Source organism: Paenibacillus thailandensis (assembly GCF_042685365.1).
GTDB lineage: Bacteria > Bacillota > Bacilli > Paenibacillales > Paenibacillaceae > Paenibacillus_AP > Paenibacillus_AP thailandensis.
Window position 1 is genome coordinate 115,344 of record NZ_JBHUMY010000012.1, and the last position, 57,671, is coordinate 173,014.

Below are 57,671 nucleotides of genomic sequence, written 5' to 3' on the forward strand. Positions count from 1 at the left end.
TCGTGCGGCGCGTCCGGCAGCTCGCGTTTAATGACGCGGAACATTTTGTTCAGCTCTTCCATCAGATTCGTCTTGTTTTGCAGACGGCCCGCCGTATCGCACAGAAGCACGTCGACCTTCCGCTGCTTGGCCGCCTGCACCGCGTCGAACATGACCGCGGCAGGGTCGGAGCCCGCCTGGTGCTTGATCACATCGACGCCTACGCGCTGCCCCCACACCTCGAGCTGCTCGATCGCTCCGGCCCGGAACGTGTCGCCCGCAGCGAGCAGGACGCTTTTGCCTTCGCTTTTAAACTTGTGGGCCAGCTTGCCGATCGTCGTCGTTTTGCCGACGCCGTTGACGCCGACGAACAGAAAGACGGTAATGCCATCCGGCGACATGTTCAGCCCCGGATCGCCGTCGCCCTTGAGCAGCCCGACCAGCTTCTCGGACAGTACGGGCTGCAGTTCGGCGGCGTCTTCGATTTTGCGCTTTTTCACTTCGGCGCGAAGCTCGTCGATCAGCTCCATGACGGTCGTGACGCCGACGTCGGCGCCGATCAATATTTCCTCCAATTCCTCGTAGAACTCTTCGTCGATTTTTTTGCGACGGGTAATCAGCTCTTCGACCTTCTCCACGATGGCGTCTCTCGTTTTGCTCAAGCCGTCTTTGAATACGGTCGTTACCGCTTCCGCTTTCGAAGCGATCGTTTCCTTCAATCTTTTAAAAAAGCTCATCTGCTTTCGTCCTCCATCATCCGATTGGCTGCTGCCGCAGCTATATAGGCGTATTAGCCAAGCTTTTAAGCTATTAAAGCCTTTATGCCGTCTCCTCGCTCTCGCCCGGCTCTTCTTCCAGCCGGACCGATACAAGCTTCGATACGCCGCCTTCTTCCATCGTCACGCCGTACAGCACATCGGCCTCTTCCATCGTGCCTTTGCGGTGGGTGACGACGATAAATTGCGTCAGCTCCGAAAATTCCCGCAAATACTGCGCAAACCGGGATACGTTCGCTTCGTCGAGCGCCGCTTCCACCTCGTCGAGCACGCAGAACGGAACCGGCTTCACCTGCAAAATCGCAAACAGCAGGGCGATCGCCGTCAGCGCCCGTTCGCCGCCGGACAGAAGCTGCAGGTTTTGCAGCTTTTTGCCCGGAGGCTGGGCGACGATGTCGATGCCGGTGTCGAGCAGGTTGTCCGGCTCGACCAATATCAGGTCGGCACGGCCGCCGCCGAACAGCTTCGCAAACACGACGACAAAGTGCGAGCGAATCGCGTCGAACGTCTGTTTGAACCGCTTCGACATTTCTTCGTCCATCTCCCGGATGACCTGGTACAACGTCGTTTTCGCTTCGACCAGATCGTCCTTCTGGGCGCTCAAATAATCAAACCGCTCTTTCACCCGTTCGTACTCGTCGATCGCCCCAAGGTTGACTTCGCCCAGCGCCGCGATTTGGCGCTTCAATTCCTTGACGGCGTTCTGGGCGGCGGCAACGTCCTCCGGCACCGGGTATTCCGCTTTGGCCAGCTCGTAGCTCAGCCCGTATTCTTCGCTTAGCTTGCGGAGCAAATTTTCCAGCTCGACATCGAGCCGGTTCACGGCGATTTCCGTTTGTCTCATCTGCTCTTCGACGTGGCGAAGCTCGGCGCGCTGCTCCTTCGTTTCGCCTTCCCCTTCTTCGATGCCGCGCGTAAGCTGCGCTCTTTCCGAACGCTTCAGGTCGGTCTGCTCCGAGCATTGCTGCTTCTGCAAGCGCAAAGCGTTGAGCTGCTCGATCTGGCGGACCAGCTCCGCGCCGTGCCGCTCGATCTCCGCTTCGTTCTGCTTAAGCATCGCGTGAAAACCGGCCATCTCCTGCTTCGCCCGCTGAATTTCGGTCCGAATGCGGGAGGCCTGGTCTTCAAAAGACTGCTTCTCCTGATCGGTTTTGGCTACGGCGATTTTCAGATCGGTCAACTGCCCCTGCAGTTCCTCCTTCGCCGTCTCGTTCGCCTTGCGGCGTTCCTCGGCCAGCGCGATCGCCTCCTGCAGCCTCGCTTCGTCCTGCGTCAGCTGCGCAAGCCGCTCGGCCGCCTCCTTCGCCGCGGCTGCGAGACTTGCCCGCTCCGCCGCAAACGCCGTCCGGTCCGCATGGTGGAGCTGGCTTTGCTCCTGCAGCAGCTTCGTCTCCGAAGCGAGCTGCTGCAGCTCGGAGCGGACATGCTGCTCGTCGATGCGGAGCTGCTCCGCGCGCGCCCTGAGCTCCTCGATTTTCTGCGAGCCGATCGACTGCTCCTTGCGAAGATCGCTCAGCTTATCCTTCAGCTGTGCGAGCGTAACTTGCGCTTCCTTGATCTCCTGATCGAGCGCTTCGATCTGGCGCTGCCGTCCGAGCAGGCTGGCGCCTTTCTTCTGGAGGCTGCCCCCGGTCATCGAACCGCCCGCGTTCACGACGTCGCCTTCAAGCGTGACGACGCGATACCGGTATTGGCAGCGGGAAGCGATCCGGTTCGCCTGCTCCAGCGTTTCGGACAGAAGCACGTTGCCGAGCAAATTGCCGACGATCGCGGCGTATTTCGGATCGCAATCGACCAGATCGGCCGCAACTCCGACAAAACCTTCGACCGCTTCCAGCATGCGCTTGTCCTGCTCGGACAGCTGCCGGCCGCGGATGACGTCAAGCGGCAGGAACGTCGCCCGGCCGAGCTGCCGCTGCTTCAAATAACCGATGGCGGCGCGGGCCGTTTGCTCGTTCTCCATGACGATATGCTGCAAAGCGCCGCCGAGCACCGTCTCAACGGCGGTTTCGATGCGCTGCGGCACGCGGATCAGCTCCGCCACCGCCCCGTGCACGCCGCCCAGCTGGCCGCGCCGCGAAGCTTTGAGCACCTCGCGGACGCCTTGCATAAAGCCATCGAGCGCGTCCTGCATCTCTTTCATCGTGTCGCGGCGGGATACGGTCGAGTCCAGCTTCTGCTCCCATTTGCGAACGGAAGCGGACGTCTCCTCCAGGTAAGCTCCCGTCTGCTTCGTCTTTTCCGCTTCCTTGACGTAGAGGTTACGGACCTTGTCCAGCTCCTCCGCTATGGCGGCCAGCTTCCCGTCAAGCTCCGCTTTGCGTGCCGTCAACGCCTCCTGCTGCGCCGCCCATTTCGCTTCCTCTTCCGAAAGGCGCTCCAACCGGCGCTGCGACGCTTCGCCTTGCTGCTCGGCATAACGGATTTCGTTTCGAAGCCTCGACATTTCGCTCATCGTTTCGAGCAGCTCGTTCTTCAGCGACTCCACGGCGTCCATGCCGGCGCTTCCGGCAACGCCAAGCAGGTTCGCCTCCTCCTCCGAAAGCTTCGCCTTCAGCTCCGCGAGGCGTAGCTCCATCATAGCGGCGCGGCTGCGGATTTCCGTCTCTTCCTTCGCAAGCTCCTCGATGCGGAGGTCGGTCGCGGCAATCGATTCCGCCAGCTGGCGCTTGTTCTGCTCCAGATTGCGGCCGCGTTCCTTCAACACTTCGCCGTATCCTTCGCATTTCTCGTAATCCTCGCTTAGCTGCAGCATATCCGCATGCAGACGGTCGAGCTCGTTCTCGAGCTCCCGCAGCGCCAGCCGGTCCTTCTCGAGCAAGGCATCGTGCTTGCTAACGACGCTCGACAGCTTCAGCTGCTCCTCGTTCAACCGGCTCAGCCGCAGGTTCGCCTCCTCCCACGAGCGATGAACGGTTTCGATATTATGTACGTACATCGATATTTCTTGCGACTTTAGCTTCTCCCGCAGCGCTTTGTAATGAAGCGCCTTCTCCGACTGCTCCTTAAGCGGGCCGACCTGATCTTCGAGCTCGGTGACCAGATCGTGAATACGAAGCAGGTTCTGCTCGGTATCGTCAAGCTTCTTCTGCGCTTCGCGCTTGCGGCTTTTGTACTTGACGATCCCCGAAGCCTCTTCAAAAATGCCGCGTCTGTCTTCCGAGCGCGTACTTAATATTTCTTCAATTCGGCCTTGTCCGATAATGGAGTAAGCCTCTTTGCCGATGCCGGTATCCATGAACAGCTCCGTAATGTCCTTCAACCGGCAAGGCTGCTTGTTGATCATATATTCGCTTTCGCCGCTTCGGTGAACGCGGCGCGTTACCGTCACTTCATTATATTCCAGCGGCAGCGACTCGTCCGAATTGTCCAACGTCAGCGACACTTCGCCGTAATTGACCGCTTTGCGGGCATCGCTTCCGGCGAATATGACGTCCTCCATTTTGCCGCCGCGCAGGCTCTTGGCGCTTTGCTCCCCGAGCACCCAGCGGATGCCGTCCGAAATATTGCTTTTGCCGCTGCCGTTCGGCCCGACGACGGCCGTTATTCCGTTTACGAATTCCATCTCCGTCCGGTCGGCAAACGATTTGAAACCCGATAATTCTATCCGTTTTAGGAACATGATTTTTAACGTTCACCTCACCGCATATTGTAACACAAGTTAAGGGATCCCCGAGCAAAAAAACCTCCAAATCCGCCCGCATCCGGATTTGGAGGTTTTTCCTAAGCGTCGCTTGCATAAGGCGGCTTATATTTTCTCAAAACATGAGCTGCCCGCTGAATCGGGAACGGTTCCGTATCAATTTCCGCCGGCCGCCGTTATTCCTGCGATATCGCGCGCCAAGCCTCGGAAGCGGCGCGCTGCTCCGCTTCTTTTTTGGTCCGGCCGATACCCGTCCCGCAGCATTTCTCGCCGACGTAAACTTCCACAACAAACTCGCGGTCGTGAGCCGGCCCCCGCTCCTCCGCGATCCGGTACTCGATCGGACCGAGATTGCCATGCTGGGCCTTCTCCTGCAGCTTCGACTTAAAGTCCTTCAACAGAAGGCCGGTGTCGTTCGAATCGATATGCGGAAACATATGCTCCTGCAGAAAGGCCCGCGTCCGTTCAATGCCCGCATCCAAATACAAGGCGCCTACAAACGATTCAAACAAATCGGCGAGCAAGGAAGGCCGCTGGCGGCCGCCCAGCTGCTCCTCGCCCCGTCCGAGCAGGACGTAAGCGCCAAGGTTCAACCGCTCGGCGAATTTGGCCAGCGACGGTTCGCATACGATGGAAGCCCGCATGCGCGTAAGCTCCCCCTCGGGGCGGGAGGGGTAAGCCGTGAACAGAAACTCGGAAACGAGCAGCTGCAGCACGGCGTCCCCCAGAAATTCCAGCCGTTCGTTATGCTCGATGCCGCCGCGCTTATGTTCGTTGACATAAGACGTGTGCGTAAACGCCTGCTTCAGCAGCTTCGGCTTGCCAAACCATATATCAAGCCTTTTCTGCAGCTGGACGAAATCGTCACGCTTCATAAACTTTCATGGCGATCGTCGCATTGTGTCCGCCGAAGCCAAACGAGTTCGAAAGGGCGACTTTCACATCGGCCTTGCGCGCTTGGTTCGGCACATAATCGAGATCGCACTCCGGATCTTGGTCTTCCAGGTTAATGGTAGGCGCAATGACTCCGTTCTTCAGCGTAAGACCCAGGATGACCGCCTCGACGCCTCCCGCCGCTCCAAGCAGGTGGCCCGTCATCGACTTGGTCGAGCTGACCGCAAGCTTGTAGGCATGGTCGCCGAGCGCCATCTTGATCGCTTTCGTTTCGGAGCGGTCGCCGACCGGCGTCGAAGTGCCGTGAGCGTTAATGTAATCCACTTCTTCCGGCTCGATCCCCGCGTCGCGGATCGCCAGCTTCATGCAGCGGGCCGCTCCGTCCGGATCGGGCTCGGTAATGTGGTAAGCGTCGCTGCTCATGCCGTAGCCTATCACTTCGGCATAAATATTCGCGCCGCGTGCCAGCGCATGCTCAAGCGACTCCAGAATAAGCACGCCCGCGCCTTCGCCCATAACGAATCCGTCGCGGCCGGTATCGAACGGACGGCTTGCCTTCTCCGGCTCGTCGTTGCGTACGGACATAGCGCGCATCGAAGAGAAGCCGGCAAGGCCCGTAGGACGGATCGTCGCTTCGGCGCCGCCGCAAATCATGGCGTCGGCTTGTCCGCTTTGGATCAGCTTGTACGACTCGCCGATCGAATGCGTTCCGGTCGCGCAAGCCGATACGACAGCCGTATTCGGGCCTTTCGCGCCGGTAATCATCGATACTTGGCCGGAAGCCATGTTCGCGATCATCATCGGGATAAAAAACGGGCTGACCCGCTTCGGACCTTTTTCGATCAGAAGGTTGTGCTGGTCTTCCCATGTGCCGAGACCGCCGATGCCGGAACCTACGATAACGCCTACGCGCTCCGGATCGACATTGACGCCGACCTCCAGCTTCGAATCGGCAATCGCGGATTTGCTGGCCGCAACCGCAAATTGCACGAAACGGTCCATTTTGCGTGCTTCTTTTCTGTCGACATAATCTTCCGGATTAAAATTTTTGATTTCGGCGGCGATTTTCGTCGGGTATTCCGATACGTCAAACGATTCGATACGGGAAACGCCCGATTTGCCTTCCAGCAAATTCGCCCAAAACTGCTCTATTTCAGAACCGAGGGACGTCATGACGCCCAACCCGGTAACCACTACTCTGCGCTTCATTGTTTTCACCTCGACGTACAGCAATAGAGCGACCGAACGGCCGCTTTCCAAAAAAACGTTATTGCTCGTATATAAATGCTTGTTCAGCCGATTTTTTATTTCAAGATGGAGAGAAGTCCCGTCTGTTACAACGGGACTTTTTTTTCGGACACTTAGTTAAGAGATTGTATGTAATTCACAACTTCTCCCACTGTGGTGATCTTCTCCGCATCTTCATCAGAGATTTCCATATCAAATTCGTCTTCCAGCTCCATGACCAGCTCTACGACATCAAGAGAGTCAGCGCCGAGGTCATCTTTAAAGGAAGCTTCCAGCGTGACTTCCGCCTCGTCTACGCCAAGTCGGTCGACGACGATACGTTTTACACGTTCTACTACATCGGACATCCGGTTCACCTCCTCCATCGTATTATACGAGAATTAAAGACAAAATGCCATACGTAACCGTTTCAATCGTAAAACGGCATCCTTTCCAAGGCGGCTACATGTACATGCCGCCGTCGACGTGAACGGTTTGTCCGGTCATGTACGACGCGGCGTCCGACGCCAAAAAGCGGACCGCATTCGCGACGTCCTTCGCGTCGCCGAACCTCGCCAAAGGAATTTGCGCCGACATGGAGGCTTTAATATCATCGGGCAGCTTGTCCGTCATTTCGGTTTGGATAAACCCCGGTGCGACGCAGTTGACGGTAATGCCGCGCGACGCCAGTTCCCTCGCGCTCGATTTCGTCAAGCCGATCACGCCGGCTTTGGCCGCGACGTAGTTGGCTTGCCCCGCGTTTCCGATGGCTCCCACGACGGACGAAATGTTGATGATGCGGCCGGAACGCTGCTTCATCATCGGGCGCGTTACCGCTTTGATCCCGTTGAATACGCCTTTTAAATTCGTTTCGATGACCTCGTCGAACTCTTCCTCTTTCATGCGCATAATTAAATTATCTCTTGTAATCCCCGCGTTATTCACAAGGATGTCGATCGCGCCGAATTGTTCGATCACTTCTTTGACCATCGATTCGAATTCGTCCGCCTTGCCTACGTTCGCTTTGATGACCAAAGCGCGCCGGCCCAGCGCTTCAACCGCTTTCGCGGTTTCGACCGCCGCCGCTTCGCTGCCCGAATAATTGATGGCAACGTCCGCGCCCGCTTCCGCCAGCCCGATCGCAATGGAGCGGCCGATGCCGCGGGAGGCTCCGGTTACAAGCGCTTTTTTGCCTTCCAGATTGGCAAACATCGTGCTTTCTCCCCCTGTCATGACATATTTTCCTGCCCGGATCCAAGAGGTCCTATTACAGCTGGTTCAACGATTCCAGGCTGTTGACGGATACAATCTTGACGGATTTGTCGACTTTTTTGATCAACCCGGCCAATACGGTCCCGGAGCCGATCTCGACAAACGTATCCACGCCTTGTTCAATCAAGTAACGGACGGTGTCTTCCCATAGAACCGGGGAATACACCTGCTCTACAAGCAAGCCGCGGATTTCGGACGCATCCGTTACCGGACGGGCCGTGACGTTCGCGACGACAGGCACCGCAGCGTCATGGACCGTTACGCCTTTCAGCACCTCGGCCAGCTTTTCCGCCGCAGGCTTCATAAGCGAAGAATGGAAAGGCCCGCTGACTTCAAGCGGCACGACCCGCTTCGCCCCGGCTTCCTTGCCGCGCTCGACGATTGCCTGCACGCCGGCCGCGGCGCCGGATACGACGATTTGCCCGGGGCAGTTGACGTTCGCCAATTCAACGGTATGCGAAGCGCCCTCGGAAGAAACGGCGGCGCACAGACTTGCGAGCGCCTCGCGTTCGGCGCCAAGCACGGCGGCCATGGCGCCTTGTCCGCCCGGCACGGCTTGCTCCATAAATTCGCCGCGGGCCCGGACGGTCTTGACCGCATCCTCGAACGATAAAGAGCCTGCAGCCACAAGCGCGCTGTATTCGCCCAAGCTATGGCCCGCGACATAGTCCGGGCGCAAGCCTTTGCCTTCCAGCGCCTTCAGCAGCGCCGCGCTGACGGTAAGCAGCGCCGGCTGCGTGTTGACCGTCTGCTTCAACGTTTCGTCGGGACCGCCGAAAATAATATCGCTAAGCTTGAATCCAAGGACCTCGTCCGCGCGTTCGAAAACGGAGCGCGACGCTTCGACCGCGTCGTACACGTCCTTGCCCATGCCTACGGCTTGCGCGCCTTGTCCCGGAAATACAAATGCTGTTTTGCTCAAGAATGAATCCCTCCGTTTACCAAATAAGTACGGTCGAGCCCCATGTCAGACCGCCGCCGAAACCGACGAGCACCAGGCAATCGCCTTCCTTGATCCGGTTCTGCTCTACGGCTTCCGCGAGCGCGACCGGCACCGATGCGGCCGACATATTGCCGTATTTATCGACATTGATCATGCATTTGTCTTCATTCAGCTCCAAGCGGTTCAGCGCGGATTGAATAATCCGGATATTGGCCTGGTGCGGAACGAGCAGATCGATGTCTTCCTTGGACTTGCCCGCCTTGCGAAGCGCATCTTCCGCGGCGCTGCCCATGATTCGGACCGCGAATTTGAACACTTCGTTGCCGGCCATGTAAATGTAATGCGCTTTGGAGTCGACGGTATCGGCCGTGGACGGCATGCGCGATCCCCCGCCGGCAATGTTAAGGAGCGGTCCGCCGCTGCCGTCCGCGCCCAGCTCGAACGACTTGAAGCCGCGATGCTCCGGAACCGGCCCGAGAACGGCCGCGCCCGCGCCGTCGCCGAACAGAATGCATGTATTGCGGTCGGTGTAATCCGTAATGCGGGACAACGTATCCGCGCCAACGACCAGCGCATGCTTGTACATCCCCGTGGCAATCATGCTGGATGCCGTCGCCAGGCTGTAAATAAACCCGGAGCAGGCGGCCGAAAGGTCGAACGCGGCGGCGCGCTTCGCCCCAAGCCTTTCCTGCAATACGCAGGCCGTGGAAGGAAAGAACATATCCGGCGTAATGGTAGCAACTATAATAAGGTCGATATCCTGCGCCGTCAAGCCCGCCGCCTCCAGCGCCCGGACGGACGCTTCATAGGCCAGGTCCGACGTTGCCTGCTCCGGCGCGGCGATTCTCCTCTCCCGAATGCCGGTTCTCGTTACGATCCATTCGTCGTTCGTTTCAACCATTTGCTCCAAGTCGTGATTGGATAATATACGTTCCGGGACATATTTGCCCATGCCTATAATGCCTACCGAATTTACGCTCACGCTAAACACACTCACTTCCCGTTTATTTCCGCCGCGATCGATTGGACCAGCTTGACTTGAACGGCGATCCTGGCTTGACGGACGGCGTTCTTGACCGCCTTCACGTCGGAAGAGCCGTGGCATTTCATAATCAGGCCGTCAAGTCCAAGCAGAGGCGCGCCCCCGTGCTCCGTGTAATCCATTTTCTTTTTCAACTGACGCAGCTTGGGCATCATGATGGCGGCGGCGACTTTGGTCATCCACGTCGAAGCAAACGATTCCTTCAAAGCCGAAAACACCGTATTGGCCGTCCCTTCCATCGCTTTCAGCATGACATTGCCTGCAAACCCGTCGCAAATAAGAACGTCGCAATTGCGCACAAGCACGTCGCGGGCCTCCACGTTGCCGATAAAATGAATCGGCGCCTCCTCCAGCAGATCGTAGGCCGCCTTCGTCAGCTCGTTGCCCTTCCGGGCTTCCGTTCCGACGTTCAGAAGACCGACCCTAGGTTTATCAATTCCATGCACCTTGGAACGGTATACGCTGCCCATGATGGCATATTGCAGCAAATGCTCCGGCTTGGCGTCCATGTTGGCTCCCAAATCGAGAGAGAGCACGCCTACATCGTCCATCGTCGGCAAAATCGGCGCCAGCGCCGGGCGCTCGATGCCGTTCAGACGCCCCACGACGAGAAGCCCCGTCGTCATCAGCGCGCCCGTATTGCCGGCGGACAGCATGCAGTCGGCTTGCTTCTCCTTCACGAGCCGGCCGGCGATCACCATCGAGGAGTCCTTTTTTCTCCGGACGGCTTTAACCGGCTCTTCATCCGGTCCGATGACGTCCGGGGCGTGGCACACCGTAACGTTCGGCAGCTTGCGCCCGTCAAGCAGGCTCTCGATCCGGGATTGATCCCCGACGAGAAGCAGTTCCGTATCCGGCCACTCTTGAGCGGCCTCGACCGCTCCCCGCACAATGAGATCGGGAGCATTGTCGCCTCCCATCGCATCAATGGCGATCCGCATGATCCTCTCCTCCTTCGCTGTCCATTCCGCTCGCAGACCGGTAAATGATAAAGCTTCCTTGAAACACCATTTCATCGCCTACGTAAGTATAAAGTTCCACCTTGCCCTTGCTTCCGCTCATGGATCTGACGTAAGCCTTGGCAATGCATTTTTCCCCCAGCTTTACTTGCCGAATAAACCGGATATCCGCAGCCGCGGTCAAAGCGATTTCGTCGTTGATGACGGCCACCGCAAGCGAATTCGCTTGAGCAAACAGATGATGTCCCCGGGCAATCCCGGTTCTGGAGAATACATGCTCTTCTTTAATTTCAAATATGGAAATGCCGCTCTTGTCGAGCTGCAAATCGACGATTTCGCCTATTACTTCATGAAGCGGCAAAGACTTTACCGTATCGTATGACCTTTCGGCCATAAGCTTCATCCGTTCCCTCAGCTCCGGAATGCCAAGCTCCAATCGGTCCAGCCGGACGGTCTGAATGCTGACCTTGAGCTGACGGGTCAGCTCCCGGTCCGTCATGAACGGATTTTCTTCGATCAACCGGAGCAATTGCTGATGCCGCTCACGTTTGGGCATTCGTTCGATGCTACTCACTTCCTTCGCCTGACGGAATCCTTCATACGTATTTAAACGGCAACTCCATCCGATATGCTGTCAGCAGATATTATCACCAGGTACTAACCAAGTATATAAAAAAAAGCTCTTCCGCGCAACGACCCGTACATTCTCGCCTTTGAAACTTCAAGTCTCGACCTTTGTCCGCGCCTTGCTCCGATGAAGCCGATGAAAAACATATTTACAAAAATAGCACTTCACCCAAGGATGAAGTGCTATTTTGCATGTAACGTAAGGACTATTGGGAAATAATCTCTTTCGTTTTGTAGTATCCGCACACCTTGCACACATGGTGAGCCAGTTTCAGCTCTCCGCATTGCTCGCATTTAACCATGCCCGGAATCGCAAGCTTGAAGTGCGTGCGACGTTTGTCGCGGCGAGTTTTGGACGTTCTTCTTTGAGGTACTGCCATATTTCCCACCTCCTTCACAGAATCAATCGTTTCTGCCTATTCCTTAAACAGATCTTTGAGCGCTGCGAATCGCGGATCGATCTTTTCCGTATTGCAGCCGCATTGACGTTCATTCAAGTTTTGCCCGCAGTTCGGACATAGACCTTTGCAGTCGTCATCGCACAGCGGTGCGAAAGGCAACGACAGCAGAAGCACTTCCTCCACGAGAGGCTTCAGATCCACCTTGTCCGACGCAATCTTAATGACATCCTCGTCTTCCTCTCCGTCTACGTCTTCCGCTTCGTCCAGAGAGGCTACAGGCTTGAACGTTTCGAAGATGGGAATGACGATTTGTTCCGGAACGCCGCTAAGGCAGCGAGAGCATGCCATGTTGAGGCTGATGGAAAGCTCACCTTCGACTTGTATGACGTCTTCTTCGCCGGTTACCTTAAGCGAAACGCTTAGCGGTCCTGCGCCGGTGACATCCCTGCGTCCTTTAAGCAATCCGGATACGTCCATTTGCTCGTTAAAGGTTACGGTCGAACCTTTGGAGAGCATGTCGTGAACATTAAACTGCATAAGATCATCACCCCAAACAAACAAAATTTATTATAGCGACCGGCAATCGGTTTTGTCAACATTTTCACACGGTTTTTCGGGCGTCCCTCCCGCTAAAAGACCGCGACCGCCACCTCGTAAGCAGGATGTCTTTCTTTGCGGGCAGGAGGTTTGCGGCGCTGCGGCGAAGTATATGGTTCTGGATAAAGGAGTGATACGATGCGCGCTGTTGGTCTTATCGTCGAATATAATCCGTTCCACAACGGACATCTATATCATCTGCGGGAATCAGTCAAATTGACCTCGGCCGAAGCGGTGGTCGCCGTCATGAGCGGCCATTTCCTGCAGCGGGGCGAGCCGGCCGCCATGGACAAATGGGCTCGGACGGAAGCCGCTTTGCGCGGAGGCTGCGATCTCGTGATCGAGCTGCCGGTCGCCTACGCCACCCAAGCCGCCGAATGGTTCGCCTACGGCGCCGTTGCCCTTCTCGAAGCGACGGGCGTCGTAGATGCGTTTTGCTTCGGCTCGGAAAGCGGCGAGCTCGGGCCGCTTCGGCAAGCGGCAGCGGCGATCGCGGAAGAGCCGCCGAGCTTTCGCGAGCTGCTGCAGCGGGAGCTTCTGAAGGGCGTGAGCTATCCCGCGGCGCATAGCACGGCGCTAGCCGGCTATTTGGCGGCGGAAGGATACGAAGAAGCGGCGGGCTTCCCTTTCGCCGAGCCTAATCATACGCTTGGTCTTCATTATCTGATCGCCCTTGCAAGGCTGAAGGGACGAATGACGCCGTATACGATCCGCAGGGAAAAAGCGGGCTACCGCCAAACTTCCATTACGGACAATCGCATCGCCAGCGCGACCGCAATCCGTAAAGCTTGGCTGGAAGAAGGCTCCATCGCCGGCTTGCAGAATTACGTCCCGCCTTCCACCTATGCCGTTATGGTCAGGGAAGCCGAGGCGGGCCGCGCTCCCGTCAGCTGGGACAGCTTCGTTCCGCAGCTCATTCACGCGATCGGAACGCGGAGCCCGCAGCAGCTTGCCGCGCTGAGCGAAGTGACGGAAGGTCTCGAACACCGGATTCGGCAAGCTTTACCGAAGCTTGGAGCAATCGAATTCGAAGCGTTGATGGACGCGCTCAAGACGAAGCGTTACACCCGAACGAAGCTTCAGCGGGCCTTGCTATCGATATTGCTTGGACATGCCAAAGCGGATCTGTCCCCGGAGAAGCTTAGAGGCGGCGTCGAGTATATCCGCGTGCTCGGCTTTACCGACAAAGGAAAGGAATTGCTTCGCATCATGCGGAAGCAGGCCAAGCTGCCGGTACTGTTATCCGCTGCACGTCCGCCGGCAAATTACCGTTATTTGGAGTTGGATACTCAAGCTACCGTCGCATATCGTCTCGGCCAGCCCGCTCCTTTCCGCACGGACGAACTTTACAGGGATTATCGAGGCAAGCCGGTGATGGTCTCCCGGCCATAATCTGTTTCAAGCCGGCCGGCTATAGTGCGGCAGTCTCTTTAGCGGGTCGAACGGCTGAATGTTTTGATCGCTTGTACCGCTTCATCCAGCGTGTTTACGCCGACGACCCTCATCTCCGTGCCGATCGCTTCCGCTTTGGCGGCCGCTTCTTCGGCGTTTGCGGACGGAGCGAGAAACAGATCGGCCCCCGCTTTGTCGGCGGCTGCAACTTTATGGGCGACGCCGCCGATCTCGCCGACTTGTCCCCTCGCGTTTATCGTGCCCGTCCCCGCCACCGTTAACCCGTTCGTCAAATCGCCTTCGGTCAGTACATCGAGCGTTCCGAGGGCGAACATCAAACCCGCGGACGGCCCCCCGACTTCTCCGGCGTCGATTGCGATCTTGTAACGGGAATCGTCCGGCACCAGTTCCCTTTGCTCAACCAACGATTCGATGCCTAGGGCTGCGGCCTCGTCCGGCTGCCCCGAAGGAACCGCGCCGGCCTTGACGGATACGGCGATCTCCTGTCCGTTTCGCTCGACGATGAGCGACAAAGAATTCCCCTCCGCTTTCTCCACGATCGATGTCAAAGCTTCGATGCTGTCAATCCGGCTTCCGCCGCCTTCCCGTATGATCGCATCCCCGGTTCTGAAGGCGGATCCTTCCGAGACATCCGCAACAACCACCCTTCTGGGCACTGCCTGATACGGGATGCCCGCATACCGGTACGCCGCCTCGATCGCAACGTCCTCCGACCCTTGCATGACGACCGTCATGCGAGACATATATTGCTCCGGCGAATCGTCGCCCATAATCGATGTTTTCCGATATACTTCCGTATCCGGATTCCAGAGCGAGCTGATCGCTCTCCAATAATTTGCCGAACTCATTTTGACCGTCGTCATGAGAAACCGCCCGCTTGCTTCGCCCGCCTTGCCCTCCGCCGAGCGAATCATGCTATCCAGCGGCAAGGCCGCTCCCGGTTCGTATAGAACATACGGCGTCGGAGCAAAAAGCAAAAGCCACATCAACACGGCTGTCAGCAGTCCCGAAGCGACGGTACGAAGCTTGTCTAATCTCATCGGTATCCGCTCCCTTCGCGCAGTTGGCCGGGGCACGGATAGCCGCGCCGGCTCTCCCTGCCAGCAAGCCATTCGCTTAACGGATCAGCCCTGCAGGTCTATCCTTCCCGGCCGTCGCGTATAATGTACCGTTTTCAGGTTGTCCGATTCCGCTAGCGCTCCCGGTTCCGCACGGAAGCCGGGCTACAAGCATAGGAAAGGAACGATAAGCTATGATCCGTACAATCGGTATCGCCATATTGTCGGTAGCGCTTGTGTGCGCCGTCATTATCCAGCCCGACGAAGCGTTCAAAGCTTCGATGCAAGGGCTGTCGATCTGGTGGAACGTCGTATTCCCCGGCTTGCTGCCGTTTCTGGTCGTGCTTGAAATGATGTCCGCCTTCGGCCTGTCCCGGGCGCTTGGCGTTCTGGCGCAGCCGCTGACGCAGCGCTTTCTGAAGCTGCCGGGCGATTCCGGTCTTGCCGTTGCCGCCGGCTGGATGTCGGGCTTCCCGGCGGGGGCCGAAACGACGGCCCGTCTCGTCCGCTCGAACCGGCTGCAAGCTTACGAAGGCGCCAAGCTTCTCGCCTTTTCCCATATGCCGAATCCGGTCTTTATGCTGGTCGTGTTCGGCGCGGGATTTCTGCATAAGCCCCAGCTCGGGCTGCTGCTTGCCTTATCCGTCTGGCTTTCCGGCCTGCTGGCGGCATCGACAGCCGCCGTTATCTCGGCGAAGCCGCGGACTGGACCGGACAAGCCCGCCAAGCCCCGTTCCGGCATCTGGCGCAGGGCTGCGGAAGCGATGGAAGACGGCCGGCGCGAAGACGGGCGCGGCTTCGGGCAAGTGCTGGGCGAATCGGTAACCGTCAGCGTCCAGAAGCTGATGGTTGTCGGGGGACTCATCATGCTGGCGTCCGTCGTCTCGCGGCTGCTGACTCTAATGTTGCCGGAACAGCTGCCCGGCGAATGGCTTCAGCTGCTTTTGCCGATTTTACTGGAAAGCCATCTGGGCGCGTACGCCGCCGCCTCGGCGGATATCCGCGGCATGGGGGCTCCCGTCCAGTTGGCTTTGGCTGCCGCGGCCTTGTCTTGGAGCGGCGTCTCCGGCATTTTGCAAGCGGGGCAAGCCGCCGGAGGAACGGGCATCAAGCTGCTGCCTCTCGCTGCTACGAAGCTGCTGCATGCGCTGCTTGCATTTGGCGTCACCTTGCTGCTGTGGAAGCCGGCGCTCTCGTTGTTGCAGGCTTGGGGCGTTAACCCGGCCTCTTCTCCCGCCATGGCCGGCGATGGAACCGTACAGGCACCGCTGGCGCCCGCACCGGTCGCCTTCTCCGATCTGCCGGCCGTCTGGCCTTATTCCGTTGCCGGAGCGCTATTCCTGGCGGTTGCCGGCATTGCGGCCGGTTTGCTTCTTCTTCCATTCATATGGAGACGAAGATTGCGGTAAGCCGCCTGCCGTCCTTCTTAGCCCTGAACAAAAACCCGCTTCCGCATCGTAACGGCAGAAACGGGTTTTGGGCGATCGGAACGAATTATTGACTCTCGTATTTACGTATGAGCTGCGCTTCCACGCCGGGAGGAACAAGCTCGCTCACGTCGCCTTTAAACTGGGCGATTTCTTTGACGATGCTGGAGCTTAAATACGAAAATTTCGGATTCGTCATCATAAATACGGTCTCGATATTGCCGTCCAGCTGCTTGTTCGTCGACGCAAGCTGCAGCTCATATTCGAAATCCGTTACGGAACGTATCCCGCGGATAATGACATTGGCGTTCTGCGTCCGCATATACCGGACGAGCAGGTCGCGAAAGCTGTCGATCGATACGTTCGGAATGTCCGCCGTCGCCTCTTGAAGAAGCGCTTTCCGTTCGTCAAGCGTAAAAAGCGGCTTTTTGCTCGTATTGTTTAATACCGCCACAATGAGATGGTCGAACATCTTGGCCGACCGTTTAATAATGTCAAGATGACCGTATGTAACCGGATCGAAGCTTCCGGGATAAACGGCAACCCTTCCGGGACGCTCTATATGCTCATTCGCCATGTTCTTCTGCTCCTCCGTCTGCGCTGTCTTGGCTGCCGGCGGCTTCATGCCGGTATATCGACACCGCCGTGTCGCCGTATTGGGCCGCTCGCGTCCGAGTAAAATGCGGCAATCGTTCCGGATAAAAATGCGATGCGTCGTGCTCCACGACGATAGTCGCGCCTTCTTCCAGCAAGCCCAATCCGTATAACTGCTCCATCAGTCCGTCCATCGTCGTGATGCGGTAAGGCGGATCTAGAAAAACGAAACGAAAACGGATTCCGCGCTTCGATAACGCCTTTAGAGCGCGCTCGGCGTCATTCCGGTAAATTTCCGCATGCTCGGCCATTCCCGCCGTCTGAACGTTCCCCCGAACGACGTCAACGCTTATTTTTTCTTTATCGACGAATATGACCTTCTCCGCGCCCCTGCTCCACGCTTCGATGCCGAGCCCGCCCGTCCCGGCAAACAAATCGAGGGCGAAGCCTCCGTCGAAATAAGGGCCGATCATGCTAAAAATCGCTTCCTTCACTTTATCCGTCGTCGGTCGCGTATTCATTCCGGGTACCGCTTTCAGCGGCCTGCCTTTGGCGGCGCCGGCTATTACTCTCACTGCCGTATTGCCCCTTTCTTCTTGCTTTCCCGCCTATCGTACCATACTTTAGACTGCCGAAGGAAGCAATAACTCATGTAAGAACCGGCGGCGCCTTCCCAAAAATCGCGTAAAATCAAAGCATCCGAGATGGAAGCTCCGGGTCCGAACATTTTTTTACGCCGAATGTATAATCCGCCATAAAGCGGCAAAAATAATCTCATCGGCGTCGAGAGATGCCGTAGACAACCGCGGAGAAGACTTACGTTTCCCCATAAGCTCTTCGTCCGGTTTCTCCTCTCCCATGAAAGGGCGGTCTCGAAAGAGGCCGCCCGAATTTTATTTATTAAGCTTTGAAGTGACTGAATATTATTGCATTCTTAATCAATAACTTAGGTGGTTTTGGCCCGCAATTTTCAGAACGCATCAAGCAACTATTGGCAAATGGTGAATTTATACGTATGTATAATCCCGGTATTTCTTTTCAACCGATATCGAACTAAAAGCCGCCAAGCTTAGCAGCAGCCTGTGGCTGTCTGGTGGCGTGACAGAACAAAAGGGGCCCGGACTAGGGCCCCTTCTACTTGCGCATCAAGAATCATAAAGATCAAAATCAGGATCTCCGCCAATGTATGAATAATCGACAATAGTAAAACCGTTACCCGCCATCGTTTCAGCTACTTCAAGCACATCCAGTTTTGGGAAAGCCCATTCCTTCTTATCCATGTATGATGCCTCCTCTCGACACCGCTTTTAGTTTATTACACTCTACAATGAGAAAAGTTCGTCATAAGGAAGGAATTTCCTCCTATGTGGCGAACTGTGTTAAACGGAGGTCAATGGATGTGAATCAATCGAGAAATGAACTAAAAAACAAAACCGATTCTTTTACGCTGTGTTTTGGGAGAAATCTCTTATTGTGTCTGCTAACAGGTTCGGCTACGGGCGAATTGTCCTGTGTACCAATCATAACGTGGTTATCGACGGAAGAAATGCGAGTTTTTGTCGATGCCTGACATTGCAAAGCATATCTAGAAAAAAGGAGAAATGTCTATGTTTCATATTAACCCCCATGATATAAAATCCAAAGAGGATTTGATAAAGTTCTTGTTTGAGCTTAGAAAAGATTATCACGCAACCAAAGACGATGATTACGAATGGGCGAACATATCATTGGAGCACTTCTTGGAATCAATGGAAGCTTGGCTTACCGATAGCTCGACTGTTCCTGAAAAGCCTGATTGGAGCACCTTCGCCGCAATCCTTTTGGCAGGCCGAGACTACGAGTAATCCTCCACCGTCGCTCCCTCGGCATCCCGCACCTTGTACCACTCGCCATCGACCATAAAGCGGCCGTCGTACTGATCCACGCGCTCCACAACGCCGCGCACAACCAATTCCTCAAACGGTTCATACATCCGAAGCTCTATCACCCTTCGCAGCTGCAGCGATTCAGCCACAGCCTGCGAGATCAGCTCCCGCTCATTTTCGTTAGATCTGGCTGCGGTCGGCAATGCTCGTTCGGCGCCACCTACGCTCCGGCAGCATCATCCGCGGCGATTCCCAAGTCCGTTACCTCCAACCCTATTGCAGCCCCGTCTGATTAGACCAAGCTTCACCTTTCATCTTCTAGTTCTTCTTCTCCAGCTCCTCGATCGCTTTGCGCGTGGAAGCGCTAAAGCTTTTGAAAAATTTGATAAGCTCCGCGTTGCATAGTCCTGCATTATACAGCATTTGAATCGTAATGATTTCCGGACGCCCCTTATCGTCGACGGACGTCACGATTCCCGCCTTAAGCGCAGCCTCCGCTGCCGGCTTGGCCCAAGCAGGGGGATTCGCGTCCCCGGCCGTATTCAAATAGGCTTCCAAAGCGGCGATTCGGTTCTCCAGCGCCGCAACCTGCTGTTTCTCCGCTTCCGTCATCGGCTCTTCCTCCTTCATAAACACGTATTTCTTGAACAAATCTTCTTCGGTACCCGCATATTCGTTCAGATCGACCGGCCCAGCTATGCCCGACACTCTTCTGCCCCCGCCGGGACGTTGACCTCCGGTCCCCCCGTCGCTGTATTGCCAGAACGTCCATCGATCCCATCCCGCTACATCGAACGGAGCGGAGTTGCTATACCTGGCCACCCATAACGGATAAGCGGCAAGCGAATCGTCGAAATTGCCCGCAAAGCTGTTGCCGGTATAAATGATCGGCCGCTTGCCGGTTATCGATTCGATCTCCTTCAGAAACGCGCGCGCGACCGCGTTTATCACCGTCTTGTTCAAATTGCCCGGGTTGTTCTCGTAATCCATGGCCGGGGGCAGCTCCACGCCGCCGACCGCCATGATGGCTCTCGCGAAGTTCGCCGCTTCTTTACGCGCCGCTTCTACTGTCCGGGCCGTCACAAAATGGTAAGCGCCTGTCGCCAGTCCTGCCGCTTTGGCCCCCGCGATGTTGTCCTCGAAGGTCGGGTCCCGGTATCCGACGCTTTCCGTCGCTTTGGCAAAAACAAAGGATATGCCGTCGGCTTTGACCTTGCCCCAATCGATTTTCCCCTGATACCGGGATACGTCAATGCCTTGGGCGTTCCCGTCGCTTCTCGTTTGCACGCTTTCACTTCCTTATTCTATCTATCATTCCTCTTTATATAGTGGATTCATTCCATGGAAAAGCCGTCACGGCATTTGGCCCTTTGCATCGCCTGCTCGAATTATTGCGCGTCCGATCGTTTTTTTGAGCCAATCATGAAAAAAGGCCTCTTCCCGATTCTCATTGTCGGAAGAAGCCTAACTTTTAAAAATGCATTTTAATAAAATCTTGTTGTACCGGCTATTCGATCACGAACAAAACGGTCGTTCCGTCCGGATATTGTTCCAGCCGGTTGCCGACCCACGATCCGGCCCCGCGGTTGTCCGAAGGATCGATATACGCAACGTCGGCGCCCGCTCCGCCCTCCGCGCACATGGCCATCGGCCATTCGTCCCTGTCGTAGCCTTTGCGGGTCGGAATTCCTTCGAGCGACTCCTTGCGGTTCTCCTCCGCTCCTTCCCGGTCGATCGTGCACACGGCGGATTCGCCGGAATCGATCGCCTCCCGTATATGCTCTCCCGTCTCAGGGTAACGGTCGGCCGGAAAACGGATCGTGACATCCGCCTTCGGATCCGTATTGCCGGGCGGATCGAGCCGCTCCTTCACCGTCGGGAACAAATAGACGGCAAAGGCGATGACGGCCGCCGACAACACCGAAATCATAGTCTTCATAACGGCAAGCTGTCCTCCTGTCCTCGATGCTGTTCTCTTATTGTAAACGGGACAAGCGGCAGCGAACAGCCAAAAATATCCAATAATGAACAAAAACCGTTCCGTCCTAAACGAAATTCCGCTGTGGAAGCCAAAACGAAAAAGGAGCGGGACGGGATATTCCCGCCGGCTCCTTTTCGCCTATTCAGGACAAACCGTAAAACGCGGCGGCATTGTCGTACAGCTGCCTCGTAACCTGTTCGAACGGCAGCTTTTTGATCCGCGCGATCTCGCGGACGACATCAAGGACCATTGCAGGCTCGGTGTCCCTTCCTGCATAAGGGCCTTCGAAAGGCCACGGGCCGTCCGTCTCCGACATCATCAATCCGAGCGGATAACGGCCGGCCAGCTCGCGGATTTCCGGCTCGTACCGCACATCGGGCGTTACGGATATGCAATATCCGGCTTCGATCATCCGCTCGATCGTTGCAAGCGCCCCTTTAAACCAATGAAAATGGACCCTCCGGACGGCGTACCGGTCCAAGATGTCGCATGCTTTGTCCGCATCTTCGTAAACGGCATGCAGCACAAGCGGCTTGTCCAGCTCGGCGGCAAGCGCGATAAACCTCTCCAGCAGCCGCAAATACGGCGCTTCGTCGAACGGCCGCCCGGCGCCGACCGATTCATGGCGAGTATAATAAGGAAGCCCGACCTCGCCTATGGCAAAACGTTCGCCGGCGGCCGCGCGCTGCCGAATCCATTCGATGAGCGCGTCCGCTTCCTCGGCGGACGGCGGCGGCTGTTCGGGGTGGAAGCCGTATGCCGGCACGACCGCTCCGGGATATTGCAAAGCGAGCCGCCTCGTCGCGACCGACGATAAGCGGTCCATCGACACCGCCACGACGGCGGCTCCGCCGATATCCTCGAAACGCTCGAGCATCGAGGTCAGCTCGTCCGGGGGATAGCGGTCAAGGTGGATATGGGCGTCAACGAACATCCGCTCCGGCTTTCCGTCCGTTTGCTCACGATAGGCGTCAGACATGCGAATCCCCCGTTCCCTTCGACAAGCTTTCCTGCAGCACATTGTAGACTCTTTCCTTATACCTATTGAACTCCGGATCCGTCCATAGCTTGTCGCTGCGCGGCCGGCCGTAAGGCACTACGAACTCGTCAAGCACGACCGCCGGCGACTGCGACAGCACGATGATGCGGTCGGACAGCAGCAGCGCCTCTTCGATACTATGGGTGACTAGCAGCACCGAGCGGCGGTTCGCTTCCCAGATGGACAGCAGCCAGCGCTGCATGCTAAGGCGCGTCAGCGCATCGAGCGCGCCGAACGGCTCGTCGAGCAGCATAAGCCGCTGCGGAGACAATAACGCCCGCAGGAACGATACGCGCTGCTGCATGCCGCCGCTGAGCACTCCCGGATAAGCGTCCCCGTAAGAAGCGAGCCCGATTTTGCCGAGCCACTCGCTTGTAAGCTCCGCCGCTTCTTTGCGGCTGGCCCCGGCGATTTGAAGCGCAAGCTCCACGTTGCCGGCGACGGTCCGCCAAGGAAGAAGAGACGCTTGCTGCGGCATATAGGATACATTTCCCCGCTGACCGTTAATCCGCTTGCCGCCGATGAGAATGTCGCCTTCGTCCGGAAGCGTCAAGCCGCCGATCATTTGAAACAGCGTCGTTTTGCCGCTTCCCGACGGTCCGACTATGGACACGAATTCCCCTTCGCCTACGGTCAGCGACAAGTCCGCAATGACGTCTTTTTTTGCGGCGCCTTTGCCGAAGCTTTTGCGCACGTTGCGGACCGTTAATACCGGTATGTCGACAGCATTCCCGTCCATCGGCTATTCCCCCTTCCTATCGGGCTTCCAGCGCACGCATATCCGCTCGGCCAATACGACAAGGCCAAACATCGCCAAACTAAGAATGACGATCAGAAAGACGGCCGCGAACACGCGGGCGGTCTGAAAGCCGCTGGACGACAGCATCATGAAGTGGCCAAGCCCTTTCTCCGAGCCGATCCACTCCGCCACGACGGCGGTGAGCACGCTGTAGGAAGCCGCAATTTTCAATCCGGAGAACAGATGCGCGATCGCATGCGGCAGCTCCAGGCGCCAGAACATCGTCCATCTGCTTGTTCCGATCATCTCCATATAATTGCGAAGCTTCGGATCCGTGTCGTTCAAGCCGGACAAAAGCGCAACCGAAACCGGGAAGAAGCATACAAGCCAAATCAGAATCAGCTTCGGAAGCACGCCGTACCCAAGCCATAACGTAAGCAGCGGCCCAAGCGCGATAACCGGCACGTTTTGCGACAGCACCAGCAGCGGGTACAACCCGGATCTGGCCCCGGGAATAAAATGAATGAGGGCGGCGAGCAGAAAGCCCGCCGCCGCCCCTCCCGCAAAGCCCGGGAGCATCAACCCGACAGTCGCGAGCGTATGCTCCAGCAGCCGCGGGCCGACGTTTATTCCTTCTTCGGCGATCGAAAGCGGCGAAGGAAGAATGTATTCCGCCGTGCCAAAGGCGGAGACCGCAATTTGCCATGCCGCAAGCAAAGCGGCAAGGACGGCTGCCGGGGGCCAGATTTTGCGCCAAGGGATACGGTTATTGCCCATCCGGGTATTTCTCCAGCAGCGCGTCCATCGAAGCGCCGGCGGGTTTATAGAAAATTTTGACTTGCGAAATAACCGAAGGGCATCCGTGCTCCGTCATCGCTTCGTTCATCTGCTGCACGATGCCGAGCAGCGTGCCGAGCTCGCCTTCCATCGTGGTTTCGAGCGGCGACACCCGGTACGGCACGCCCGACGCTTTAATGATCGCGATCGCCCGGTCCACATATTCGTACCGGTTTGCGCCATCCGGCGCCTCAGGAATAATTTGAATGCTTACAAGCGCATTAGCCAACTTCGTCCATCTCCTCTTCAACCGTTCGTGCAATGTTTAGTGTTCGACCTATATTGACGTCGAGCCGTTATTCTTTATCCGGCAGGAAATCGTTCGTGAACGCCTTCTCCGCCTCGAGCTTGCCCTCAAGCAAACCGTGCTCGTACATCCAATCCGCATAGTTCGTCCAAACCTCAAGCTTCTGCTCGCCCCAGCGCGGCGCATCGTCCTGATACTTGTCCGCCAGCCATTTCTGGCTCGCGCGCACAAGGTCGGCGTTCAAGTCCGGCTCGGCCTTGATCAGCACCTCCGCCGCATCGTCCGGATGCTCGATCGCATATTCGTACCCTTCCGACGCGCCCGCGACGAACGCCTTTACGATCTCCGGCTTGTCCGCGATCATCTTTTCGCTTGTCGCCAGAACCGGCGTATAATAATCCAGCTTGTCGCTGTAATCGGTCAAATAAATCATGTTCAGCTTTTCGCCGCGCAGCTCCGCTTCGATGCCGGTCCACGCATAATAGATCCAGGCAAAATCGATATCGCGCTGAACGGCGGTAAAGAAATCGGTGTCGCCGATGCTGAGCATGTTCACCTTGCCGACGTCCGCGCCTTTCTCCTGCATGAGCGAAGCGATGACCGCTTCCTCGACGGGCGCTCCCCATCCGCCGTACGTTTTGCCTTCGAATTTCTCCGGCGAATCGATCCCTTTCGCGACCGGCGAGGCAAATCCCGACGTATTATGCTGAATAACGGCCGCCACGGATACGAGCGGAACGTCCGCGATGCGCGCCATCGTAATCGACTCCTGATAGCTTACCCCAAACTCCGCCGCGCCGGAGGCGACCATTTTGTCCGCGCCGTCCTGTCCGGGCTGAATAATCTCGACATCCAATCCATGCTCGGCAAAAAAACCTTTGTCCCGCGCAACGTAAAGTCCCGTATGGTTCGTGTTCGGCGTCCAGTCCAATACGACCTTCACTTTCGTCAACGCTTGTTCCGTACCGCTATCCGGCTGCTGCTCCTCCGCGTTGCCTCCGTTCGACCCGCATCCGGCAAGCATCGCCAGCACCGCAAGCGCCGCTCCGGCCGTCTTCCACCGCGTCAGCGGCATAACCTTATTTCTCATGACCCCTTCTCCCTCTCTATCAATTCGATTAACTGTATCTCCTAGTTATGCAGGCGGAACCGAACCGCTAGCCCCGGTCTTGCTTAACAGCAATTAAACGCTGTTTACTACCTACCGGAAGCGACGTCGTCGGCGTTGTTGGGGAATGACCGTTTCAGCCAGAAATAAAAGCAATACCGATTGAAAACTGAAAAAAGGACGCACCTCAATAAAAAAACGCCCTCCTGAACGGAGGACGCCTAATTTTCGTCCATAGTCAAACGATTCCATTAAAGGAAATCGGCGCAACTAACGATGCGCTTACCGCTTAATCGCGGCCAACTCGTGCCTCCGCTGGCATTATCCAGATCAGGTCCCCGGTCGAAAACGGATCAGTTTTCCTCTCAGCTCAGTTCCCCAAGCTCCCGTCAAAACTATTCGATTGTATAGTGAAAATATACATATATTCGATGATGTTGTCAAACTCCCCGGCGGATGTCCCTTCAAGACATAGAAGATTCCAAGCTTTAAGAAGTGATCTTGGCACGCCAGTAATTCAGCAAGTCCGCCATCGTCTGCTCTATTGCAATTTCCGGTTTCCAGCCCGTTTTCGAATGAAGCTTGGAGTAATCGCCCGATACTTCAGCCGAATCGGCAGGACGCAAACGCGATGCTTCCACCTGAATATCGATATCGCTGTCCGTTAAAGACAAAAGTATGCCTAACACTTCCCGAATGGACATGGATCGTCCGGACGCTACGTTATAAGCTTCTCCGGAATCGCAACATTCAAGCGCAAGGCGGTATGCCCTAGCCACATCCCGCACGTCGAGAAAATCCCGCTTGGCTTCCAGGTTGCCGACATACAGCACCGGCGCTTTCAGTCCCGATTCAATCTCGGCAATCTGCTTGGCAAAGCTCGATGTAACGAAGTTTTCGCCTCGCCTTGGTCCAGTGTGGTGGAAAGCGCGGACGGTTACGATTTGCAGGCCATATGATTTATAATATTGGTAGCCTATATGCTCCTGCGTAATTTTGCTGATTGCATAAGGGTTTAAAGGGCGGAAGGGATTCGTCTCTTTGACGGGCAGCTCATCCGGTTTCACATAGCCGTATTGCTCGCTGGATCCGGCGATTAAGATTTTGCAATCGGCACGATAAGTCCGAACCGCTTCCAGTAAATGAGTCTGACAGGCAAAATTATTGTAAAGCGTCTCGATGGAATGCTGCCATGATGACGGAACATCGCTTTGCGCGGCAAGATGAAAAATATAATCCGGTTTTGCCTCGCGAATCGCGTTATTTACGGCTGCCTTATCTCTCAAATCGCATGCATGCAGACGAATGTAAGGAAGAAGATGGCGAATATGATCTTCCTTGCTCGTATTGCGAACCGTTCCAGATACCTCCATGCCATAAGCAAGCAAGTGCTCCGCTAGGAAACTGCCTGCAAATCCTGCAATTCCTGTAATGAAGGCCTTCACTTCTGCACTCCTCTCTTGTTATGTCCCGTCCTAATGACAAGTTGGCCTGCACCCGCGGGATTGTTTGAAGCCAACCCCTTCACTCCATCGTTCCAGAGACTGCACCCTGCAGTTAATCAAAAAAAAAACCTTCCCTTACAAAACTGAGTCATAAGGAGAAGGATTCTGTCACGAAGACAAGGCTATACTCGGCATGAGTGATTACGGTGATGGGCTCCGCACGCCGCTAAAGTTTGTAAGCGACGGATCGATACTAATCGTTACCGTGCCGGCATCAGGCTGCAGGAACACACTTGCTTGCTGACCGGCAGATAGGAATTGGGTGCTTGTTATCGTGCCGCTGAAAGGAAGACCCACATTCGAAGGACGTGTAATCGTCACTAAGGAAGATTGCGGACCGATAATGCCCAAGAACACAAGAGATGTGTTAGGTGTAGCAAACATTGTAACATCGGCTGTGAACGTGTAGATACCCGCTTGAGTTGCAACGAAAGTAGAAGTCGCCGTATTAAATTCATTGTTTAAATCAAATTGTTTGGCCCCGAAATTAACCAGGAATGGACCCGAAACCGTAAAAGCTTGAACCGTAGTAGCTATCGCTCTAAAAGCAGACTCCGGCTCGCTCGCTCCCGTTGCGCCGGTCGCCCCGACAGCACCTGTCGCTCCTGTCGCTCCTGCAGCTCCGGTTGCTCCTGTCGCTCCCGTTGCACCGGTTACACCTGTTACGCCAGTCGCTCCCGTTGCGCCTGTTTCTCCTGCACCGGTCGCCCCTGTCGCTCCCGTTGCTCCGGTTGCACCTGTTGCGCCTGTCGCTCCCGTTGCGCCTGTTTCTCCTGCACCGGTCGCTCCTGTCGCTCCTGTCGCTCCTGTCGCACCGGTCGCTCCCGTTGCTCCCGTCTCGCCGGTTGCACCTGTTCCGCCTGTCGCGCCGGTATCGCCCGTCGCTCCTGTCGCACCGGTTGCTCCCGTTGCACCCGTCTCGCCGGTCGCACCTGTTCCGCCTGTCGCGCCGGTATCGCCCGTCGCTCCTGTCGCGCCGGTTGCCCCCGTTGCTCCCGTCTCGCCGGTTGCACCCGTTCCACCTGTCGCGCCGGTATCGCCCGTCGCTCCTGTCGCGCCGGTTGCCCCCGTTGCTCCCGTCTCGCCGGTTGCCCCCGTTCCGCCTGTCGCGCCGGTATCGCCCGTCGCTCCTGTCGCGCCGGTTGCCCCCGTTGCTCCCGTCTCGCCGGTTGCACCCGTTCCGCCTGTCGCGCCGGTATCGCCCGTCGCTCCTGTCGCGCCGGTTGCCCCCGTTGCTCCCGTCTCGCCGGTTGCACCCGTTCCGCCTGTCGCGCCGGTATCGCCGGTTGCACCTGTTCCGCCAGTCGCCCCAGTCGCTCCTGTCTCACCAGTCGCACCTGTCGCTCCCGTTGCACCCGTTGCACCGGTCGCTCCTGTCTCCCCAGTCGCACCTGTTGCTCCCGTCTCGCCGGTCGCTCCCGTTGCTCCTGTCTCACCGAGTGACTGCAGTAAGGCTACGTCGTCGACAAATACCTGGTCCGTTCCCGTACCGTCGGTAATGATTGTTACGGTAGCCGTTGCCGCACCCACGGGAACCGTAGTATTCGCATAAATTTCAAGCCATTCATCGGTAGTCACATCCGGTAATCCGGTAGCCGGAACAGATACCGGCGTGTCCGAACCGACCGGATTGCCGTCGCTATCGAGATATTGGATGGTTGCGGTTACGGCGGGACTTGCCGCTCCGGTGGCAGCGGACAGCGCAACAAAGAATTCATAGGATTGTCCCGGCGTTACGGCTACACCGGCTTGGCTGATGCTTGAGCTGGGACTCAGCTCGGCACTATTGGTACCGTTATGGCTAACAGTCGTATTAACGACTGCGGTTCCCGTCGGGACAGTCCATGGCGCAAGCGAAGTTGGAGAGTCTTCAAAGCTGCCGTTTACAATAAGATCAATAATTGCCATTCGTCTCACCTCATTCTGAAAAAATGTTATTGCTATTTTCAAAGAGTTGAAGAATAACAACACTCTACTGTTTATGTGGAATCTATTAAATTTGCAACGGCCATCGCCATTAAATTCCGCAAAAACGATGAACATGCCCTGCCGCAGCGGATGCAGCCAGGTCTGCTCCGACAAATTCACTCCAGAAACGGCTTAATCCGCTGTTCCTCCGATTTTTTGCAGATGAGAAGCCCCTCCGAGGTGGATACGACAATTAAATCCTTCACCCCGATGACAATCGTTTTTTTGCTATCGGACATAATTATGCTGTTATCTACATTCGCATAGTGAATGTTTCCGGATAATAAATTCCCTTCAGCGCTCAAATCAAAAATGCGCTCCAGCGATGTCCATACCCCAACATCGTCCCATATAAACCGTACCGGAATCATATACATCCGGTCGACTTTCTCCATGATGGCATAATCGATCGAGATCCGATCCAGCTTTCTATATAAAGAATCCCATTCGCCGTCATCGCACTCGGCGATTTTCCATATTTCCGGCCGATGCATTTTCATATAATGCGCGATGGTGGAAGGTTTCCATACGAATATCCCGCTGTTCCAATAAACGCCTTGCGAAAGAAGCAGCCGTTCCGCTTTATCTTTGTCCGGTTTTTCAATGAACGACCGAACCCGTTTAACGGCAAAGCCCTCTCCTTCGACCCGGTCCGGGGCATCCGCCACTTCAATGTAACCGTACCCGGTTTCGGCCCGGGTCGGAACGATGCCAAGCGTAACGACGGCTGCGTCCTGACGGGCGACCGCTTCCGCAGCAAGCATCGCTTTGGCGAACAGAGCCGGATTGTCGACATATTGATCCGAGGGCGCCGTAATAATGACCTCATCTTCATTTCTCCGCAAAAAATAACGTGCCGCAAGAGCTATGCACGGCGCCGTGTCGCGTTGAGCAGGTTCCAAAATGATCTGCTCGCTGCCAACCTCCGGCAGTTGTTCTTTAACCATATCGGCGTAGTCGACGCCGACGACGAAATAAATATCTTCCTTGGCCAAAAAATGACGGAAGCGGCCGTAGGTTTGTTGCAGCATCGTTTCCTTTTCGGAAGTAAGCGTCAAGAACTGCTTCGGTTTCGCCGGCGTGCTTTTCGGCCAGAAACGCGTCCCTTTGCCTCCCGCCATAATTACGGCTTTCATACGACCACCTCAAGCCTTTAGACTTTTTCCATCCGCTTTTTAAAGTAATCCTCGTTGAACAATACGCTGGGGTGCGTCGGATTAAGCTCGCGCGCCTTGACATGATGCTGAAACGCCTTATCGTATTGTCCTAAGCGGTCGTAGCAGAGGCACAATTGAATGTGCGGAATCCAGGTAGAGTCCGCCTTGTTCGTCAGAGCCATCGGACTGGACGGCTTCTCGGCATGAAGCGCTTGGTTGTACCAATAGACGGCAATCTCATACTTCTGTTCTTCTACAAAATACTCGCCCATCGCGCAGCAAAGCTCGGCACGCGGCTTATCGTAAGACAAAGTGCGGGCCAGGGCGGCGAATCTGTTCGATCTATCCCCCAAATAGCGATAACAATCCGCTGTTCGAAGGCAAGCCAGTATATTATCTTCCACCCATCCTTGCTGTCCATCCAAAAATTTTCCATACCATTCAATAGCTTTTATATATTGACCATGCGTTCTTAGCTCGTTGGCATAATAAAACTGGTCTCGCGGCGAAAATTCTTCCCCCGCCTTCAGTCTGTTCGTATAAATGCGTAAATTGCGGTCGGTAAACACTTTATTTTTGGAATGAGTAACGGCGGCGTCCGCGTGAAAATATGGACCATGGCAAACCAACAATTCATGTACCGGGCCAACCCATTGAAAGTTTTGATCTCTCTTGACGATCCGGTTGCGCCGGAGACTGTATGTGACTTGACCTTTTGCGTCAAACGCCAGATTGTACGGCATCGTGACGCTGTTAATATTTTCGGGAAGCGTCTTCTTCAGCTCCAATAAGAGCAAACGGTCTTTCTCCCCGATAATGTCGTCCGCGTCCAGCCACATAATATAGTCCTTCGTTGCTTTGCTGAACGAGAAATTACGCGCCGCCGCAAAATGGTCGATCCATTCGAAATCATAGACGACCGCGCCGAAGGAGGAAGCGATTTCTTTTGTTTTATCCGTCGATCCCGTATCCACGATGATAATTTCGTCGGCAATTCCTTCCACCGCAGAAAGACAGCGGCCGAGCACTTCCTCTTCATTGCGCACGATCATACAAAGGCTAATCGTTATCATTATTCCGCACCTCGCTTCTGCATGGCATATTCGGGCTATCGAACCGCACGTCGCTTAAGCTACTCGTTTGGATCCAGATAAGCCTCATAACCCAACTTTCGCAAATCGACGATTTTCCGGGCTTCCTTCAAATCTTCGGCAACCATCTCTTTAACCAATTCCTGCAGGCTGCAAGACGGCTTCCAGCCGAGCTCCGAATTGGCCTTCGCCGGATCTCCGAGCAGCAAATCGACTTCGGACGGACGGTAATACTTCGGGTTGACCGCTACCGCTTTATAGCCCGCCGGAAGCACGTATTCCGGGTTGCGGCAGCTAACGACATACCCGTATTCGTCAAGCCCTTCGCCCTCAAACGCCAGTTCTATTCCAACTTCCGAGAAGGCAAGCCGCACGAACTCCCGGACCGCCGTCGTCTGACCGGATGCGATCACGTAATCTTTTGGTTCGCTCTGCTGCAAGATTCTCCACATCGCGTCAACATAATCCCGGGCATGTCCCCAATCGCGCTTCGCCGACAAATTCCCGAGCTCAAGCGTTTGTTGCAAGCCTAATGCGATTCGGGAAACCGCTCTGGTAATCTTTCTGGTCACGAACGTTTCGCCGCGCAGCGGACTTTCATGGTTGAATAAAATGCCGTTGCAGGCGTATAAGCCGTAAGCTTCCCGGTAATTGACCGTGATCCAGTAAGCGTACAGCTTCGCAACCGCATAAGGGCTTCTGGGGTAAAAGGGCGTTTTCTCGTTTTGCGGCACAGCCTGGACGAGACCGTACAGCTCGGAGGTCGAAGCCTGATAAATTCTGGTCTTGTCCGTTAATCCCAGCGTCCGTACGGCTTCCAGCATTCGCAACGTGCCGATGCCGTCCGCATTTGCCGTATATTCAGGAGTGTCGAAACTAACGTGAACATGGCTCATCGCCGCTAAATTATAAATCTCGTCCGGTTTGATCTCGTTGATTAAGCGAACAAGGTTAGTGGAATCGGTCAGATCGCCGTAATGCAGCCGCAATTTTCCGCCTTCCCGATTCGCCTTGTCGACGAGCTTGTCGATACGTCCTGAATTGGAAAGAGAGCTGCGGCGCCGAAGACCGTGAACCACGTACCCTTTCGCCAGCAGCAATTCAGCAAGATAGGCGCCGTCTTGCCCCGTTATCCCTGTAATGAAAGCGACCTTGCTCATGGTTTCCTCCAATTACTCTCATATTCGGCAAACGGCCGTTGCAACAAGGTATGAGTATAGGAATTGAAAGGTTTAAGGTAGATGACCATTTCTTGTAAATTAGGAGGGTGTCTTGCATGGCAATATCGCCATCACACAGTCTCTCGACAGCACATACTATGAACGAAATAGAAAGAAGGGATGTGCAATTCTGTTTTGATTCCTACTGAATATGTCACGATAGCTATTCTTGCGAAACAGAAAGGGCATGTACTTCCGTATTACCTCCAGTTGATCGAAAACCAAACTTATCCGTCCTCTCTTATAAAGCTGTACATTCGTACGAACAACAATACGGATAACACGAAGGAAATACTGGAGCGGTGGATTGAGAGAGTTAAAGACAAATATTCGGAAATTTACTATGATTCAACCGATGTCGCGGAGCCTGTGCAAAATTACAATCCGCATGAATGGAACGCGATTAAACTGCAGGTGCTGACGCGCCTGCGCCAAAGATCAGTCGAATGGGCGCTCGAACGGGGTACTCATTATTTTGTTGTCGACTGCGACAACTTCATCGTGCCGGAAACCCTTGAAGCTTTGATCCGAACCGGCCTGCCGGTCGTCGGGCCTTTGCTGCGCAACGGGGACAGTCCGACTAGCATGTACTCCAACTATCATTTTTCGGTAGACGATAACGGCTACTATAAACATTCCCATTTGTATCCCGAAATTCTATACGGATCGATTAGAGGCTTGATTGAAGTGGCGGTCATTCATTGCACGTACCTGGTACGGCACGAAGTATTGGATAAGGTAAGCTATATCGATAATAGCGGGCGATACGATTACGTCATCTTTAGCGATACGCTTCGCAAAGCAGGCATCCCGCAGTATATCGACAATCGCCGCGAATACGGTAAACTGACATTTTGCGATTCGGAGGAAGCCCTTAAATCGAGCAACATTACAATATAGGCATAGAGAGAGGTTTGAATTTGGACGTTCTATTAGAAGGATTGTTCTATAACGGTTACGGTTTTGCGGAGGATAACCGATTTTTGCTGCAAGCGCTGGACAGCGCCGGATATCGCGTGCGAATTTTGCCCCGCGATCCCGGGGCTAAATATTCGGCTCTTCATTTGGATGAGATTAGGTATATCGAGTCGTTTGAGCATACGGAGCTTCATAATAACGATATCTACATTTGCAATATTATGGGGTCGAATCTAACGAGGCGCCCCGATTTTCGCGTGAACATCGCCAGAACGGGCTTCGAAACGGACCGGATACCTTCCTTTTGGATTCCGAATTTGAATGCTTTCGATGAAGTTTGGGTTTTCTCGCAATTTAACCAAGCGACCTTCTCCGCCTCGGGAGTCACATCCCCGATCAAAGTCATCCCGAGCTACTCAGCCTGGGCGGAAGCGGACATGGAGGACAGCTTGTTCCGTGTGCCTTTTGACGACAAGTTCCTGTTCTTGTCCGTGTTCGATTGGTCCGACCGCAAAGGTTACGATCTTCTGATTAACGCTTATTTGGAAGAATTCGCAAGAACGGACAATGTGGCGTTAATCATCAAAACAACCGCCGGAAACGACGACAAAATAAACGAAGTGAGTCTTCTCGCCAGCGGTAACAAGGAAGCTCCTGAAATATTCATCATGAATAAAATGCTTCCGACGAACGACTTGATTAAGCTTTATCGGCTTTGTAACGCTTTTGTGCTGCCGACCCGAGGCGAAGGCTGGGGGCGTCCGATCATGGAGGCGATGATTGTAGGCATGCCGGTCATCGCAACGAACTGGAGCGGACCTACAGATTTTATGAACGAAGATAATGCTTTTCCTGTCAAGGTCGACAAGCTGACGGAGATCCGCAATCATCCGATTCCGCTGTTCAATGGACATCGTTGGGCGGAGCCCTCCCTGAACGATCTGAAGCGGCAAATGAGGTACGTATACGAAAATCCGAACGAAGCGAAACAAAAAGGAATTCAGGCAAGGTCGGATATTTTGGGGCGTTACGGAAAAACACAAATGATTAAGCTGATCAAGAGTGAAATCGAGAAATTCACATAATGAGGAGTTAATCAGGATGAAGCGGCATATCCCGTTAGGGTACATGAACATTAGCGACAACGCTAAAAAATATGTAATGAGCGCATTGGACGACAATCGATTGTCCTACGGCAAGTATACTCAAGCTTTCGAGAAGCGGTTTGCCGAGCGGCATGGACGCCATACTTCCGTTTTTACCGCAAGCGGGACATGCGCCCTGCAAATCGCTCTTGCAGCTTTAATCGAAAAGCATGGCTATAAAGCGGGCGACGAAGTGCTCGTCCCCGCCATCACTTTCGTCGCCACTTCCAATATAGTATTGCAGTTAAATCTGAAGCCTGTGTTCGTCGATGTTGATCCGCTGACCTACAATATAAACCCCTCCGAAATCGAAAAGCATATTACCCCTCGGACGAAAGCCATCATTCCGGTTCATATGTTCGGTTTGCCGTGCGATATGGACCCGATTATGGAGATTGCCCGAAAGCATAACCTTCAAGTCATCGAGGATTCGTGCGAAACGATGTTCGTCAAGTACAAAGGCCGTTCCGTAGGCACGTTTGGCGATTATGCCTGTTTTTCCACTTATGTCGCCCATCTCCTTATTACCGGGGTTGGAGGCATCGTGACGATGAAGGACGAAAGCGATGAGCGGATGCTTCGTTCGATTATGCAGCATGGCCGGGATACGATCTATTTAAATATCGACGATGACGACCAATATGAGGAAGAATTCATTCAGTCCCTGGTGCAAAGAAGATTTTCGTTTGTACGTATGGGCTACTCTTATCGCATTACGGAACTCGAAGGCGCGCTTGGGCTGGCGGCGTTGGAAGAAACGGACAGCATGATGGCGAGCCGAAAAAAAATAGCCGAAGCTTATACCTCTTACTTATCCGAATTTCAAGATGTCATTCAGCTGCCCCATACGCCGAATGGATGCGAGCATGCCTTTATGATGTATCCCCTGCTCCTGAAAAAAGGAAATAGAGATGAATATGCTTTATATCTGGAAAAAAACGGCGTAGAAACCCGATACATGATGCCGCTTCTGAATCAACCGTACTATATAAAGTTATTCGGCAATTTGGAGGATCAATATCCGGTTGCCGGAACGATTAACCGGAACGGGCTGTATATCCCTTGTCATCAGGGAATGGACGAAGACGATGTGAAACACGTCTATGAATTGACCAAAACCTACTTTAAAGGAGTATGAACAATGTGAGCAAGCCTTCGGGAATTGTTTGGGTGGGCCCTGTCCGAGATATTGGCGGCTACGGCAACGTCTCGAGAAACTTTTTGCGATGCTTGGATCTGTTGAACATTCCCGTACATGTCGTTCCGATCGGAAACTGGGATCAAGAAATCGGAGACGACGAAATCAACTTTATGGACAGCCTTCATCAACCGCTCGAACGGTTAGGCGAACAGCCCTATTTGATTATTCACGCGACTCCGGACTCCTTCCCCTACGATTATATTCATGGGCTTCCGTTCAAGAAAAAAATCGGGGTAACGATATTCGAGACCGACCGTCTTCCCGACAAATGGGTGGCGTGGTGCAACGATATGGACGAAATATGGCTTCCGTCCAAATTTAATCTTGAAACGTTCAGCCGAAGCGGAGTTGATCCGGATAAGCTTCGGCTTGTTCCTTATCCGATTCAAATTGAGAAATATTCGAAAACTTCGGAGCCGTTCGTATTTAATCGAGAAACGAAAAAATTCAAGTTTTTATACAACTGCGCATTTAGTTTCAGGAAGGGAATCGATCTGCTCGTCCAATCGTATTGCATGGAGTTTTCGGATCGGGAGGATGTCTCGCTCATTCTGAAGATGTATGTTCCGCCTGGCGCCGGACAATTGGATGTGCAAGCTTTAATCCGTTCCTACATCCCGCATAAGCCCGATAATCCGCATATCGATTTGCTCTTGCAGAAGATCCCTAGCGATACTCTTTATTCCTTATATCAAAGCTGCGATTGCTACGTTTCGACTGACCGGGCTAACGGCTGGGGAATGCCGTGCATGGAGATGATGGCGATGGGAAAGCCCGCGATCACCATCGATTGGAGCGGTTCGACACAGTTTATGCATGAGACCAACTCTTTCCTGATTAAACCGGAAGACGAGCTTGAGGATGTTGACGAGAAGCTGCAGCATACTCAAGCTTATTTATATAAAGGTCATAAATGGGCCAAGGTGACTGTGGACAGCGTTCGAAAAACGCTGCGCGAAGCGTTCGAGAATGAATCGAAGCGCAATGCCGTTGCCAAACAGGCTAAGCTGGATATGGCCGCTCACTATTCCGTCCCTGCTATTGCAAAGATCATTTCGGCTGTACTTGACGCCGATACGGAAACCGATAACGCCTCTAAAGGCAGTTGTACGCTCTTATGGCAAGGGCCTCAAGCCGAAATTCACAGTCTGTCCAAAGTGAATCGAAATATATGCAAGCAGCTGAGACGACGAGCGTCAATAAACCTTTATACAGGAGAATTCCAGCCGGTTCATCCAAAAAAACTGCACGCCGATGTCGCCGTTTGCCATCAATGGCCGCCAAGCTTCACCGTTCCTCTGAGCAAACATTGGGTATTAATGCAGCCGTGGGAATTCGGAGCGCTTCCGATGAAGTGGTACGCTCCGATGAAGTATTGGGTGGATCAGGTTTGGGTTTATAGCCGGTATAACAAGGAATGTTATGTCCGTTCCGGTATTGATGAAAATAAAATCAAGGTTATCCCGCTTGGAGTGGATGAAGCCGTATACCACCCTCATGTAGAGACTATGGAGCTTAAGGCTCAAGCCTCCTTCCGCTTTTTATTTGTGGGCGGTACGATATGGCGTAAAGGAGTAGACATTCTTCTTGACGCCTATACTCAGGAATTTAACGAGGATGAAGATGTCTGCCTTGTCATCAAGGACTTTGGCACCTCTTCGTTTTATGCAGGCAGAACGAACGGCGCGACGATTGCCGACGCAAGCTCCCGGCATCATCAGCCTAAAATCCATTATCTAGACCAGGAGTATTCCGAGCATGAACTGGCAAGCCTGTATAAAGCTTGCGATTGTTTGGTTCATCCGTATCGCGGAGAAGGCTTTGGCCTGCCGATTATTGAAGCTATGGCATGCGGGACACCGGTTATAGTTCCCGACAAAGGTCCGACCCGCGACTTTTGCGATGAAGAGTCGGCATTTCTTATTCCAAGCAGAGAAATAACCGCCCGCCAAAACGCAATAGGAGACATTCCGATTGTGGCGGATCCCTGGTGGTTGGAGGTCGACCGAACGGAACTGCGGAGACTGATGCGCTACGCATATGAGAACCGGTCGGAAACGAAAGAAAAAGGACGGAGTGCCAGTCTCAAAATACGTTCGGCATTTACCTGGAAGCACACGGCGGATGCCGTTCAAGCAGCTATACAGGAGCTCCTTTAACCGAACGATCATATTTTGCTCAAATAAAGAGCCGTTCGCAGGCCGGCAGGACTGCGGCGGCTCGTTGCTCTCTCATAACGAGAACATCACTCTGTTGGATGACGAGCGTCTTGGCGAGCTGATCCCGAAGCAAATCCCAAGACCGTTCCTGCAACAGAAACGGCCGCCGCCTGCTCCCCCCGACAACCTCGCAAGCCTTTCGCCATACGCTTAAACGGCATTATCCCCCCCTCCCGACAAGCTTCCCTGCCCTTTCTCCTGCCGTTACGGCTAACTCGATTTTGTTCAGCAGCAACCGATACTCCCAGCTCATTTCAAATACGTGCGGCATCGTCAACGCCCGAAAATAACGTACTACCTCGGCTGTTTCTTTGAACCAATCGCCTGCTTCGGGAAGCGGCAGCCTTATGTCGTCCCACGCATCCTCCAATACCGGACTGCTAATCCTCTCCGCACCGGGACGCAGCCGGCCGCCGGCCAAACGGTCCCGGTAAGGGGCTTCGCCGTCAGCTGCCGCCAGGCCTGCGCGGAACAGTTCGGGGGCATAATCGGCTCTTGAGCCGGTATGGCGCTTAGTCTTAACGAAAGCCAACGTTCCTTCAAACACATCCGGCACGCCGAACAGAAGCGTATATAACTTTTTGCCAAATTCGATCCGCTCTTCCAAATTTCCGAAGGACTCCATGATGAGTCCGGCCAACTGCAGCTTTTCCCCGCCTCCGTAAGGAAACATGACGGCGTTTAATTGCAGCAGCTTCTGAATTTCGGCAAGTCCCGTATGAAGAACATTTTGACCGTAATAACGCTTGCGGACAACCCGTTCCTCAATATAATGCTGCTCGTTCACAATAAGGGCAATCGTTAAGGGCACAGGATCCCGATCCAACCAGAAACGTTCCCACACCGGTCCCATAAACCGCGAAACGCCAAATGCCGGAAGCAAATGGAACATGCTCCGCCCTTCGGTCAAACTCCGTTCATAAAGCCGAAGCTGCGGATAAGCGTCATAGAAAATATAAGCGTTTGATCTTTCCAGAAACTGAAAAATCGTCTCCAAACGCTCCATCCGGATTAAGCGCGGCAACCACTCGCCTTTCAAGTCGGTCATATTCCAGCCGGCGTTTCTCGAAACCATATGAGCCAGCAGCGCCCAATGCAGCTCCGGCCTTCGTATATACAGTTTCCTGTAAGCTTCCGTGCGCGTTAAGTTGTTCCGGTTTCTGATATACGTTTCCGCACGTATTTGTTCGACTCTGGCCCGGTCTTCAACGCTTAAACGCAACTCTTCGGACTCGCCCGAACCAACTGTGTTTCTTGTGTAAACCGGCTCGCCCAATGAAACGCCGGCTTCCATCTGAAGCCGAAATCTTTTCCATGTGGAGACACGAAAGTTGGCGGCCGCTTCGTCCCAAGCCGTGGCAAGCTCGCGAACGGCCTCTCGGCGCAGCACCGGAGTACGGGCGGCAGCGGCCAGCTGCCGAGAGCGCCGATAACCGAGCCATTTCCCGACCGCATACTTGCATCCGGCGACGGGCCAAGCGAACAAGCGCTGCAATTCTGTCATTCCCGCCATGAACCGCATAATCTCCTTTCTTGTTGATTCCGCACTTTACCAGTATGATCGGGTAACGGCTCCGGCATGCGAAAAAATAGTATAATAAAAGCAACCAATGACAGAAAGGGTGCTCGCCATGTGCGGCAGATATACGTTAACGGTTACGCTGGAGGAGCTGATGCTCCGTTACTGGATCGAGGAAGCCCGCTTTCCGTTCCATCAGCCGAAATACAATGTGGCGCCGGGCCAGCAAGTATTTGCCGTCATTCACGACGGGACCAAGCGGCGCCTCGGACAGTTGAAGTGGGGACTCGTTCCGCCCTGGGCGGACGACCCGAAAATCGGCTTCAAGATGATTAACGCAAGAGCGGAAACCGCGGCGGCAAAACCCGCCTTCGCCGAGCCGATCAGACGCAAACGCTGCCTTATACCGGCCGACGGCTTCTACGAGTGGAAAAAGCAAGGCAACGGCAAGCAGCCGATGCGAATCGCGCTTCGCGACCGGGCGGTTTTCAGTTTTGCGGGTTTATACGAAATCTGGGAGGCGCCGGACGGGTCCAGGATAAGCAGCTGTACGATATTGACGACGGAGCCGAATTCGTTAATGTCGCCCATCCATGACCGGATGCCGGTCATACTCGATCCGGCAGACGAACCGCTGTGGCTGGAGCGAAGGCCGCTGGATACGGGTGAGCTGAACCGGATATTCAAGCCGTATGACGCGGACAAGCTGGAAGCTTATCCGGTCACCCCCGCAGTCGGCAAGGCCGACTTCGATTCCCCGGAATGCATTAAGCCTTACCGGCAGGACGAGCAATTGGAGTTGTTTTAGACCGTAATGAATTACTCTATAGAGAGGCGGGGGGTCCCCTTCCGCCCGAGATGTATTCGCATCGTTTCCCGGAACAAAAAAAATCGCCGACCGTCCGGTCAGCGAAACATGCCCCACAGCTTAAGCAAATGGAACGTATTATTGGGATCGATTTTCTGCGAAACGATAAAATAAACGATCTGTTCCTCTTGCGATTCCGTCAGTTTCTCCTGCAAAATGACGGCGGCCGCTTTAACCAGCTTGCGAACTTTCACGCGGTCCTGCAAGTCGTATTTCGTCACATTGGCGACCAGCATGCGTATCCGGTCTTTCGTGACCGGATTTTTCATTTTGAACTTGACGCGTTCGACCAGCTCCGGCTTGATTCCATATTTTTGATAGGTCATCAGGCTACACCTCCATCCGGCATCCCATATCGGTTATCTATATGCCGGACGGTATCCGTAATTGCCTAATCTAGTTGTTCGCCCTGTAAAATATGATCCTTGCCCAGAACGGCGCGAACGCCTTCGTAAGCCGGGCTGCTCCAGAAATCTTCCCTGCCGGTCAAATCGGCGGCATCCTCCCTGGCTTGCTCCAGCAGCTCGTAATCGGCCACCATGTCGGCCACTTTAAATTCCGGAACCCCGCTTTGCTTCGTGCCGAAAAAATCGCCGGGACCGCGCAAATCGAGATCCCGTCTTGCCACCTCGAAGCCGTCGTCCGTCTCCGTCATGACGTTCATCCTCTCGCGCCCGGCCTCCGACTTCGGATCGGCGACCAGCACGCAATACGATTGATAGGCTCCTCTTCCGACCCGCCCGCGCAGCTGATGCAGCTGCGACAAGCCGAACCGCTCCGCGTCCATAATGACGATCAGCGTGGCGTTCGGCACGTCGACGCCGACCTCGACGACCGTCGTTGCGACAAGCACTTGCGATTCGTTCGCTCCAAAGCTGCCCATGACCGCTTCCTTCTCGGCCGCGCCCAGCCGGCCGTGCAGCAGACCTACTTTCAAATCGGGAAAAGCCTGCTGAATTTGAACATGAACATCGATCGCGTTTTGCACGTCAAGCTTGTCCGATTCTTCAATAAGCGGACAGATGACGTACGCTTGCCTTCCTTCGCTCACTTCCTTGCGAATGAAGCCGTAAACCCGATCCATCGCCGAATGCTTCACCCAATACGTCTTGATCGGCAGCCGGCCGTGCGGCCGTTCGCGCAGCGTCGAGACGTCCATGTCCCCGAAGGCCGTAATGGCAAGCGTTCGTGGAATCGGGGTTGCCGTCATCGTCAGGACGTCGGGATTAAGCCCCTTCCGGCGCAGCACGCTCCGCTGATTGACGCCGAACCGATGCTGCTCGTCGGTTACGACAAGACCGAGACTACGGAAAAACACCTCGTCCTGAATAAGAGCATGCGTTCCGACGACCACGTCGATCATGCCCATTTGCAGGCCGGCCAGCACTTCCCGCCTTTTTCTCTCCGGCAAACTGCCGGTAAGCAGTCCCACTTCGATGCCGGTTCCGGCAAACAGCTTCTGAAGCGACCGGTAATGCTGCTCCGCCAATATTTCCGTCGGAACCATCAAGGCGCCCTGACGGCCGGCTTTGACCGCTCCAACCAGAGCGATAGCCGCCACGACGGTTTTGCCCGAACCGACGTCTCCTTGCAGCAAACGGTTCATCGCATACGGCTGGCGCATATCGTAGACGATCTCGTTAATCACTTTTTTTTGCGCTTCAGTAAGTTCAAAAGGCAGCGTCGCCGCAAACTTGCGGATGGTTTCCGCCTCGATCGGGTGCGCGACGCCGTCCGCCCGGTCCCGGTTCAATGAACGGTATGCTTGAAGCTTCAGTTGGAACAGGAACAACTCCTCGTAAGCCATCCTGCGGCGCGCAGCGGCTCCGGCCGACGTGTCGCCCGGCAAATGCAGCCGCTCCACCGCCTCCCTTCGCGGAATGAGACGGCGGCGCTCCACGATTTCTTCGGGCAGCAGTTCCCGGATAAGCGCGCCGTATTGCTCCAACGCTTGGCGGATCGTCTTGCGTATCCAGGTCTGTGTAATCGAACCGCCTACCGAATAAACCGGCTGCAGCGTTCCGGATTTCGCCGAACGCGTCTCGCGGTCCGCAAACTCCGATTCCGATACGGTCATTTGCAGCCTGCTCTGCTCCCACTTCCCCGTGAGCACAATATCCCTTCCCGGAACGATCTGATCCTTCAGAAACGGGCGATTAAACCATACGGCGGTAATGAGCATGCCGTCGACCTCGATCTTGGAGGTCAACCGGGACTTGTTCCGTCCATAGCGCTGCAGCATCGGATTGCCGCGGATCGTGCCCTGCACGGTCGCTTTATCTCCGTCCTTGATTTCCTTCAGGCTGCGCAAACGGTAATCTTCGTAACGGAACGGAAAGTAGTCCAGCAAATCGGCAACGGTATGTATGCCAAAGGCGTGAAGCTCCTCTTCCTTCGAAGCGCCCACGCCTTTTACTTGCCGGACCGGTATTTCTTCCAGCAACATGGCTATCAACCTTTCAATCTGTACATAAATACGGCCGCGGTGCCCGATCCGACGTAGTTGCCGATCACGGGACCGATAAACGTATCGTCCGTCTTGCGGACGTTAAACCGGCCTTGCAAAAGCTCGTGCAAGTTTTTTGCCGTTTCCTCGCCGTCGCTTGTCCATGCCATAATGACGGCAACCGGCTCCTCCGGCGTGAAAGTCTCGCCAAGCATATCCAGAATCCGGTTCATCGCTTTTTTGGTGCCTCTTATTTTATCGGCCGAATTCACGAAGCCGTCCCGGTCGATCGTCAGAATCGGCTTAATGTTGAGCAGCGTGCCGATCATGGCGGAAGCTCTGCCGATGCGGCCGCCCTTCTGCAAATATTCGAGCGTGTCGACCAGAAAATAAAGCTCGGTATTTTCCTCGAGCCGCTTAGCTTCTTCCAGTATCTCTTCCTTTGACGCCCCGGCCTGAGCCATCTCAGCCGCTCGAACGACGCGAACGCCAAACCCGTAAGATGCCGATTTGGAGTCGATCACCGTAATATCGGCTTGCTCTTCGAGCATGGAGCCGGCAATAAGCGCCGACTGGTACGTTCCGCTGAATTGCGAAGACAAGGTGAACGCGATGATGGACGCGCCCGGCTCCCGCTGCAATATTCGCTGATAAGCTTCCATAAATTCGGCCGGCGACGGCTGGGAAGTTCGCGGCAATTCCTTCGACGCCTTCAGCTTCTCGTAGAATGTGCCGGGGTCCAACGTGACGTTGTCCAAATAGCCCACTCCGTCAATCTCGATTTTTAACGGAACCATCTCGATGCCGAGCTGCTTCCGAACTTTCTCAGGCACGTCGGACGTACTGTCCGTCAATATAATCACTTTGCCCATCCGATCACTCTCCGCATGATGTACGATATTGTGTATTCATTAGAGCTTTATTCGACCGCAAAAATATAAGGATAAAGCGGCTGTCCCCCGGCTTGCAGCTCCAGCTCCAGCTCCGGATGCTCCGTTTCGACCCACTCGAGCAATTCCTTCGTCACCGAATCGGCCGCGTCCTCGCCCGTCAGCACGGTCAGCAGGTCTCCGCCTTCCTTCACCATCGATTCGATCATGGATTTGCACGCGGCAATAAGCTCCGGCTCGGAGGCGACGATCTGCTTCTCGCAGATTGCGATATAGTCGCCTTCCTTAATGTCGATGCCGTCAATGGAGGTGTCCCGCACCGCATGCGTCACTTGTCCCGATACGACCTGGGAGGCGGCGTTGGTCATCCAATCCGCATTCCGTTCCGCCGATTGCTCCTCGTTGAAAGCAAGCACCGCCGCCAAGCCTTGCGGAATCGTCTTCGTCGGAACGACCGTTACGTTGCGCTCGGACAACGATGCCGCCTGCTCGGCAGCCAAGATGATGTTTCCGTTATTTGGCAAAATAAATATATGCTCCGCTGGAAGAGATTCGATCGCTTTGACGAAATCCTCGGCGCTAGGGTTCATCGTTTGACCGCCGGACAATACGACATCGACCCCGTTATCCAGGAAAATCGCTTTAATCCCTTCCCCCATGGCGACGGCAATCATGCCGTAAGGCGCCCATTCGTAAACCTTCTCCGGCGACGTCGTCTGTACCGCTCCCGCTAGCAGCTCGGCCGACGCGAAACCGTCGTCCGCCATGCCGTAAACCGGAGCTTGCTCCGGCAAGCCCGTCTCTTCATGGGCGAGCAGGTCCCGATGCTGCTCCCGCATGTTCAGAATGCGGATATCCATCAGCTCCCCGTAAGGAAGGGAAAGATTGAGGACGTCTCCCGGCTTGCGCGAATGAACGTGAACCTTAATCGTATCTTCGTCGCTGATGACGATAATGGAGTCCCCGTCCTTCTCCAACGCTTTTTTGTAAGCGAATTCATCGAAAGGAGCCGCAGATGTGCCGCCCAGCTTGCGGTTAATAAAAAATTCCATATCGTATAAAAATTCGATGGATTCCGTTTCCAAGCGGGATTGGGCGGATGCCGGAACCGTTTGACGCGGCGCCGGGGCCGGCGTAGCCTCGGCCGCTTTCATGCCGACCTGCTCGGGCAACGCCGCTTCCGTTACGGCGGTAAACGATTTGTCCGATCCGTCCAGCCAGCGCATAAAGCCTTCATAGATTAGAACCAAGCCTTGTCCGCCCGAATCGACGACGCCGACCTGCTTCAATACCGGCAGCATATCGGGAGTCCGCTGGAGCGCTTCATTCGCTTTCGCATGCACCTCGCGCATAAGCTCGTTCATGTCGTTCGCACGGCGCGCAACTTGTACCGCGTGTTTGGCGGCTTCCCTGGCAACGGTAAGAATCGTCCCTTCAATAGGCTTGACAACGGCCTTATAGGCCGTATCCACGCCTTGTTGAAGCGCGGCGGCGAATTGAACGGGCCCCGCCTCCTCCAGTGAGCCGAGCGATCGGGAGAAGCCTCGGAACAGCTGCGACAGAATGACGCCGGAGTTGCCGCGGGCGCCCATCAAGAGTCCTTTCGACAACGCTTCGGCCGCTTTCCCCACATGCTCCGAAGGCTTGCCCTGCAATTCGCGAATACCCGATTGAATTGTCAAATTCATGTTCGTCCCCGTATCGCCGTCGGGTACCGGAAACACATTCAGTGCGTTCACCCGTTCAACGTTCCGCTGTAAATATTCCGCACCAAGCGAAGCCATAGCCGCAAACTCGGTTCCGTTTATGAAGCGCTTACTCAAATAATGACTCCCCTTCCTAAGTAGATACCCTTACGTCTTGAACAAATATATGAACCTGGCTTACTTCCAGACCAATGACTTCATTCAGAACGTATTTCACTTTCGATTGAATGTTATGCGCCACTTCGGAAATTCTCGTTCCGTAGCTGACGATGATGTGCAGATCGATATGAATGCCGTCCTTCTCCTTGCGGACTTCAACCCCGCGGGAAAGATTGTCCCGCTTCAGCAATTCCGCAATTCCGTCCTTCAGCTGCTTCCGCGACGCCATTCCGACAAGTCCATAACAATCCATGGCTGCAGAGCCGGCGATAACCGCTATGCATTCGTCCGTTATATGTATTTGGCCAAGTTCGTTAGTAAGCTGCATTGGCATGCACAATCACTCCTTCGCATTGAGTATGGACTTAAGTACCATTGTACTATAAACCATACCGTTATTGAAGTCTATTCCATCCCGCTCCAAACCGGCGTACCTTCTAGAATATAGGTTGAACAGTTTTCAAATATGTGATACGATAGGCGAGTATGTTTGTATTCGTGCTAAGTAATTTTCACGAAATTGCTTACGAAAGACGTTTTGCTTGCTGCAAAGCTTGAAGGAGGTGTAGTCATGTCCCGCAAATGCTTTATTACCGGTAAAGGACCAGGCAGCGGAAACCACGTTTCCCACGCCAACAACAAAAACCGCCGTACTTGGGGCGCCAACGTTCAGAAGGTTCGCATTCTGGTCGACGGCAAGCCGAAGCGCGTCTGGGTTAGCGCCCGCGCTCTGAAGTCCGGTAAAGTGACTCGCGTATAATGTAAAAAGCACCTGAAGCCCAGGTGCTTTTTTTCTGCCTTTTTTAGCCGGGTAAAGCTAATAATCCGGCTTGAACTTCCCGTTACGGTTTCGGCCCGCCAAGCGCGGCGGCAGCCGTTTTACGCTTATCGTACGACGAATCGAAGGCGGCTGCATCGGATTCAGTTTTTTTGGAAGGTATTTAGGATCGCCTTTACAAACCCGCCCAGAAATTTTGGCAGCTTGATCGTGTAAAATTTCATGTTCATCCCTCCTCAGACTCGCTCACCTTGATTGCCACAGGCGTATATTCCATCGGTTCCCCGGCGGTTTTGCCGCCACAAAAAAAGGTAACACGAACTCTCGTTCATGTTACCATCCTATGCGTCTGCAAGCTGTCCTATTCCATAGGCTGCCGCCCGTTTCGGCCGGCTATCCGGCTACGGAGCGGGAACGCCTTCCGATTGATAATAAATAATCATTGCGGTAATAACCGCGCCTAATAAATACATGATAATCGACTGCGCGATAAAAAGGATGCGCACAGGCCATGTTTCGTATTGGCGAAAAAAACGGATGATGAGATATAAGGCGAGTAAGGAAAATACGTATTTTACGATGCCCGGCGTATAGGAAAATGCCGCAAGAAGCGCGCCTACCGCTACGCTGTAGAGAAAAATCCATAACGCCGTCTTCCATTTGCTCGTCATCTTCCGCCTCCTCTATCTGAGCGCGGCGATCGCCGCTTTCCGGTCCGCTTCGGCGAATACGGCGTTGCCGGCGACCAGCACGTTCGCTCCCGCTTCCCGGACGAGCGGAGCGGTAGACGGGTTAATGCCGCCGTCGACCTGGACATCGACATGGCTCCGTCCGCGGCGGTTCAGAAGCTCTCTCAGCTGGCGAAGCTTCTCCAGCGAGTACGGAATAAAGGATTGGCCGCCGAAGCCGGGGTTTACCGTCATGATCAGCACCAGGTCGACATCGTCCAGCACCGGCTCAAGCGACGACACCGGCGTGGCCGGGTTGATGGCGACGCCCGCCGGCAGGCCCAGCTCCTTGATTTGATAAATCGTTCTGTGAAGATGAAGGCAAGCCTCCGCATGCACCGTAATCCGGTCCGCTCCGGCAGCGGCGTACTCCGCGATGGAAAGCTCGGGGCGTTCGATCATCAAATGAACGTCGAACGTCAGTTTCGTCGCCGGACGGATGGCGCGGATGACCGGCGGCCCGAACGTCAGGTTGGGCACGAACCGGCCGTCCATTACATCGATATGAATCCAATCCGCTCCGGCACGGTCGGCTGCTTGTACTTCTTCTCCCAATCGGGCGAAATCCGCCGAAAGGATGGAAGGGGCAATGATTGTCATAGCTGTTAGTACCTCCGCTTTTTCTCCTTCATTTCCGCGAGGAATTGAAGATAATGATCGTGGCGGCTCCGCGCCACCTTTCCGCTCTCCACGCCCGCCAGAACGGCGCAGCCCGGTTCGTGGACGTGCGTGCAGCCGCGGAATTTGCAATCGGGAGCAAGCTCCCTCATTTCGATAAAACCATAGCTTAAATCTTCGATGCCAAGCTCTTGAAAATCCAATTGGCTGAAGCCCGGCGTATCGGCCACATAGGCGCCCGCCACGTCGACGAGCTCGACGTGGCGGGTCGTATGCTTGCCCCGGCCAAGCTTGCTGCTGATCTCGTTCGTCTCCAGCGCGAGCCCGGGCACGAGCGCGTTCAGCAGCGACGACTTGCCGACGCCGGACTGGCCCGCGAAAACGGCCAAATGGCCTTGCAGACGCTCTTTGAGCGCTTCGATGCCTTGGCCTTTGCGCGAGCTGGTGCCGTAAACCTCGTAGCCGATGTTCGTGTACAGCGTCCGGACCAAGTCCGCCGCTTTTTTCGCTTCCGCCGCTTCGGCCCCTTCGAGCTCCAGATCCCCTTTGCTTAGTACCAATACCGGCTGTATGCCGGCATGCTCGATATGAACCAGGAACTTGTCCAGCAGCTGCAAATTAAGCGCGGGCTCCGTGACGGAAAAAACAAGCACGGCCAAGTCCACGTTCGCGACCGGCGGCCGGATGAGCTCCGACCGGCGGGGCAGCAGCTCGTCCACCACGCCTTCGCCGTTCTCGGTCAAGCTGTACAGCACGGCGTCTCCGACAAGCGGAGAAACGCCGCGCTTCTTGAAAATTCCTCTAGCCCGGCATTGAACGGCGGGAGCCGATCCCGCTTCGCCCGTTTCTTCTTCCGGACGGACATAATAGTATCCGCTTAATGCTTTTACGATTCGTCCCTTGAGCTGTTCGGTCATGCGCGTCCCCTTATTCGTCATTTCCGTCGCCGCCGCTTTCGTCGCCGCCGCGCCCGTTGTTTCCGTTTCCGTCGTTTCCGTTTCCGTTTCCGTTGCCGTTGCCATTGCCGTTATCCTCGCCGGTTCCGGCAGGAGGAGCTTCGGCTTCACCTTCGTCGATCGGCGAAGCGATCACGGATGAGCTTTCGCCTTGCACGATCTCGTCGTAGCTGATGGATGCCGTGTCGATCGGCAGCTCGTCCCGGAACACCGAGATCGTCGCTTCCGAATTCGGAGCGAGAACGACCGTAACCGGGAACACTTCCCGTTTCGTAATCGTATGCTTCTCCTCCATATTTTCGCCGCGCGAGTCGCTGTATACGATAACGACCTCGCTTGGCTGCCCGTTAACGGCCGGCGAGATGTCGACGTTGAACTGATACTGCTTCGCATCCTTCGGTATGCCGGCGCTTACGCGGAGCGAGATGGCGGCGCCTTTGGTCACCGCTTCCTTCGGCGCGAACGGCGTCTGGTCGATAACCACGTCTTTCTCGTATTCGAAGCTTTCTTCGTACAAGATGTCTTCATCCGACAACGTCAGTCCGTATTCGGCGATTATTTTTTTCGCTTCCTCTAGCGTCTTGCCGACCAGCTCCGGCATCTCGAACGTTTCTTTCCCTTTGCTGACCACAAACGAGAAGTCCGTCTCGGAAGGAACGATTTCCGAGTTCGGCGCCGGGTTCTGCTCCATGATGACTCCGGCTTCGACGTCGTCGCTGTATTCTTCTCTCACGTCGATGCGCTGCTCATCGGCTCCCAAGGCGATCAGAGCTTCTCTCGCTTCTTCGATCGACTGGCCGACGTAATTGTCAAGCGTAGCCGGCTCCGGCCCGTCGCTGACGGTTATCGCGACGACCGAACCTTCCTTGACGGTCATGTTCTGCTTCGATTGGTCGAAGACGATGCCCTTTTCCACCTCGTCGTTATATTCGTGCTTGGCCGGCTGTTCAACCTTCAGCCCCGCTTCCTGCAGCATTTGGATGGCTGTCTGTTCATTTTCGCCGATCACGTACGGGACGGTCACTTCCGGCGTATCCAGCTTGTCAAGCAACCACATAAAACCCCAGATGATCAGTCCAAGGGCGACAAGCGTCGATACGATAATCGCCGTCGGCTTTTTCCAGCCTTTGTTCTCGGCCGTCTTCTCCTCTTCCTGCCGGCTTGTCTGCTTGCGCTCCGGCGGAGTTGGCGCGGACCGGTCCGCCGCGACGGCGGCCGCAGGCTTGAAATCGCCGGGCCGGATGGCCGGCATGACCCTCGTCTCCTCCAGATCGTCGTCGGGAGCGAAGTCGATTTTCGGCTCGTCCAGCCGCTCCGGCTTCAAGCATGTGTCCATATCGTACAGCATTTCCCGGGCAGATGCGTACCGCTCCGCTGGATCTTTGCGCAGCGCCCGCAAAATGATGTTCTCCACGCTTTGCGGAATATGCGGGTTCACCTTGCGCGGCTCCTCGAACGTCTCCTGCAAATGCTTCAGAGCGACGCTGATCGGGCTCTCGCCGAGAAAAGGAAGCCGGCCGGTCACCATTTGGTACAATACGATGCCCAGCGAATAAATATCCGATTTTTCGCCGGCGCTCACGCCCTTCGCATGCTCGGGGGAAAAATAATGAACCGAGCCGACGACGGAGCCGGTTTGCGTAATCGTGGACGAGGTAACGGCTCTCGCAATGCCGAAATCCGTCACCTTCACCCGTCCGTTTTTGCCGATGAGAATGTTATGCGGCTTAATATCGCGATGAATAATATGATTCTGATGGGCGTGCTCCAGAGCGTCCGCGATTTGCATGGCAATGCGCACCGCTTCCTCGGCTTGCAGCGGCGCACGCTCCTGAATGATTTCATTCAAATTATGGCCTTCGATGTACTCCATCACGATATAATGCGTGTCTTCCTCTTGCCCGACGTCGTAAATGCTCACGACGTTCGGATGCGACAACGCGGCGGCCGATTGCGCCTCGCGGCGGAACCGGCGGATAAATTCCTCGTCATGCACGAATTGCTGGCGCAGCACCTTTACGGCGACGTTGCGGTTCAGCAGCACGTCGTGCGCCTTATAGACAAGCGCCATGCCTCCCCCGCCGATTCGGGTCAGAATTTCGTATCTGCCGCCCAAATTATGTCCGATCACTGCCTACACCTCCCGCTCGGTACCGGCTTCTTCCTGCAGAAGGACGACGGTAACGTTGTCATCTCCTCCGGCATGCAGGGCAAGCTCGATAAGGCGTTCCGCTTTGGCGGACAGATCCGTCTGCGAATCGCCGACCGTTTCGAGAATCCGGTCGTCGTCCACCATCGTCGTCAAGCCGTCGCTGCACAGCAGCAAGACGGCAAGCGGCTCCAGCTCCGCAATGATAACGTCCGCCTCCACCTTCTCGTCCGTCCCGACGGCCCGCGATATGACGTTCCGCCTCGGATGACGGGCGGCTTCTTCCTGGCTGATCTGGCCGGAACGCAGCAGCTCGGCGACGAGCGAATGATCGTCGGTCAGCTGCCTGATTCCCGCAGAATCGATCAAATAAACGCGGCTGTCGCCGATATGGCCGATGATCGCCCGGCCGCCGCGCACGAGCGCGGCGATCAGCGTCGTCCCCATATTGTAATAGCGGTCGTTCTGCGCGGCCAGCCGGTATACGGTATCGTTCGCTTTTTCCATGGCGTTACGGATCAGGAGGCTTCCTTCCTCCTCCGAATAACTTCCGTCGCCGATCGCGGCTTCAACGCTTTCCACTAGAGATTCTACGGCGACGCGGCTTGCCACGTCTCCCGCCTGATGTCCGCCCATGCCGTCCGCAATGACGGCAAGCGTAACGCCGCCGGCAAGCTCGCCTACCCAAGAGTAATCTTCGTTGATCTGACGAATCTTTCCGATATCGCTTCGGTTCGCCGTTAACACGTTATCACCTCGCAGTGGACTCCATATGTTTCGCACGAAGCTGGCCGCATGCGGCCGCGATGTCGTGACCTTGCTCTCTGCGGATCGTAGCGTTTATTTTGTTCCGTTCCAGAATGCGGTGAAACTCGAAAATGTCGTTGCGGCTCGTGCGCACGTATTTGCGCTCCGGGACGTAGTTGACCGGAATCAAATTGACGTGGCACAGCATTCCCTGCAGTACGTCCGCAAGCTCCTGCGCATGCTCGGGCTGGTCGTTGACGCCTCCGATCAAGGCGTATTCGAACGTAATCCGCCGTCCGGTCTTGGCGATATAATGGCGGCACGCCTCCATGACGTCCTCGAACGGAAAGCGGCGGTTGACCGGCATCAGCTTGGAACGCAAAGCGTCGTTAGGCGCATGGATGGAAATCGCCAGATTGATTTGCGTGTTCTCCTCCGTAAACTTGTAGATGCTCGGCACGATGCCGCTCGTCGAGACGGTAATATGCCGCTGGCCGATGTTCAGGCCTTTCTCGTGAATCATCGTCCGCAGGAAAGCCATCGTCGCGTCGTAGTTTTCGAACGGCTCGCCCGTTCCCATGATGACGATGCTGGAAATGCGTTCGTTCGTTTCGTCGAGCATCTGCTGCGCCTTGACGACTTGCGCTACGATTTCGCCGGCTGTCAGGTTCCGCTTCAAGCCGCCCAACGTCGATGCGCAGAACGTGCAGCCGATGCGGCAGCCGACCTGTGTCGTAACGCATATGCTGTTGCCGTAATTATGGCGCATGACGACCGTCTCGATCGCATGGTTGTCGTGCAGGCCAAACAAATATTTGACCGTGCCGTCTTTCGATTCCAGTCTCGTAATTTCATTCAATGTCACGAATTCGAATTGGTCCGCCAGCTTCGTCCGAAGCTCCTTGGACAGATTGGTCATGTCGTCGAAGCTCGTTACGCGCTTGACGTACAGCCAATCGAACAGCTGCGAGGCGCGGAAAGCCGGTTCGCCGTTTTCCCGCATCCAATCTTGAAGCTGCTCCAGCGTATAGTCGTAAATGAAAGGTTTCATTAGTTTTAATATCACACCTGTACGTTTTGAAATTGCCGGAACCCGTTTTTTCCCGGCCGCCGGCCCGCCGTCGACGAATATTCTACCACAAACGCCTGTGCTTAAGCCACACGGGGCGTTACGGACGCTTTCTCAGCCTTGCGATAAAGAAGCCGTCGCTCTGAAAATGAAACGGCAAAAGCTGAACGCTTCCGTCGAAGTCCGGGCCGACCGCGCCGGCCTCCCGAAGAGGCTGAAGCACATCCTCCGGCCAATCCCGGTCGAGGCCGTACTCGGGATGCTCGCGCAGAAACCGCTCCACCTGCCGCTCGTTCTCCTTCGGCTCGATCGTGCATGTGCTGTATACGAGCGTGCCGCCGGGCTTAACAAGCACGGCGACGGCATCAAGCAGACGCTTCTGGATTTCCGCGATCGCTTCAACGTCCTCCGGCGACTTCGTCCATTTGATTTCCGGCTTGCGCCGGATCACGCCAAGTCCCGAGCACGGGGCGTCCAGCAATACCGCATCGAGCGATTCCGGAGCGAAACGCTCCCCGAGCTTAGCCGCGTCGCCGATGATCGCCTCGACGTTCGCGAGACCTAATCGGGCAACCTGCGCTTCGATCAGTTGAAGCTTATGAGGGTGAATATCGTTCGCCCAAACCTTCCCTTTGCCTTCCATCAGCTCGGCCAGATGCGTCGATTTGCCGCCGGGCGCGGCGCAGCAGTCGAGCACTTGCATGCCGGGCTTGGGCGCAACGACCTGCGCGACCAGCATCGAGCTTTCGTCCTGCACGGTCCAGCGCCCTTCCCGGTAACCGGCGGTATCGGCCATATTGCCGCCGCGGCGGACGACGATCCCGACCTGCGGGGCGGCGGGCGAGCGATCCGCCTCGTAACCGTCCGCCTGCAATTCCGCCAGCACCTGCGCAGCGTCGTTCTTCAGCCGGTTCACCCGCAGCGAGGCATGCGGAGGTTCGTTGCCCGAAGCGCAGATCCGTTCCGCCGCGTCTTCGCCGTAGCGGTCGATCCAGCGCTTCGCCAGCCATTCCGGGTAAGAGTGCGCAGTCGCGATCCGTTCGGCCTCATTCGCCCCGGAGATCGCTTCCGGAACGAGTTCCGAGCGCCTGCGGACGATGCTGCGAAGCATCCCGTTCACCATGCCCGATATCCCTTGATGGCCGCGACGCTTGGCAATGGCGACCGCTTCGTTGACGGCGGCATGCGGCGGTATCCGGTCCAGGTACAGCAGCTGGTATAGGCTGAGCCGGAGAAGCTGCAGAACCCACGGCTCCAGCTTGCCGAGCCCTTTGGCGGCGAATTGGGCCAGCCAATAATCCAGCGTCTTCTGTCTCTGGATCGTTCCGTAAACAAGCTCGGTCACGAGCGCCGCGTCGGCTTTGGACAGCTGAGCCTCCTGCAGCGCTCGGTTCAGCTGCAGATTGCTGTATGCGCCGGTCTCGGCCACCTTCAGCAGCGTATCGAGAGCGAGCTCGCGTGCGGAGCGCGGCTTAGGGCCGCCTCGGCGGCGGTCCGCGGAAGCTCCGGAAGCCTTCCCGCCGGAATGCTTGCGCGAGCCGCCGCTTTCGCTTCGGTTATTCGGCTTCGGACGAGCGGTCCGCCTTTGGTCGCTCATGCCGGTTCACCGCCGAATACCGTTCCGGGATTCAGCCTTGCGCCCTTCAGCCATTCCGAAGCGGGCATCGCCTTTTTGCCGGCGGGCTGAATTTGTTTCAACAGCAGCACGCCCTCTCCGGTCTGCACCGCAATGCCGTCGGAATCGGCCCGAAGCACTTCGCCCGGCAACGCGCCGGCCTTTTCTTTGTCCGAAGCGAGGGATGCGGCCCATACTTTGAACACTTCCCCTTCGAGCTGCGTGAAAGCTCCGGCCATCGGCGACAAGCCGCGAATCTGGTTGTGGATCTGAACGGCGGATTTGCTCCAATCGATCCGCTCGTCCTCGCGGGTCAAATTCGGCGCGTATGTTGCTTCTTCCTCGCGCTGCGGAACCGCCCCAGCCGTACCGTCGATAATCGACGGCAGCGTCGCGCCAAGCAGCTTCGCCCCGGCGACGCTCAGCTTCTCGAACATCGTGCCGGACGTATCGTCGTCCTCGATCGGCACCTCGACGCGGCTGATCATATCCCCCGTATCCAGTCCGGCCGCCATATACATGATCGTAACGCCGGTTACCCGCTCGCCGTTCATAATCGAACGTTGAATCGGCGCGCCGCCGCGGTATTTCGGCAGCAGCGAGCCGTGCACGTTAATGCAACCCAGTCGCGGCAGCTCCAATACGCCCTTGGGCAAAATTTGCCCGTAAGCGGCGGTTACGATCAGATCCGGCTTAAGCGCCGCTACGGCAGCAACCGCATCCTCGCTGCGCATCCGTTCGGGCTGCAGCACCGGCAAGCCGTGCCGCAGCGCTTCTTCCTTGACCGGCGACGGCGTCAGCACGCGTTTCCTCCCCTTCGGACGGTCCGGCTGGGTCACGACGGCTACGACCTCGTAGCCTTGTTCCAGCAGCAGCTTCAAAGAGGGAACGGCAAATTCCGGCGTTCCCATAAATACGATGCGCATAGGTTACTCGCCGCCTTTTCCGGCACGGGCTGCGCGGACGGGCTTCTCGGCTTGCTCGGAAATATCGTAAACCGATTCGGCGATGTCGGTAAAAAGAACGCCGTTCAGATGGTCGATTTCATGCTGGAACGCCCGCGCCAAATAACCGGTCGCATCGACCGTGAACGTCTCCCCGGCCGCATTTTGCCCTTTGACGACGACACGATTGGCTCGGCGCACCTCCCCGTTCAAATTCGGGATGCTAAGGCAGCCTTCCGGTCCGATCTGCTCGCCGTCGCTTTCGGTAATAACGGGGTTGACCATTTCGATCAAGCCGTTCTCGTCGCCCACGTCGACGACGATGACGCGTTTGGAGATGCCGATCTGCGGAGCGGCAAGACCGACGCCGTCCGCGTCGTACATCGTTTCGGCCATATCCTTCAGCAGCTTCTGAAGGTTGGCGTTAAATTTGGTTACTTCCTTCGCCTTCTCGCGAAGCACCGGATCCGGATCTTTTACAATTATGCGAATAGCCATTTCTTAATTCCCTTCCTTTTCATAGAACGATAAATAAATGTCGTCAGAGCGGAAACGATGTTCAGGTCCATTCTTAAGGACGACCTAATGAAGGATTCCTACTCTACAAAATCATTTGCGGATCGATGTCGATGCTGATTTGCGCCTGCCGCCCGGCGGGCGCCTCCATAAGCGGCTTCGATGCCGCCCGCAGCATGGACGATATGTCGATGTTTCCACGATATTTTATCACACATTGAAAACGGTAGCGATCTTTCATTTTGGCGATCGGCGACGCCGTCGGCCCGAGAACCTCCATCGTCTTCGGACGGCCGCCGTCCAACGGGCCGAGATAGCCGGCCGCGCCGGCGAGCGCGCGCAGTTCTCCGGCGAACTGCTCCGCTGCCGGGGCAAGCACGCCGATCTGCTCGTGCGACATCGTTACCAGAACAAGCCGGCAATACGGCGGATACGCCAGCAAGCTGCGGTGCTTGAGCTCCTCCGCGAGAAAAGCGGCGTAATCGTGGCGCTGGGCGGCTGCGATCGCGTAATGCTCCGGCGCATACGTCTGGATAATGACCTCGCCGGGAAGATGATGCCGCCCGGCCCGGCCCGCGACCTGCGTCAACAGCTGGAACGTCCGCTCGCCGGCCCGGAAATCGGGCAGGTTGAGAGACGTATCGGCCGCGATGACGCCAACCAGCGTCACATACGGAAAATCAAGACCTTTGGCGACCATTTGCGTTCCAAGAAGCACGTCCGCTTCCCGGTCGCCGAATTGCTTTAACAGCTTCTCGTGAGCGTTTTTCTCCGACGTGGTATCTACGTCCATCCGGATGACCCGTATGCCTGGAAACAGTTTGGCAAGCTCCTCCTCCACCCGCTGCGTCCCCGTTCCGAAGTAACGGATATGCTCGCTGCCGCATGAGGGACACGACGCGGGAAGCGGTTCGGCATGGCCGCAATAATGGCAGCGCAGCACGCCGGACTTCCGGTGGTAGGTGAGCGAAATGTCGCAATGCGGACAAGTGGCCGAATAACCGCATGAACGGCACATAACAAAGGTCGAGTAGCCTCTGCGGTTAAGCAGCAGGACGGACTGCTCGCCTCTTGCAAGCCGTTCTTCAAGCGCTTGGTGAAGCGAACGGCTGAACATCGAGCGGTTGCCGCTCATCAGCTCGCCCCGCATATCGACGATGCGCACCGGGGGCAGCGGTCCCCCGTGCACCCGCTCCGGCATCGGCAGCAGCATGGATTCGCCTCCGGGCGACGTCCGGCTCGCCGCCGCATAAGATTCCAGCGACGGCGTCGCCGAGCCCAGGACGACGGCGGCGCCATGCTGCTTCGCCCGTTTGACCGCAACGTCCCGCGCATGGTACTTGGGCGTCTCCTCCTGCTTGTACGAGGATTCGTGCTCCTCGTCGATAATGATGAGGCCGATGCGCTCAAACGGCGCAAATACCGCCGAGCGGGCGCCGATAGCGACCTGAACGGCGCCGCTTCGGATTTTGCGCCATTCGTCGTACCGCTCCCCGTGCGACAGGCGGCTGTGCATGACCGCGACGGCGTCGCCGAACCGACCTTTGAACCGTTCCACCATTTGCGGCGTAAGCGAAATTTCGGGAACCAGCACGATCGCCTGCTTGCCGAGCGTCAAGCAATGGTGGATCGCCTGCAAATACACTTCCGTCTTGCCGCTGCCGGTCACGCCGTGCAGCAGCATCACCTTCGGCTCCGGCGATTCGACCGCTCCGGCGATCCGGCCGTAGACGTCCTGCTGGCCCGGAGTGAGCGGCAACGGTTCCGTGCGCTTGAACTCCCTCCCGGCATAAGGATCCCGCTTCGACTCCTCCTCCCGGATCGTTACGAGCCCTTTGTCGGCCAGCGCCCGCACGCTGCCCGCCGAGCCCCCGGCTTCGGCCAGCAGCCGCTGCAGCGGAATCGGCTCGTTGTTCCGCAATATGTAGGCGAGAAGCTCCCTCTGCTTTCCGGCCCGCGCCGGGAGCGAAGCGAACAGCCGCTCGGGGTCGGAGCTGCCTTCGGGAGGATAGACGGTCAGCACCTTGCGTATGCCGACCCGGTCGTGAATCGAGGTTTTCTCCTCCAGCATGCCGGCTTTGAGCGCCTGCTTGACGGCCCCCGCATAGTGCGGGAAGCGGCCGAGCAGAACGTCGAGCTTGACGCCCCCGTCCTTGTTCAACCATTGAAGGAGCTCCTCCGGCAGTCCGGACAAAGCTCCGTTATCGTCGGGCGCTTCGTTGCTTAACGTTACGAAGCGTTCCGCCTTGCCTTTCAGCGCGGACGGAACCATCGCCTGCAGCGCTGCTATCCACGTGCAGACGTACTTGTCGCTCATCCACCTCGCGAGCTCGATCAGATCGGGAAGCAGCGGCGGAACGGGATCCAGCAGCTCCGCGACCGGCTTGATCCGCTTCGCGTCGAACTCCGACTCGTCCGCCAGCCCGATCACGAACCCTTGCAGGACGCGGCCTCCGAACGGCACGCCTACCCGGCTCCCGGGCTCGATCCACGGCTCCATATCCCGCGGCACGGCGTAATCGAACGGCCGGTCCGTCTGACGGCTCGGCACGTCCACGATAACTTTCGCGATCATTCCGCGGCTCCCCCGCTCCGTGCCGCAGCGGAAGCGAGCCGTTCCGCCGCGACGGAAAGAATCCGGCCGGCCGTCTCGCGCTTGGACATAAGCGGAAGCGATTCGATCAGCCCTTCCGGCCCGTATATTTGCACGATGTTCGTATCTCCGTTAAAGCCGGCTCCTTCGGCGCTTACGTCGTTGGCCACGACCAGATCGCAGTTTTTGCGCTTCAGCTTATCCATCGCATACCTTTCGACTTGCTCGGTTTCGGCGGCAAACCCGATCAGAAACTGCCGTCTCTTGCTCCGTCCCAG

At 55.8% G+C, this 57,671-nt stretch carries 56 protein-coding genes (2 of these 56 cut by a window edge); 9 read left to right on the plus strand and 47 right to left on the minus strand.

What is annotated here, in order from left to right:
* From ftsY to ACFSW5_RS12085, 12 genes are all read right to left on the minus strand, one after another.
* A protein-coding gene (gene ftsY / locus ACFSW5_RS12030; protein WP_379273199.1) for a signal recognition particle-docking protein FtsY crosses the window boundary here: on the minus strand, positions 1-716 show its 5' portion. 298 nt of this gene lie to the left of the window's left edge; only the first 716 of its 1,014 coding nucleotides appear in the window; it begins with the start codon at positions 714-716; its stop codon lies beyond the left edge, outside the window.
* An 82-nt stretch (positions 717-798) separates the two neighbouring features.
* Positions 799-4,377 (minus strand): chromosome segregation protein SMC, encoded by a 3,579-nt coding sequence (smc, locus tag ACFSW5_RS12035; RefSeq protein WP_379273201.1) that lies wholly within the window; start codon positions 4,375-4,377, stop codon positions 799-801.
* A 197-nt stretch (positions 4,378-4,574) separates the two neighbouring features.
* Positions 4,575-5,273 carry a ribonuclease III gene (rnc, locus tag ACFSW5_RS12040; RefSeq protein ID WP_379273203.1) on the minus strand — a complete coding sequence of 233 codons (699 nt, stop codon included), beginning with the start codon at positions 5,271-5,273 and terminating at the stop codon, positions 4,575-4,577.
* The gene (gene fabF / locus ACFSW5_RS12045) at positions 5,263-6,501 is read right to left on the minus strand and encodes a beta-ketoacyl-ACP synthase II (RefSeq protein WP_379273205.1); all 1,239 of its coding nucleotides are present in this window, start codon (positions 6,499-6,501) and stop codon (positions 5,263-5,265) included. Before fabF ends, rnc begins: the two co-directional genes overlap by 11 nt.
* A 152-nt stretch (positions 6,502-6,653) precedes the next feature.
* Positions 6,654-6,887: an acyl carrier protein gene (gene acpP / locus ACFSW5_RS12050; protein WP_379273207.1), complete on the minus strand. Its 234-nt coding sequence runs from the start codon at positions 6,885-6,887 to the stop codon at positions 6,654-6,656.
* A gap of 94 nt (positions 6,888-6,981) precedes the next feature.
* Complete coding sequence (gene fabG / locus ACFSW5_RS12055; protein WP_379273878.1) at positions 6,982-7,731, minus strand: 3-oxoacyl-[acyl-carrier-protein] reductase; 750 nt, start codon at positions 7,729-7,731, stop codon at positions 6,982-6,984.
* 55 nt (positions 7,732-7,786) lie between these two features.
* Entirely contained in the window at positions 7,787-8,713 is a 927-nt protein-coding gene (fabD, locus tag ACFSW5_RS12060) for an ACP S-malonyltransferase (protein WP_379273209.1), read from the minus strand.
* Between the two features lie 16 nt (positions 8,714-8,729).
* Positions 8,730-9,716 carry a beta-ketoacyl-ACP synthase III gene (locus ACFSW5_RS12065; protein ID WP_379273211.1) on the minus strand — a complete coding sequence of 329 codons (987 nt, stop codon included), beginning with the start codon at positions 9,714-9,716 and terminating at the stop codon, positions 8,730-8,732.
* Positions 9,717-9,727: 11 nt separating this feature from the next.
* A complete protein-coding gene (plsX, locus tag ACFSW5_RS12070; RefSeq protein ID WP_379273214.1) occupies positions 9,728-10,717 on the minus strand; it encodes a phosphate acyltransferase PlsX in 990 nt (329 codons plus the stop codon).
* Positions 10,701-11,291 carry a transcription factor FapR gene (fapR, locus tag ACFSW5_RS12075; RefSeq protein WP_379273880.1) on the minus strand — a complete coding sequence of 197 codons (591 nt, stop codon included), beginning with the start codon at positions 11,289-11,291 and terminating at the stop codon, positions 10,701-10,703. The genes plsX and fapR overlap by 17 nt, the downstream gene beginning before the upstream one ends.
* Positions 11,292-11,568: 277 nt before the next feature.
* Entirely contained in the window at positions 11,569-11,742 is a 174-nt protein-coding gene (gene rpmF / locus ACFSW5_RS12080) for a 50S ribosomal protein L32 (RefSeq protein ID WP_116043433.1), read from the minus strand.
* Between the two features lie 36 nt (positions 11,743-11,778).
* Positions 11,779-12,300, minus strand: coding sequence for a YceD family protein (locus tag ACFSW5_RS12085; protein WP_379273217.1), 522 nt, complete (start codon positions 12,298-12,300; stop codon positions 11,779-11,781).
* A gap of 198 nt (positions 12,301-12,498) precedes the next feature.
* Between ACFSW5_RS12085 and ACFSW5_RS12090 the strand changes: the two genes are divergently transcribed.
* Complete coding sequence (locus ACFSW5_RS12090; protein WP_379273219.1) at positions 12,499-13,752, plus strand: nucleotidyltransferase; 1,254 nt, start codon at positions 12,499-12,501, stop codon at positions 13,750-13,752.
* 38 nt (positions 13,753-13,790) lie between these two features.
* On the opposite strand, the gene ACFSW5_RS12095 is transcribed toward ACFSW5_RS12090, so the two are convergent.
* On the minus strand, positions 13,791-14,813 hold the full coding sequence (locus tag ACFSW5_RS12095; RefSeq protein WP_379273221.1) for a YlbL family protein: 1,023 nt from the start codon (positions 14,811-14,813) through the stop codon (positions 13,791-13,793).
* 212 nt (positions 14,814-15,025) lie between these two features.
* Between ACFSW5_RS12095 and ACFSW5_RS12100 the strand changes: the two genes are divergently transcribed.
* On the plus strand, positions 15,026-16,240 hold the full coding sequence (locus ACFSW5_RS12100) for a nucleoside recognition protein (protein ID WP_379273223.1): 1,215 nt from the start codon (positions 15,026-15,028) through the stop codon (positions 16,238-16,240).
* Between the two features lie 85 nt (positions 16,241-16,325).
* Here ACFSW5_RS12100 and coaD read toward each other — a convergent pair whose 3' ends face one another.
* From coaD to ACFSW5_RS12115, 3 genes are all read right to left on the minus strand, one after another.
* Positions 16,326-16,883, minus strand: coding sequence for a pantetheine-phosphate adenylyltransferase (coaD, locus tag ACFSW5_RS12105; RefSeq protein ID WP_379273227.1), 558 nt, complete (start codon positions 16,881-16,883; stop codon positions 16,326-16,328).
* A complete protein-coding gene (gene rsmD, locus ACFSW5_RS12110; RefSeq protein WP_379273230.1) occupies positions 16,825-17,427 on the minus strand; it encodes a 16S rRNA (guanine(966)-N(2))-methyltransferase RsmD in 603 nt (200 codons plus the stop codon). The genes coaD and rsmD overlap by 59 nt, the downstream gene beginning before the upstream one ends.
* A 570-nt stretch (positions 17,428-17,997) precedes the next feature.
* The gene (locus ACFSW5_RS12115) at positions 17,998-18,132 is read right to left on the minus strand and encodes a paeninodin family lasso peptide (protein ID WP_379273233.1); all 135 of its coding nucleotides are present in this window, start codon (positions 18,130-18,132) and stop codon (positions 17,998-18,000) included.
* Positions 18,133-18,459: 327 nt separating this feature from the next.
* On the opposite strand from ACFSW5_RS12115, the gene ACFSW5_RS12120 reads away from it, so the two are divergent.
* The gene (locus tag ACFSW5_RS12120; RefSeq protein ID WP_379273235.1) at positions 18,460-18,696 is read left to right on the plus strand and encodes a DUF7660 family protein; all 237 of its coding nucleotides are present in this window, start codon (positions 18,460-18,462) and stop codon (positions 18,694-18,696) included.
* On the opposite strand, the gene ACFSW5_RS12125 is transcribed toward ACFSW5_RS12120, so the two are convergent.
* The 13 genes from ACFSW5_RS12125 to gmd all read right to left on the minus strand — a co-directional run bounded on the left by ACFSW5_RS12125 (position 18,687) and on the right by gmd (position 31,549).
* Complete coding sequence (locus ACFSW5_RS12125; protein ID WP_379273237.1) at positions 18,687-18,866, minus strand: hypothetical protein; 180 nt, start codon at positions 18,864-18,866, stop codon at positions 18,687-18,689. The two genes, ACFSW5_RS12120 and ACFSW5_RS12125, sit on opposite strands and share 10 nt — an antisense overlap.
* Positions 18,867-19,035: 169 nt before the next feature.
* Complete coding sequence (locus tag ACFSW5_RS12130; RefSeq protein WP_379273239.1) at positions 19,036-20,004, minus strand: glycoside hydrolase family 25 protein; 969 nt, start codon at positions 20,002-20,004, stop codon at positions 19,036-19,038.
* A 220-nt stretch (positions 20,005-20,224) separates the two neighbouring features.
* The gene (locus ACFSW5_RS12135) at positions 20,225-20,656 is read right to left on the minus strand and encodes a DNA-entry nuclease (protein WP_379273242.1); all 432 of its coding nucleotides are present in this window, start codon (positions 20,654-20,656) and stop codon (positions 20,225-20,227) included.
* A gap of 184 nt (positions 20,657-20,840) precedes the next feature.
* Positions 20,841-21,677 (minus strand): TatD family hydrolase, encoded by an 837-nt coding sequence (locus tag ACFSW5_RS12140; protein ID WP_379273246.1) that lies wholly within the window; start codon positions 21,675-21,677, stop codon positions 20,841-20,843.
* Positions 21,670-22,476 (minus strand): ABC transporter ATP-binding protein, encoded by an 807-nt coding sequence (locus ACFSW5_RS12145; RefSeq protein WP_379273248.1) that lies wholly within the window; start codon positions 22,474-22,476, stop codon positions 21,670-21,672. The genes ACFSW5_RS12140 and ACFSW5_RS12145 overlap by 8 nt, the downstream gene beginning before the upstream one ends.
* Before the next feature lie 3 nt (positions 22,477-22,479).
* Positions 22,480-23,253, minus strand: coding sequence for an ABC transporter permease (locus ACFSW5_RS12150; protein WP_379273251.1), 774 nt, complete (start codon positions 23,251-23,253; stop codon positions 22,480-22,482).
* Entirely contained in the window at positions 23,243-23,542 is a 300-nt protein-coding gene (locus ACFSW5_RS12155; RefSeq protein ID WP_379273253.1) for a thiamine-binding protein, read from the minus strand. Before ACFSW5_RS12155 ends, ACFSW5_RS12150 begins: the two co-directional genes overlap by 11 nt.
* Before the next feature lie 67 nt (positions 23,543-23,609).
* Positions 23,610-24,650 carry an ABC transporter substrate-binding protein gene (locus tag ACFSW5_RS12160; protein WP_379273256.1) on the minus strand — a complete coding sequence of 347 codons (1,041 nt, stop codon included), beginning with the start codon at positions 24,648-24,650 and terminating at the stop codon, positions 23,610-23,612.
* Between the two features lie 506 nt (positions 24,651-25,156).
* Positions 25,157-26,113, minus strand: coding sequence for a GDP-mannose 4,6-dehydratase (locus tag ACFSW5_RS12165; protein ID WP_379273258.1), 957 nt, complete (start codon positions 26,111-26,113; stop codon positions 25,157-25,159).
* Between the two features lie 201 nt (positions 26,114-26,314).
* Positions 26,315-28,081 carry an NTTRR-F1 domain gene (locus tag ACFSW5_RS12170; RefSeq protein WP_379273260.1) on the minus strand — a complete coding sequence of 589 codons (1,767 nt, stop codon included), beginning with the start codon at positions 28,079-28,081 and terminating at the stop codon, positions 26,315-26,317.
* A 176-nt stretch (positions 28,082-28,257) separates the two neighbouring features.
* On the minus strand, positions 28,258-29,277 hold the full coding sequence (locus ACFSW5_RS12175; protein ID WP_379273262.1) for a mannose-1-phosphate guanylyltransferase: 1,020 nt from the start codon (positions 29,275-29,277) through the stop codon (positions 28,258-28,260).
* Between the two features lie 17 nt (positions 29,278-29,294).
* The gene (locus ACFSW5_RS12180; RefSeq protein ID WP_379273264.1) at positions 29,295-30,371 is read right to left on the minus strand and encodes a glycosyltransferase; all 1,077 of its coding nucleotides are present in this window, start codon (positions 30,369-30,371) and stop codon (positions 29,295-29,297) included.
* A gap of 59 nt (positions 30,372-30,430) precedes the next feature.
* On the minus strand, positions 30,431-31,549 hold the full coding sequence (gene gmd, locus ACFSW5_RS12185) for a GDP-mannose 4,6-dehydratase (RefSeq protein WP_379273266.1): 1,119 nt from the start codon (positions 31,547-31,549) through the stop codon (positions 30,431-30,433).
* 195 nt (positions 31,550-31,744) lie between these two features.
* Between gmd and ACFSW5_RS12190 the strand changes: the two genes are divergently transcribed.
* The 4 genes from ACFSW5_RS12190 (at position 31,745) to ACFSW5_RS12205 (ending at position 37,032) form a co-directional block, all read left to right on the plus strand.
* Positions 31,745-32,509 (plus strand): hypothetical protein, encoded by a 765-nt coding sequence (locus ACFSW5_RS12190; protein WP_379273268.1) that lies wholly within the window; start codon positions 31,745-31,747, stop codon positions 32,507-32,509.
* Between the two features lie 20 nt (positions 32,510-32,529).
* Positions 32,530-33,612, plus strand: a complete 1,083-nt coding sequence (locus ACFSW5_RS12195; RefSeq protein ID WP_379273270.1) for a glycosyltransferase family 4 protein — start codon at positions 32,530-32,532, stop codon at positions 33,610-33,612.
* 16 nt (positions 33,613-33,628) lie between these two features.
* Positions 33,629-34,810, plus strand: coding sequence for a DegT/DnrJ/EryC1/StrS family aminotransferase (locus tag ACFSW5_RS12200; protein WP_379273274.1), 1,182 nt, complete (start codon positions 33,629-33,631; stop codon positions 34,808-34,810).
* 353 nt (positions 34,811-35,163) lie between these two features.
* A complete protein-coding gene (locus tag ACFSW5_RS12205) occupies positions 35,164-37,032 on the plus strand; it encodes a glycosyltransferase (RefSeq protein WP_379273882.1) in 1,869 nt (622 codons plus the stop codon).
* Positions 37,033-37,252: 220 nt separating this feature from the next.
* On the opposite strand, the gene ACFSW5_RS12210 is transcribed toward ACFSW5_RS12205, so the two are convergent.
* A complete protein-coding gene (locus tag ACFSW5_RS12210) occupies positions 37,253-38,605 on the minus strand; it encodes a DUF2515 family protein (protein ID WP_379273276.1) in 1,353 nt (450 codons plus the stop codon).
* A gap of 118 nt (positions 38,606-38,723) precedes the next feature.
* Between ACFSW5_RS12210 and ACFSW5_RS12215 the strand changes: the two genes are divergently transcribed.
* The gene (locus tag ACFSW5_RS12215) at positions 38,724-39,419 is read left to right on the plus strand and encodes an SOS response-associated peptidase (RefSeq protein ID WP_379273885.1); all 696 of its coding nucleotides are present in this window, start codon (positions 38,724-38,726) and stop codon (positions 39,417-39,419) included.
* A gap of 98 nt (positions 39,420-39,517) precedes the next feature.
* Here ACFSW5_RS12215 and ACFSW5_RS12220 read toward each other — a convergent pair whose 3' ends face one another.
* From ACFSW5_RS12220 to ACFSW5_RS12240, 5 genes are all read right to left on the minus strand, one after another.
* Positions 39,518-39,805 carry a stage VI sporulation protein F gene (locus ACFSW5_RS12220; protein WP_379273280.1) on the minus strand — a complete coding sequence of 96 codons (288 nt, stop codon included), beginning with the start codon at positions 39,803-39,805 and terminating at the stop codon, positions 39,518-39,520.
* 65 nt (positions 39,806-39,870) lie between these two features.
* On the minus strand, positions 39,871-41,925 hold the full coding sequence (gene recG / locus ACFSW5_RS12225; RefSeq protein WP_379273282.1) for an ATP-dependent DNA helicase RecG: 2,055 nt from the start codon (positions 41,923-41,925) through the stop codon (positions 39,871-39,873).
* A gap of 5 nt (positions 41,926-41,930) precedes the next feature.
* Positions 41,931-42,797 carry a DegV family protein gene (locus ACFSW5_RS12230; RefSeq protein ID WP_379273284.1) on the minus strand — a complete coding sequence of 289 codons (867 nt, stop codon included), beginning with the start codon at positions 42,795-42,797 and terminating at the stop codon, positions 41,931-41,933.
* Between the two features lie 47 nt (positions 42,798-42,844).
* Positions 42,845-44,638 carry a DAK2 domain-containing protein gene (locus ACFSW5_RS12235; protein WP_379273286.1) on the minus strand — a complete coding sequence of 598 codons (1,794 nt, stop codon included), beginning with the start codon at positions 44,636-44,638 and terminating at the stop codon, positions 42,845-42,847.
* A 16-nt stretch (positions 44,639-44,654) separates the two neighbouring features.
* Complete coding sequence (locus ACFSW5_RS12240) at positions 44,655-45,014, minus strand: Asp23/Gls24 family envelope stress response protein (RefSeq protein ID WP_379273288.1); 360 nt, start codon at positions 45,012-45,014, stop codon at positions 44,655-44,657.
* A 237-nt stretch (positions 45,015-45,251) separates the two neighbouring features.
* Between ACFSW5_RS12240 and rpmB the strand changes: the two genes are divergently transcribed.
* On the plus strand, positions 45,252-45,440 hold the full coding sequence (gene rpmB / locus ACFSW5_RS12245) for a 50S ribosomal protein L28 (protein ID WP_379273290.1): 189 nt from the start codon (positions 45,252-45,254) through the stop codon (positions 45,438-45,440).
* Positions 45,441-45,601: 161 nt separating this feature from the next.
* On the opposite strand, the gene spoVM is transcribed toward rpmB, so the two are convergent.
* From spoVM to coaBC, 12 genes are all read right to left on the minus strand, one after another.
* Positions 45,602-45,682 (minus strand): stage V sporulation protein SpoVM, encoded by an 81-nt coding sequence (spoVM, locus tag ACFSW5_RS12250; protein ID WP_010345573.1) that lies wholly within the window; start codon positions 45,680-45,682, stop codon positions 45,602-45,604.
* 177 nt (positions 45,683-45,859) lie between these two features.
* The gene (locus tag ACFSW5_RS12255; RefSeq protein WP_379273292.1) at positions 45,860-46,129 is read right to left on the minus strand and encodes a hypothetical protein; all 270 of its coding nucleotides are present in this window, start codon (positions 46,127-46,129) and stop codon (positions 45,860-45,862) included.
* A gap of 12 nt (positions 46,130-46,141) precedes the next feature.
* The gene (rpe, locus tag ACFSW5_RS12260; protein ID WP_379273294.1) at positions 46,142-46,786 is read right to left on the minus strand and encodes a ribulose-phosphate 3-epimerase; all 645 of its coding nucleotides are present in this window, start codon (positions 46,784-46,786) and stop codon (positions 46,142-46,144) included.
* A 5-nt stretch (positions 46,787-46,791) separates the two neighbouring features.
* Entirely contained in the window at positions 46,792-47,742 is a 951-nt protein-coding gene (gene rsgA, locus ACFSW5_RS12265) for a ribosome small subunit-dependent GTPase A (protein ID WP_379273887.1), read from the minus strand.
* On the minus strand, positions 47,732-49,891 hold the full coding sequence (gene pknB / locus ACFSW5_RS12270) for a Stk1 family PASTA domain-containing Ser/Thr kinase (protein ID WP_379273296.1): 2,160 nt from the start codon (positions 49,889-49,891) through the stop codon (positions 47,732-47,734). Before pknB ends, rsgA begins: the two co-directional genes overlap by 11 nt.
* Positions 49,892-49,894: 3 nt before the next feature.
* Entirely contained in the window at positions 49,895-50,656 is a 762-nt protein-coding gene (locus ACFSW5_RS12275; RefSeq protein WP_379273300.1) for a Stp1/IreP family PP2C-type Ser/Thr phosphatase, read from the minus strand.
* Positions 50,657-50,660: 4 nt separating this feature from the next.
* Positions 50,661-51,707: a 23S rRNA (adenine(2503)-C(2))-methyltransferase RlmN gene (gene rlmN, locus ACFSW5_RS12280; protein WP_379273302.1), complete on the minus strand. Its 1,047-nt coding sequence runs from the start codon at positions 51,705-51,707 to the stop codon at positions 50,661-50,663.
* 118 nt (positions 51,708-51,825) lie between these two features.
* Positions 51,826-53,322, minus strand: coding sequence for a 16S rRNA (cytosine(967)-C(5))-methyltransferase RsmB (gene rsmB / locus ACFSW5_RS12285; RefSeq protein ID WP_379273304.1), 1,497 nt, complete (start codon positions 53,320-53,322; stop codon positions 51,826-51,828).
* The gene (gene fmt / locus ACFSW5_RS12290) at positions 53,319-54,266 is read right to left on the minus strand and encodes a methionyl-tRNA formyltransferase (protein ID WP_379273306.1); all 948 of its coding nucleotides are present in this window, start codon (positions 54,264-54,266) and stop codon (positions 53,319-53,321) included. The genes rsmB and fmt overlap by 4 nt, the downstream gene beginning before the upstream one ends.
* Before the next feature lie 3 nt (positions 54,267-54,269).
* Positions 54,270-54,782 carry a peptide deformylase gene (def, locus tag ACFSW5_RS12295; RefSeq protein ID WP_379273308.1) on the minus strand — a complete coding sequence of 171 codons (513 nt, stop codon included), beginning with the start codon at positions 54,780-54,782 and terminating at the stop codon, positions 54,270-54,272.
* Positions 54,783-54,885: 103 nt separating this feature from the next.
* The gene (priA, locus tag ACFSW5_RS12300; RefSeq protein ID WP_379273310.1) at positions 54,886-57,375 is read right to left on the minus strand and encodes a primosomal protein N'; all 2,490 of its coding nucleotides are present in this window, start codon (positions 57,373-57,375) and stop codon (positions 54,886-54,888) included.
* Positions 57,372-57,671 carry the end of a bifunctional phosphopantothenoylcysteine decarboxylase/phosphopantothenate--cysteine ligase CoaBC gene (coaBC, locus tag ACFSW5_RS12305; protein ID WP_379273312.1) on the minus strand. It continues 927 nt past the right edge of the window, so 300 of the gene's 1,227 nt are visible here — the last part of the coding sequence; its start codon lies off the right edge, out of view — the gene reads right to left on this strand; the stop codon is at positions 57,372-57,374. The genes priA and coaBC overlap by 4 nt, the downstream gene beginning before the upstream one ends.

Bases quoted from the DNA above. Each gene is read 5' to 3' on its own strand.
- ACFSW5_RS12230 (WP_379273284.1), bottom strand. From the start codon at position 42,797: ATGGGCAAAGTGATTATATTGACGGACAGTACGTCCGACGTGCCTGAG.
- ACFSW5_RS12175 (WP_379273262.1), bottom strand. From the start codon at position 29,277: ATGAAAGCCGTAATTATGGCGGGAGGCAAAGGGACGCGTTTCTGGCCG.
- ACFSW5_RS12205 (WP_379273882.1), top strand. From the start codon at position 35,164: ATGGACGAAATATGGCTTCCGTCCAAATTTAATCTTGAAACGTTCAGC.
- ACFSW5_RS12150 (WP_379273251.1), bottom strand. From the start codon at position 23,253: ATGGGCAATAACCGTATCCCTTGGCGCAAAATCTGGCCCCCGGCAGCC.
- ACFSW5_RS12140 (WP_379273246.1), bottom strand. From the start codon at position 21,677: ATGTCTGACGCCTATCGTGAGCAAACGGACGGAAAGCCGGAGCGGATG.
- rpmB (WP_379273290.1), top strand. From the start codon at position 45,252: ATGTCCCGCAAATGCTTTATTACCGGTAAAGGACCAGGCAGCGGAAAC.
- ACFSW5_RS12100 (WP_379273223.1), top strand. From the start codon at position 15,026: ATGATCCGTACAATCGGTATCGCCATATTGTCGGTAGCGCTTGTGTGC.
- ACFSW5_RS12145 (WP_379273248.1), bottom strand. From the start codon at position 22,476: ATGGACGGGAATGCTGTCGACATACCGGTATTAACGGTCCGCAACGTG.
- ACFSW5_RS12160 (WP_379273256.1), bottom strand. From the start codon at position 24,650: ATGAGAAATAAGGTTATGCCGCTGACGCGGTGGAAGACGGCCGGAGCG.
- ACFSW5_RS12115 (WP_379273233.1), bottom strand. From the start codon at position 18,132: ATGGATAAGAAGGAATGGGCTTTCCCAAAACTGGATGTGCTTGAAGTA.
- smc (WP_379273201.1), bottom strand. From the start codon at position 4,377: ATGTTCCTAAAACGGATAGAATTATCGGGTTTCAAATCGTTTGCCGAC.
- ACFSW5_RS12240 (WP_379273288.1), bottom strand. From the start codon at position 45,014: ATGCCAATGCAGCTTACTAACGAACTTGGCCAAATACATATAACGGAC.
- recG (WP_379273282.1), bottom strand. From the start codon at position 41,925: ATGTTGCTGGAAGAAATACCGGTCCGGCAAGTAAAAGGCGTGGGCGCT.
- ACFSW5_RS12170 (WP_379273260.1), bottom strand. From the start codon at position 28,081: ATGGCAATTATTGATCTTATTGTAAACGGCAGCTTTGAAGACTCTCCA.
- gmd (WP_379273266.1), bottom strand. From the start codon at position 31,549: ATGAGCAAGGTCGCTTTCATTACAGGGATAACGGGGCAAGACGGCGCC.
- priA (WP_379273310.1), bottom strand. From the start codon at position 57,375: ATGATCGCGAAAGTTATCGTGGACGTGCCGAGCCGTCAGACGGACCGG.
- fabF (WP_379273205.1), bottom strand. From the start codon at position 6,501: ATGAAGCGCAGAGTAGTGGTTACCGGGTTGGGCGTCATGACGTCCCTC.
- ACFSW5_RS12220 (WP_379273280.1), bottom strand. From the start codon at position 39,805: ATGACCTATCAAAAATATGGAATCAAGCCGGAGCTGGTCGAACGCGTC.
- rpmF (WP_116043433.1), bottom strand. From the start codon at position 11,742: ATGGCAGTACCTCAAAGAAGAACGTCCAAAACTCGCCGCGACAAACGT.
- rnc (WP_379273203.1), bottom strand. From the start codon at position 5,273: ATGAAGCGTGACGATTTCGTCCAGCTGCAGAAAAGGCTTGATATATGG.
- ACFSW5_RS12095 (WP_379273221.1), bottom strand. From the start codon at position 14,813: ATGAGATTAGACAAGCTTCGTACCGTCGCTTCGGGACTGCTGACAGCC.
- ACFSW5_RS12210 (WP_379273276.1), bottom strand. From the start codon at position 38,605: ATGGCGGGAATGACAGAATTGCAGCGCTTGTTCGCTTGGCCCGTCGCC.
- ACFSW5_RS12180 (WP_379273264.1), bottom strand. From the start codon at position 30,371: ATGATAACGATTAGCCTTTGTATGATCGTGCGCAATGAAGAGGAAGTG.
- rsmB (WP_379273304.1), bottom strand. From the start codon at position 53,322: ATGAGCGACCAAAGGCGGACCGCTCGTCCGAAGCCGAATAACCGAAGC.
- rlmN (WP_379273302.1), bottom strand. From the start codon at position 51,707: ATGAAACCTTTCATTTACGACTATACGCTGGAGCAGCTTCAAGATTGG.
- ACFSW5_RS12120 (WP_379273235.1), top strand. From the start codon at position 18,460: ATGTTTCATATTAACCCCCATGATATAAAATCCAAAGAGGATTTGATA.
- fmt (WP_379273306.1), bottom strand. From the start codon at position 54,266: ATGCGCATCGTATTTATGGGAACGCCGGAATTTGCCGTTCCCTCTTTG.
- ACFSW5_RS12200 (WP_379273274.1), top strand. From the start codon at position 33,629: ATGAAGCGGCATATCCCGTTAGGGTACATGAACATTAGCGACAACGCT.
- coaD (WP_379273227.1), bottom strand. From the start codon at position 16,883: ATGAAGCCGCCGGCAGCCAAGACAGCGCAGACGGAGGAGCAGAAGAAC.
- ACFSW5_RS12085 (WP_379273217.1), bottom strand. From the start codon at position 12,300: ATGCAGTTTAATGTTCACGACATGCTCTCCAAAGGTTCGACCGTAACC.
- acpP (WP_379273207.1), bottom strand. From the start codon at position 6,887: ATGTCCGATGTAGTAGAACGTGTAAAACGTATCGTCGTCGACCGACTT.
- fapR (WP_379273880.1), bottom strand. From the start codon at position 11,291: ATGCCCAAACGTGAGCGGCATCAGCAATTGCTCCGGTTGATCGAAGAA.
- rpe (WP_379273294.1), bottom strand. From the start codon at position 46,786: ATGACAATCATTGCCCCTTCCATCCTTTCGGCGGATTTCGCCCGATTG.
- spoVM (WP_010345573.1), bottom strand. From the start codon at position 45,682: ATGAAATTTTACACGATCAAGCTGCCAAAATTTCTGGGCGGGTTTGTA.
- ACFSW5_RS12090 (WP_379273219.1), top strand. From the start codon at position 12,499: ATGCGCGCTGTTGGTCTTATCGTCGAATATAATCCGTTCCACAACGGA.
- rsgA (WP_379273887.1), bottom strand. From the start codon at position 47,742: ATGACGAATAAGGGGACGCGCATGACCGAACAGCTCAAGGGACGAATC.
- fabG (WP_379273878.1), bottom strand. From the start codon at position 7,731: ATGTTTGCCAATCTGGAAGGCAAAAAAGCGCTTGTAACCGGAGCCTCC.
- ACFSW5_RS12135 (WP_379273242.1), bottom strand. From the start codon at position 20,656: ATGAAGACTATGATTTCGGTGTTGTCGGCGGCCGTCATCGCCTTTGCC.
- ACFSW5_RS12255 (WP_379273292.1), bottom strand. From the start codon at position 46,129: ATGACGAGCAAATGGAAGACGGCGTTATGGATTTTTCTCTACAGCGTA.
- plsX (WP_379273214.1), bottom strand. From the start codon at position 10,717: ATGCGGATCGCCATTGATGCGATGGGAGGCGACAATGCTCCCGATCTC.
- def (WP_379273308.1), bottom strand. From the start codon at position 54,782: ATGGCTATTCGCATAATTGTAAAAGATCCGGATCCGGTGCTTCGCGAG.
- ACFSW5_RS12215 (WP_379273885.1), top strand. From the start codon at position 38,724: ATGTGCGGCAGATATACGTTAACGGTTACGCTGGAGGAGCTGATGCTC.